General features: G+C 62.6%; 49 protein-coding genes (2 of these 49 cut by a window edge). 30 read left to right on the top strand and 19 right to left on the bottom strand.

Features of this window, described 5'->3' with window-relative positions:
* The 6 genes from accD to AC54AG_RS00470 form a co-directional block, all read left to right on the top strand.
* On the top strand, positions 1 to 139 hold the final stretch of the coding sequence (accD, locus tag AC54AG_RS00495) for an acetyl-CoA carboxylase, carboxyltransferase subunit beta (RefSeq protein ID WP_010400390.1). Its footprint begins 734 nt before the window's first position; the window shows 139 of its 873 coding nt (coding positions 735–873); its start codon lies off the left edge, out of view; it ends in the stop codon at positions 137 to 139.
* 101 nt (positions 140 to 240) lie between these two features.
* On the top strand, positions 241 to 1,539 hold the full coding sequence (gene folC / locus AC54AG_RS00490; RefSeq protein WP_034750518.1) for a bifunctional tetrahydrofolate synthase/dihydrofolate synthase: 1,299 nt from the start codon (positions 241 to 243) through the stop codon (positions 1,537 to 1,539).
* A gap of 24 nt (positions 1,540 to 1,563) precedes the next feature.
* On the top strand, positions 1,564 to 2,553 hold the full coding sequence (locus AC54AG_RS00485; RefSeq protein ID WP_319991033.1) for an SPOR domain-containing protein: 990 nt from the start codon (positions 1,564 to 1,566) through the stop codon (positions 2,551 to 2,553).
* A 20-nt stretch (positions 2,554 to 2,573) separates the two neighbouring features.
* Positions 2,574 to 3,062: a CvpA family protein gene (locus AC54AG_RS00480; protein ID WP_046685790.1), complete on the top strand. Its 489-nt coding sequence runs from the start codon at positions 2,574 to 2,576 to the stop codon at positions 3,060 to 3,062.
* A gap of 38 nt (positions 3,063 to 3,100) precedes the next feature.
* Complete coding sequence (gene purF, locus AC54AG_RS00475; protein ID WP_034750508.1) at positions 3,101 to 4,624, top strand: amidophosphoribosyltransferase; 1,524 nt, start codon at positions 3,101 to 3,103, stop codon at positions 4,622 to 4,624.
* Between the two features lie 106 nt (positions 4,625 to 4,730).
* Complete coding sequence (locus AC54AG_RS00470) at positions 4,731 to 5,972, top strand: cystathionine gamma-synthase family protein (RefSeq protein ID WP_496629267.1); 1,242 nt, start codon at positions 4,731 to 4,733, stop codon at positions 5,970 to 5,972.
* Positions 5,973 to 6,040: 68 nt separating this feature from the next.
* On the opposite strand, the gene lexA is transcribed toward AC54AG_RS00470, so the two are convergent.
* Positions 6,041 to 6,676 carry a transcriptional repressor LexA gene (lexA, locus tag AC54AG_RS00465; protein WP_034750502.1) on the bottom strand — a complete coding sequence of 212 codons (636 nt, stop codon included), beginning with the start codon at positions 6,674 to 6,676 and terminating at the stop codon, positions 6,041 to 6,043.
* A gap of 275 nt (positions 6,677 to 6,951) precedes the next feature.
* On the opposite strand from lexA, the gene rpsF reads away from it, so the two are divergent.
* The 7 genes from rpsF (at position 6,952) to AC54AG_RS00430 (ending at position 11,754) form a co-directional block, all read left to right on the top strand.
* The gene (gene rpsF, locus AC54AG_RS00460; protein WP_034750499.1) at positions 6,952 to 7,341 is read left to right on the top strand and encodes a 30S ribosomal protein S6; all 390 of its coding nucleotides are present in this window, start codon (positions 6,952 to 6,954) and stop codon (positions 7,339 to 7,341) included.
* A gap of 20 nt (positions 7,342 to 7,361) precedes the next feature.
* Positions 7,362 to 7,661, top strand: a complete 300-nt coding sequence (priB, locus tag AC54AG_RS00455; RefSeq protein WP_034783455.1) for a primosomal replication protein N — start codon at positions 7,362 to 7,364, stop codon at positions 7,659 to 7,661.
* A gap of 25 nt (positions 7,662 to 7,686) precedes the next feature.
* The gene (gene rpsR / locus AC54AG_RS00450; RefSeq protein ID WP_010400024.1) at positions 7,687 to 7,977 is read left to right on the top strand and encodes a 30S ribosomal protein S18; all 291 of its coding nucleotides are present in this window, start codon (positions 7,687 to 7,689) and stop codon (positions 7,975 to 7,977) included.
* 27 nt (positions 7,978 to 8,004) lie between these two features.
* Positions 8,005 to 8,460 carry a 50S ribosomal protein L9 gene (rplI, locus tag AC54AG_RS00445; RefSeq protein WP_034783456.1) on the top strand — a complete coding sequence of 152 codons (456 nt, stop codon included), beginning with the start codon at positions 8,005 to 8,007 and terminating at the stop codon, positions 8,458 to 8,460.
* A gap of 135 nt (positions 8,461 to 8,595) precedes the next feature.
* The gene (locus tag AC54AG_RS00440) at positions 8,596 to 9,981 is read left to right on the top strand and encodes a replicative DNA helicase (protein ID WP_034750488.1); all 1,386 of its coding nucleotides are present in this window, start codon (positions 8,596 to 8,598) and stop codon (positions 9,979 to 9,981) included.
* A 93-nt stretch (positions 9,982 to 10,074) separates the two neighbouring features.
* On the top strand, positions 10,075 to 10,701 hold the full coding sequence (locus AC54AG_RS00435) for a DUF47 domain-containing protein (protein ID WP_010400015.1): 627 nt from the start codon (positions 10,075 to 10,077) through the stop codon (positions 10,699 to 10,701).
* Between the two features lie 39 nt (positions 10,702 to 10,740).
* On the top strand, positions 10,741 to 11,754 hold the full coding sequence (locus tag AC54AG_RS00430) for an inorganic phosphate transporter (protein ID WP_034750483.1): 1,014 nt from the start codon (positions 10,741 to 10,743) through the stop codon (positions 11,752 to 11,754).
* A 46-nt stretch (positions 11,755 to 11,800) separates the two neighbouring features.
* On the opposite strand, the gene AC54AG_RS00425 is transcribed toward AC54AG_RS00430, so the two are convergent.
* Positions 11,801 to 12,697, bottom strand: coding sequence for an MBL fold metallo-hydrolase (locus tag AC54AG_RS00425; protein WP_456130298.1), 897 nt, complete (start codon positions 12,695 to 12,697; stop codon positions 11,801 to 11,803).
* A gap of 199 nt (positions 12,698 to 12,896) precedes the next feature.
* Here AC54AG_RS00425 and AC54AG_RS00420 point away from each other — a divergent pair, with 199 nt between their 5' ends.
* The 8 genes from AC54AG_RS00420 (at position 12,897) to AC54AG_RS00385 (ending at position 30,840) form a co-directional block, all read left to right on the top strand.
* Positions 12,897 to 14,519, top strand: coding sequence for a GAF and HD-GYP domain-containing protein (locus AC54AG_RS00420; RefSeq protein WP_496629266.1), 1,623 nt, complete (start codon positions 12,897 to 12,899; stop codon positions 14,517 to 14,519).
* A gap of 38 nt (positions 14,520 to 14,557) precedes the next feature.
* Positions 14,558 to 16,771 (top strand): CHASE2 domain-containing protein, encoded by a 2,214-nt coding sequence (locus AC54AG_RS00415; RefSeq protein WP_496629709.1) that lies wholly within the window; start codon positions 14,558 to 14,560, stop codon positions 16,769 to 16,771.
* Positions 16,772 to 16,959: 188 nt separating this feature from the next.
* Positions 16,960 to 18,570, top strand: coding sequence for a ShlB/FhaC/HecB family hemolysin secretion/activation protein (locus AC54AG_RS00410; protein ID WP_331778322.1), 1,611 nt, complete (start codon positions 16,960 to 16,962; stop codon positions 18,568 to 18,570).
* A gap of 16 nt (positions 18,571 to 18,586) precedes the next feature.
* A complete protein-coding gene (locus AC54AG_RS00405; protein ID WP_496629265.1) occupies positions 18,587 to 26,434 on the top strand; it encodes a YDG domain-containing protein in 7,848 nt (2,615 codons plus the stop codon).
* A complete protein-coding gene (locus AC54AG_RS00400; protein ID WP_496629264.1) occupies positions 26,403 to 27,146 on the top strand; it encodes a FecR family protein in 744 nt (247 codons plus the stop codon). The genes AC54AG_RS00405 and AC54AG_RS00400 overlap by 32 nt, the downstream gene beginning before the upstream one ends.
* Before the next feature lie 105 nt (positions 27,147 to 27,251).
* Positions 27,252 to 29,675 carry a heavy metal translocating P-type ATPase gene (locus AC54AG_RS00395; RefSeq protein WP_496629263.1) on the top strand — a complete coding sequence of 808 codons (2,424 nt, stop codon included), beginning with the start codon at positions 27,252 to 27,254 and terminating at the stop codon, positions 29,673 to 29,675.
* Between the two features lies 1 nt (position 29,676).
* Positions 29,677 to 30,096, top strand: coding sequence for a Cu(I)-responsive transcriptional regulator (gene cueR / locus AC54AG_RS00390; protein ID WP_034750463.1), 420 nt, complete (start codon positions 29,677 to 29,679; stop codon positions 30,094 to 30,096).
* A gap of 21 nt (positions 30,097 to 30,117) precedes the next feature.
* On the top strand, positions 30,118 to 30,840 hold the full coding sequence (locus AC54AG_RS00385; protein WP_496629262.1) for a glutathione S-transferase: 723 nt from the start codon (positions 30,118 to 30,120) through the stop codon (positions 30,838 to 30,840).
* Positions 30,841 to 30,887: 47 nt separating this feature from the next.
* On the opposite strand, the gene AC54AG_RS00380 is transcribed toward AC54AG_RS00385, so the two are convergent.
* The 13 genes from AC54AG_RS00380 to AC54AG_RS00320 all read right to left on the bottom strand — a co-directional run bounded on the left by AC54AG_RS00380 (position 30,888) and on the right by AC54AG_RS00320 (position 43,665).
* On the bottom strand, positions 30,888 to 31,088 hold the full coding sequence (locus tag AC54AG_RS00380) for a heavy-metal-associated domain-containing protein (protein WP_034750458.1): 201 nt from the start codon (positions 31,086 to 31,088) through the stop codon (positions 30,888 to 30,890).
* A gap of 83 nt (positions 31,089 to 31,171) precedes the next feature.
* The gene (locus tag AC54AG_RS00375; protein WP_496629261.1) at positions 31,172 to 32,113 is read right to left on the bottom strand and encodes a bestrophin family protein; all 942 of its coding nucleotides are present in this window, start codon (positions 32,111 to 32,113) and stop codon (positions 31,172 to 31,174) included.
* A 265-nt stretch (positions 32,114 to 32,378) separates the two neighbouring features.
* Complete coding sequence (yidD, locus tag AC54AG_RS00370) at positions 32,379 to 32,726, bottom strand: membrane protein insertion efficiency factor YidD (protein ID WP_496629708.1); 348 nt, start codon at positions 32,724 to 32,726, stop codon at positions 32,379 to 32,381.
* Positions 32,727 to 32,840: 114 nt separating this feature from the next.
* Complete coding sequence (locus AC54AG_RS00365; RefSeq protein ID WP_496629260.1) at positions 32,841 to 33,515, bottom strand: site-2 protease family protein; 675 nt, start codon at positions 33,513 to 33,515, stop codon at positions 32,841 to 32,843.
* Positions 33,516 to 33,652: 137 nt separating this feature from the next.
* Positions 33,653 to 35,467, bottom strand: a complete 1,815-nt coding sequence (locus tag AC54AG_RS00360) for a PhoH family protein (RefSeq protein ID WP_070305175.1) — start codon at positions 35,465 to 35,467, stop codon at positions 33,653 to 33,655.
* 289 nt (positions 35,468 to 35,756) lie between these two features.
* Positions 35,757 to 36,227, bottom strand: coding sequence for a peroxiredoxin (locus tag AC54AG_RS00355; protein ID WP_034750445.1), 471 nt, complete (start codon positions 36,225 to 36,227; stop codon positions 35,757 to 35,759).
* Positions 36,228 to 36,302: 75 nt separating this feature from the next.
* Positions 36,303 to 37,262 carry a polysaccharide deacetylase family protein gene (locus AC54AG_RS00350; protein WP_070305177.1) on the bottom strand — a complete coding sequence of 320 codons (960 nt, stop codon included), beginning with the start codon at positions 37,260 to 37,262 and terminating at the stop codon, positions 36,303 to 36,305.
* Positions 37,262 to 38,314 carry a bifunctional UDP-4-keto-pentose/UDP-xylose synthase gene (locus AC54AG_RS00345; protein ID WP_034750441.1) on the bottom strand — a complete coding sequence of 351 codons (1,053 nt, stop codon included), beginning with the start codon at positions 38,312 to 38,314 and terminating at the stop codon, positions 37,262 to 37,264. The genes AC54AG_RS00350 and AC54AG_RS00345 overlap by 1 nt, the downstream gene beginning before the upstream one ends.
* Before the next feature lie 21 nt (positions 38,315 to 38,335).
* Entirely contained in the window at positions 38,336 to 39,253 is a 918-nt protein-coding gene (locus AC54AG_RS00340) for a formyltransferase (RefSeq protein ID WP_496629259.1), read from the bottom strand.
* Positions 39,253 to 40,248 (bottom strand): glycosyltransferase, encoded by a 996-nt coding sequence (locus AC54AG_RS00335; RefSeq protein WP_319991044.1) that lies wholly within the window; start codon positions 40,246 to 40,248, stop codon positions 39,253 to 39,255. Before AC54AG_RS00335 ends, AC54AG_RS00340 begins: the two co-directional genes overlap by 1 nt.
* A gap of 11 nt (positions 40,249 to 40,259) precedes the next feature.
* Complete coding sequence (locus AC54AG_RS00330) at positions 40,260 to 41,396, bottom strand: DegT/DnrJ/EryC1/StrS family aminotransferase (protein ID WP_034750435.1); 1,137 nt, start codon at positions 41,394 to 41,396, stop codon at positions 40,260 to 40,262.
* A gap of 206 nt (positions 41,397 to 41,602) precedes the next feature.
* Positions 41,603 to 43,276 (bottom strand): glycosyltransferase family 39 protein, encoded by a 1,674-nt coding sequence (locus AC54AG_RS00325; protein WP_496629258.1) that lies wholly within the window; start codon positions 43,274 to 43,276, stop codon positions 41,603 to 41,605.
* Entirely contained in the window at positions 43,273 to 43,665 is a 393-nt protein-coding gene (locus AC54AG_RS00320; protein WP_496629257.1) for an Mth938-like domain-containing protein, read from the bottom strand. The genes AC54AG_RS00325 and AC54AG_RS00320 overlap by 4 nt, the downstream gene beginning before the upstream one ends.
* Before the next feature lie 423 nt (positions 43,666 to 44,088).
* Between AC54AG_RS00320 and AC54AG_RS00315 the strand changes: the two genes are divergently transcribed.
* Together AC54AG_RS00315 and AC54AG_RS00310 are read left to right on the top strand one after the other, a co-directional pair.
* Positions 44,089 to 45,318 carry a pyridoxal phosphate-dependent aminotransferase gene (locus AC54AG_RS00315; RefSeq protein WP_034750427.1) on the top strand — a complete coding sequence of 410 codons (1,230 nt, stop codon included), beginning with the start codon at positions 44,089 to 44,091 and terminating at the stop codon, positions 45,316 to 45,318.
* Between the two features lie 86 nt (positions 45,319 to 45,404).
* Positions 45,405 to 46,727, top strand: coding sequence for a homoserine dehydrogenase (locus tag AC54AG_RS00310; protein WP_219327490.1), 1,323 nt, complete (start codon positions 45,405 to 45,407; stop codon positions 46,725 to 46,727).
* A gap of 213 nt (positions 46,728 to 46,940) precedes the next feature.
* Here AC54AG_RS00310 and AC54AG_RS00305 read toward each other — a convergent pair whose 3' ends face one another.
* Genes AC54AG_RS00305 through AC54AG_RS00295 form a run of 3 tightly spaced genes read right to left on the bottom strand, consistent with a single transcriptional unit; the run spans position 46,941 to position 49,548 of the window.
* On the bottom strand, positions 46,941 to 47,291 hold the full coding sequence (locus AC54AG_RS00305) for a ribonuclease E inhibitor RraB (RefSeq protein WP_081367940.1): 351 nt from the start codon (positions 47,289 to 47,291) through the stop codon (positions 46,941 to 46,943).
* 23 nt (positions 47,292 to 47,314) lie between these two features.
* Positions 47,315 to 48,829, bottom strand: coding sequence for a sensor histidine kinase N-terminal domain-containing protein (locus AC54AG_RS00300; RefSeq protein ID WP_496629256.1), 1,515 nt, complete (start codon positions 48,827 to 48,829; stop codon positions 47,315 to 47,317).
* Positions 48,826 to 49,548: a response regulator gene (locus tag AC54AG_RS00295; RefSeq protein ID WP_034750889.1), complete on the bottom strand. Its 723-nt coding sequence runs from the start codon at positions 49,546 to 49,548 to the stop codon at positions 48,826 to 48,828. The genes AC54AG_RS00300 and AC54AG_RS00295 overlap by 4 nt, the downstream gene beginning before the upstream one ends.
* A 214-nt stretch (positions 49,549 to 49,762) precedes the next feature.
* Between AC54AG_RS00295 and AC54AG_RS00290 the strand changes: the two genes are divergently transcribed.
* The 5 genes from AC54AG_RS00290 (at position 49,763) to AC54AG_RS00270 (ending at position 55,931) form a co-directional block, all read left to right on the top strand.
* Positions 49,763 to 50,824: a porin gene (locus AC54AG_RS00290; RefSeq protein ID WP_128142349.1), complete on the top strand. Its 1,062-nt coding sequence runs from the start codon at positions 49,763 to 49,765 to the stop codon at positions 50,822 to 50,824.
* Between the two features lie 3 nt (positions 50,825 to 50,827).
* Complete coding sequence (locus AC54AG_RS00285) at positions 50,828 to 51,823, top strand: Bug family tripartite tricarboxylate transporter substrate binding protein (RefSeq protein WP_331778311.1); 996 nt, start codon at positions 50,828 to 50,830, stop codon at positions 51,821 to 51,823.
* A gap of 43 nt (positions 51,824 to 51,866) precedes the next feature.
* Positions 51,867 to 52,964: an ABC transporter substrate-binding protein gene (locus AC54AG_RS00280; protein ID WP_496629255.1), complete on the top strand. Its 1,098-nt coding sequence runs from the start codon at positions 51,867 to 51,869 to the stop codon at positions 52,962 to 52,964.
* A 69-nt stretch (positions 52,965 to 53,033) separates the two neighbouring features.
* The gene (locus AC54AG_RS00275) at positions 53,034 to 54,824 is read left to right on the top strand and encodes an ABC transporter permease (RefSeq protein ID WP_072454034.1); all 1,791 of its coding nucleotides are present in this window, start codon (positions 53,034 to 53,036) and stop codon (positions 54,822 to 54,824) included.
* Positions 54,825 to 54,857: 33 nt separating this feature from the next.
* On the top strand, positions 54,858 to 55,931 hold the full coding sequence (locus AC54AG_RS00270) for an ABC transporter ATP-binding protein (RefSeq protein WP_070305197.1): 1,074 nt from the start codon (positions 54,858 to 54,860) through the stop codon (positions 55,929 to 55,931).
* Positions 55,932 to 56,027: 96 nt separating this feature from the next.
* Here the strand turns inward: AC54AG_RS00270 and AC54AG_RS00265 are convergent, their stop codons facing one another.
* Complete coding sequence (locus tag AC54AG_RS00265) at positions 56,028 to 56,402, bottom strand: hypothetical protein (RefSeq protein ID WP_152546426.1); 375 nt, start codon at positions 56,400 to 56,402, stop codon at positions 56,028 to 56,030.
* Positions 56,403 to 56,615: 213 nt separating this feature from the next.
* Between AC54AG_RS00265 and AC54AG_RS00260 the strand changes: the two genes are divergently transcribed.
* Together AC54AG_RS00260 and AC54AG_RS00255 are read left to right on the top strand one after the other, a co-directional pair.
* The gene (locus AC54AG_RS00260) at positions 56,616 to 57,377 is read left to right on the top strand and encodes a beta-ketoacyl synthase chain length factor (RefSeq protein ID WP_070305199.1); all 762 of its coding nucleotides are present in this window, start codon (positions 56,616 to 56,618) and stop codon (positions 57,375 to 57,377) included.
* Positions 57,370 to 57,671, top strand: the 5' portion of a protein-coding gene (locus tag AC54AG_RS00255) for a lysophospholipid acyltransferase family protein (RefSeq protein ID WP_070305201.1). Its footprint extends 490 nt past the window's final position; the window shows 302 of its 792 coding nt (coding positions 1–302); its start codon is at positions 57,370 to 57,372; the stop codon falls past the right edge of the window. The genes AC54AG_RS00260 and AC54AG_RS00255 overlap by 8 nt, the downstream gene beginning before the upstream one ends.

Raw genomic sequence — 57,671 nt, 5'->3', positions numbered from 1 at the left:
GCCGGAAGGCTTCCAGCGCGCCGAGTTCCTTGTCACCAAGGGCGCCGTCGACATGATCGTCGACCGCCGCAAGATGCGCGAAGAAATCGCCCGTCTGCTGGCCTTGTTGCAAAACCAGGCTGTGGAAGTCCTGGCGTAACGCCAAAGTATCAGGCCGGGCGGTGTCCTGCGGACCCGCCCGGTTGCCACGCAACACCGTCTCCGCGCCTCGCGCACTGTCTCCTCATCAAGAAGTCTCCCATGCAAAACCTCCCCACCACCTTGCCGGACTGGCTCGCCATGCTGGAAACCCGCCATTCGGAAACCCAGATCAACATGGGCCTGGACCGCGTGCAAGCCGTCAAGGCGCGCATGCAGCTGGCGTTTACTTGCCCCGTGATCATGGTGGCGGGCACGAATGGCAAGGGTTCCACCTGTGCCATGCTGGAATCGGTACTGTTGCGCGCCGGCTACAAAGTGGGGCTATACATCAAGCCGCATTTTCTCGATTTTAACGAGCGCGCCCGCGTGCTGGGCGAGATGGCCAGCGATGAGCAGATCGTCGCCAGCTTCAATGCCGTTGAAGCCGTGCGCGGCGACACGCCGCTCACGTATTTCGAATTCACCACCCTGGCGATTTTGCATTTGCTGTCGCAAGCGAAGCTCGACGTGGCCATCCTGGAAGTGGGCCTGGGCGGGCGCCTCGACGCCGTCAACGTGATCGACGCGGATGTCGCCATCGTCACCAGCGTCGATATCGACCACACGGATTACCTGGGCGACACGCGCGAAGCGATCGGCTTTGAAAAGGCCGGCATCTTCCGTCCGGGCAAGGCGGCCATCTGCAGCGACCCCGTGCCGCCGCAATCGTTGATCGACCATGCCGAAGCCATCGGCGCCGACCTGTGGCTGATGGGCCGCGATTTCAATTATTCGGGCGACAAGCAGCAGTGGAACTATGGCGGACGCGAGCAGCGCCGCAATTCGCTCGCGTATCCAAGCTTGCGTGGTGCCAACCAGATCCTCAATGCGACGGCCGTGCTGGCCGCGCTGGAAGTGCTGAAGCTGAAATTGCCAGTGGGCGCGCAGGAAGTGCGCACGGGCCTCGTCACGGTGGAGCTGCCGGGCCGCTTCCAGGTCTTGCCTGGCCGCCCCAGCGTGATCCTCGACGTGGCGCACAATCCCCACGCGGCGTCGGCGCTGAACCAGAACCTCGGCAATATGGGTTTCCACCCGTACACCTATGCCGTGTTTGGCTCCATGCAGGACAAGGATATCGATGGCGTATTGGCCGCGATGAGCGAACACGTCGACCACTGGTGCCTGACGGGATTGCCTTCGCCGCGCGCGGCCACGGCTTCGGAGCTGGCCGCCAAGGTGCAGATCATGCTCGAAGATAAGCCCGACAGCAGCGAACATACTGTGTCTATTTTCGATGATCCGGCACAAGCTTTTGCAAATGCAATGAGCCGGGCCGGTGAGAATGATAGAATTGTGGTCTTTGGTTCTTTCCTCACCGTTGCCGGCGTGATGAAGGCCCGAAAATCCTCACTTCACTGAAACGCACTCGACTGAAAATCACGCATGGGCTTGTTCTCGAAACTGTTTAAAAACAAGCAAGAATCCTCTGGCGAAGACAGCGGCTTTTATGTCCCTGGCGAAGCACAGTCGCCGACCCGCAAGCGCGCAGCCAACACCGCCGGTGGCGGCGGATCGCGCCGTGGCGGCAAGGAAGCGCCGGACCCGGTCTTGCCTGAAAAAAAGCGCGCACGCCGCCGCCTGGTCGGGGCCATTGCCCTGGCCCTGGGCGTGGCTGTCGGCTTGCCGATGCTGCTCGACTCCGAGCCGAAGGCGCCGTTCAACGATATCGCCATCGACATTCCGTCGAAGGAAAAGGCCGTCGCACCTGCACCGGCGCCCGTGCCGGCCGTCCCGGCCCAGGCCGCATCGAATGGCCTGGACCAGTCCGAGGAAATCGTCGACGCGCCGTTGCCGCCTGCGGCCAAGCCGACCCCTGTACCGACACCGGCACCCGTGCTGGCGGCCGCCCAGCCTGCACCGGTCAAGCCGACCTATGTGGAACCGAAACCCGAGCCCAAGCCTGAACCCAAGCCGGTCAAGGTGGAGCCGAAACCGGAACCGAAACACGAAACCAAGCCCGAGCCGAAACACGAGTCCAAGCCCGAACCCAAGCCTGAGCCCAAGCATGAAGTAAAGCCGGAAGCCAAGCCCGAGCCGAAGCCTGCCAAGCCAGCGCAATCGGCTGACGATGCCGCGCGCGCGCTGGCGATCCTGGAAGGCAAACCGCAAGAGAAAGCACAAGACAAGGCGCACGACGCCGGCAGCGGCAAGTTCGTGGTGCAGGTGGCGGCCCTGGCGACGCAGGACAAGGTCGACGAATTGCAGGACAAGCTGCGCGACGCGGGCATCAAGTCGTACACGCAGAAAGTCTCGAGCCCGGCGGGCGAGCGCATCCGCGTGCGCGTGGGGCCATTCGGCAGCCGCGAAGATGCTGAAAAGACCCGCGCCAAGCTGCAAAAGCTGGGCCTGGGCGGCAGCCTGGTACCGGCGTGATGTTGCAAGGCTGAACGCGCGTGACGATCTTCGATTACCTGGTGCTGTTCGTGCTGGTGACGTCCGTGCTGATCAGCATGATGCGTGGCCTGGTCAAGGAAATACTGTCATTGGTCAGCTGGATCGTGGCGTTCGTCATTGCCAACGCGTATGGCGCTACCCTGGCGAAATTCCTGCCGGAAGCCGTGCCTGGCGAAGCCATCCGTTTGTTGCTGGCTTTCGTCGTGCTGTTCATCGGCGTGCGCATTTTGATGGGATTGCTGTCCATGACGGTCGACGCACTCGTCAAGGTGACGGGCTTGAGCCTGGCCGACCGCACCCTGGGCACCCTGTTCGGCGTGGCGCGGGGCCTTGTGATCGTGCTGACCGCCGTCATCTTGTGTGGCATGACGTCCATACCGCAGCAGCCATTCTGGAAAAATGCGCAGCTCAGCCCGCTCGCGGAGCAGGGCGCGCGCGCCATCAAGCCTTATCTGCCTGCCGCTTACGCGCAGCATGTGAAATTTTGAATTTTTTTAAAATCAGTAGCACAGTTTAGGAGCACACCATGTGTGGCATCGTCGGCGTCGTTTCCCATCAACCTGTCAATCAATTGCTCTATGATGCATTGTTGCTCTTGCAACATCGCGGTCAGGACGCGGCAGGGATTGCGACCAATCACAGCAGTATGTTTTCCATGCACAAAGCCAACGGCCTCGTGCGTGACGTCTTCCGTACGCGCAACATGCGTTCGCTGCAAGGCACGACGGGCATCGGCCATTGCCGCTACCCGACGGCCGGTTCGTCGAGCGAAGAGGAAGCACAACCGTTCTATGTGAATGCGCCGTTCGGCATCACCCTGGCGCACAATGGCAACCTGACCAACTGGGAACAGTTGAAGCTGGAAATGTTCAAGAACGACCGCCGCCACATCAATACCGATTCCGATTCGGAAGTGCTGCTCAACGTGCTGGCGCATGAAATCCAGGAAGCGACGACGGGCCTGAACCTGGACCCGGAAGCCATCTTCAAGGCCGTTACCGTGCTGAACCGCCGCGTCAAGGGCGGTTACGCTGCCGTTGCGCAAATCGCCGGCGTGGGCTTGCTGGCCTTCCGCGACCCGCACGGCATCCGTCCGCTGTGCCTGGGCATCAATGAAACGGAGCAGGGTCCCGAATACCTGATCGCTTCCGAATCCGTAGCCCTGGAAGGCATGGGCTTCCGCTTCGTGCGCGACATCGGTCCCGGCGAAGCCGTCTTCATCGATGCCGACAAGAAATTGCACAGCGCCCAGTGCGCCGACAATGCCAGCCTGAACCCGTGCGTGTTCGAATTCGTCTACCTGGCCCGTCCCGACTCCGTCATCGACGGCGCTTCCGTGTACGCCACGCGCCTGAAAATGGGCGAATACCTGGCCGAGAAGATCCGCGCCGAATTGCCAGGCGTGCATATCGACGTGGTCATGCCGATTCCCGATTCCTCGCGTCCGGCCGCCATCCAGCTGGCCATGGCGTTGAACATCGAGTACCGCGAAGGCTTCATCAAGAACCGCTACATCGGCCGTACCTTCATCATGCCGGGCCAGGCGGCACGCAAGAAATCCGTGCGCCAGAAGCTCAACGCGATCCCGTCCGAATTCAAGGATAAAGTGGTGCTGCTGGTCGACGATTCCATCGTGCGCGGCACCACCAGCCGTGAAATCGTGCAGATGGCGCGTGAAGCGGGCGCGACGAAGGTCATCTTCGCCTCGGCCGCGCCACCGGTGATCTACCCGAACGTGTACGGCATCGACATGCCGACGCGCGACGAGCTGATCGCCTACGGCCGCACGACGGAAGAAGTGTGCCGCGAAATCACGGCCGACTACCTCGTGTACCAGGATATCGGCGCGCTGAAGCAGGCGATCGCCGACGTCAACCCGGCCCTGACGAACTTCGAGGCATCGTGCTTCGATGGCGTGTACGTGACGGGCGACGTGTCGCAGGAATACCTGGACCGCCTGGAATATGCGCGCCACCATCCGAAGGCGGCAGCGCCCGAAGATACGCCCCGTTCCCAGCTGAACCTGAACCTGGCGACAACGGAAGCATAAGTACCTGCCCGGCCGATGCCGGGCTTTTTTTGGGGTCGGACCTTCAGGTCTGACCCCAGCACTTGCCTTGGGTTAAGCGGCAAGACGAGTATTTGGAACTTCCACCATGACCAACAAAAAAACCTACGGCTTCACCACCACCATCCTGCACAACGACCGCCGCAAGGGCATCGAGCACGGCTCGCTGCACAAGCCCGTGCACACTTCCGTTGCCTTCGGTTACGCCGATGCGCGCCAGCTCGCGTCCGTGTTCCAGGGCAAGGAGCCGGGCTTCCGTTATGGCCGCCAAGGCAACCCGACCGTCTCCGCGCTGGAAGACAAGGTCAACAAGATGGAAGACGGCGTGGCGACTTTGTGCTTCGCCACCGGCATGGGCGCCATCGGCGCCGTGGTGCAATCGTTGCTGCGCGCGGGCGACCATGTCGTGTCGTCGGCCTTTTTGTTTGGCAACACCAACAGCTTGTGGCAAACGGTGACGGGGCAGGGCATCGGCGTGTCATTCGTCGACGCCACCGAGGTGGCCAATGTGGCTGCGGCCATCACGCCGGCCACGCGCATCGTGTTTGTGGAAACCATCGCCAATCCGCGCACGCAGATCGCTGACCTGAAGAAAATCGGCGACTTGTGCCACGAGAAGGGCATCTTGTACATCGTCGACAACACGATGACGACGCCATATCTGTTCCGCCCGAAAGCTGTGGGCGCGGGCCTGGTGGTCAATGCCTTGACGAAATCCATCGGCGGCCACGGCAATGCCCTGGGCGGCAGCTTGACGGACACGGGCGTGTTCGACTGGACGCAGTATCCGAACATTTTCGAGAATTACAAGAAGGCGGCGCCCGCGCAGTGGGGCATCGCGCAAATCCGTGCCAAGGCTTTGCGCGACTTCGGCGCCTCGCTGGGGCCGGAAGCTGCGCATCATATCGCCGTCGGCGCGGAAACCATGGCCTTGCGCATGGACCGCACCTGCTCGAACGCCCTGGCGCTGGCCAACATGCTGCAGGCCGACCCGAGAGTGGCTGCCGTGCATTATCCTGGCCTGGCGTCGCACCCGCAGCATGCGCTGGCCACCGACTTGTTCCGCAGCTATGGCTCGTTGTTCAGCTTTGAGCTGAAAGATGGCATCGACTGCTTCGATTTCCTCAATCGTCTCAATCTTGCCATTCCCGCCAGCAACCTCGGCGACACGCGCACCCTGGTCATTCCCGTCGCCCACACGATTTTCTACGAGATGGGTGCCGAGCGCCGCGCCAGCATGGGCATCGCCGAGTCCCTGATCCGCGTGTCCGTCGGTATCGAGGATGAAGCAGACTTATTGGAAGATTTCAGCAACGCACTGGACGCATAAGCAGCCGCGCACCATGTAAAAAGGGCCGCGACAGTGATGCTGTCGCGGCCCTTTTTACGTGCGGGAGTTTAATGCCAGCTGCGCATCAAGCCTACCGCCAAACCTTCCAGGGCGAATTCATCTTCCGGCGACACGGTAATGACCTTGAAGTCCGGATTTTCCGGCAGCAGTTCGATGACGGAGCCCGTCTTCTTGTAGCGCTTGACGGTGACTTCGTCGCCGATGCGGGCGACGACGATCTGGCCATTCTTGGCGCTGTCGACTTTTTTCACGGCCAGCAAGTCGCCATCCATGATGCCGGCGTCGCGCATGGACCAGCCGCGCACCTTCAGCAGGAAATCGGGCTTGGCCGAGAACAGGGCCGGGTCCACGTTGTAGCTCGCTTCCAGGTTTTCCTGGGCCAGGATGGGCGAACCGGCCGCCACCCGGCCGATCAGGGGCAGCGACATCAGCAGGGCTGCCGGCACTTTCGACGGCGGCGCTTCGGCGGCCGCACCGATCAGGCGGATGCCGCGCGAGGTGCCGGGCGAAATCTCGATCGCGCCCTTGCGGGCCAGGGCCTGCAAATGCTCTTCGGCCGCATTGGCCGATTTGAAACCCAGTTCATTGGCGATTTCGGCACGGGTGGGAGGAAAGCCCGTGTTTTCAATCGCGTCCTTGATCAGGTTCAGGATTTGTTCTTGTCGTGCTGTCAGCTTGATCATGAGCGGTGGGTGCATACTAAAATGCTGTCTATATGAACAGTCTGTATTTTTGTACAGTATCGCCCACTATGCAAGGGGATTTCCGTGTTTTGGGCGAATTTCGCAAGAAATACTTGTCCACGGCCGGAAAGCACGGTGGCGCACGGGTTTTTCGGGCGCTTGTGGAAGGAATGATTGAAACGTTTGCAAAAGGCGGTTATAATCTTCGGCTGACCTTCCCACACCCGTCTTGACGCCGGGGTGGGCGATTATCAATCCGACCTGAAGGAGTTTGCATGCGTCATTATGAAATAGTCTTTATCGTCCATCCGGACCAAAGCGAGCAAGTGCCCGCGATGATCGAACGCTACAAAGCCAGCGTAACCACCCGCGGCGGTTCGGTTCACCGCGTGGAAGATTGGGGCCGCCGTCAAATGGCTTACTCGATCCAAAAGCTGCCTAAAGCACACTACATCTGCCTGAACATCGAATGCGACAACGAGACCCTGGTCGAGTTGGAAACAGCATTCAAATTCAATGATGCCGTGTTGCGTCACCTGACCGTTAAAATGAAGAAAGCTGAAACAGCTCCTTCGCCGATGATGAAATCGGTACAACGCGAAGACGCGGCCAAAAGCCACCGCACCGAAGCACCAGCAGCCGCTCCAGCCGCAGCAGCAGCTTAATTCTTGACCAGGATCGTGCGCTGAACCAGCTACAAGTAACCGCCATCATTGCCGAGCGCGAAATATTGCGCTATACCCCGGCAGGGCTGCCGATTGTGAATGCAGTATTGCAACACAGTTCGCAGCAGATGGAAGCAGGGATTGCCCGTTTGACCGAGTTTGATGTTGCCGCGCTAGCCGCTGGCGAAATCTCAGGCAGGTTCAGTCAGGCAAGCTTGGGCGGGGTATATCAGTTCACGGGTTTCCTGGCCAGGAAGAGCCGCAACAGCAAGAGTTTGGTGTTTCACATCATTGATTTTAGTGCAGTCAATTCTGACTAGCGCATTTTAGATACAGGAGCCTGACATGGCATTCGGTAAAAAGTTCGACAAAAATAAGCTCAAGCTTAAAGAAAAACGCAAACAGCAAAACCCGTTGTTCAAACGCAAGAAGTTCTGCCGCTTCACCGCAGCTCACGTTGAGCAAGTCGACTACAAAGACGTCGACACGCTGAAAGACTTCGTCCAAGAAAACGGCAAGATCATGCCAGCACGCCTGACCGGTACCAAAGCGCACTACCAGCGCCAAGTTGACACCGCAATCAAGCGCGCTCGCTTCCTCGCGCTGCTGCCATACACCGATCTGCACCACGCTTAATCGGTCAGATATTCCTGGAGAAGAACTATGCAAATCATTCTGTTAGAAAAAGTTGTTAACGTCGGTAACCTCGGCGAAGTCGTCAAAGTCAAAGACGGTTACGCACGTAACTTCCTGATCCCGCAACGCCTGGCACGTCGTGCTACGGCAACCGCTGTGGCTGAATTCGAAGTCAAGCGCGCCGAACTGGAAAAAGCTGCTGCCGCCAAACTGGCCGCATCGCAAGCCCAGGGCGAAAAACTGAGCGGCCTGACCGTTCAAGTTGCTCAAAAAGCTGGTGTTGATGGCCGTCTGTTCGGTTCCGTCACCAACTTCGACATCGCTGAAGCGCTGACCAAGCAAGGTTTTGCTGTTGAAAAAGCACAAATCCGCATGCCTACCGGTCCGCTGAAGATCGTTGGCGAGCACAACGTTTCGGTTGCTCTGCACACCGACGTGGTCGTGGAAGTTGTTATCGCTGTCGTTCCAGACGCGAACGCGTAATTGTCTGCGGGCCTGGCCCGCAAGCATTGCCGCACTATGAAAAGCCGGGTTCGCCCGGCTTTTTTGTGGCCTTTTTTTCGCTCAATTTCAGCCCTTTATTTTTGCCATCACGCCGAAGCGGGTATAATTCGCGCCATGAACGCCCCCTCTGATCCGCAACTGGATTCCCTCCGTATTCCGCCGCATTCGATCGAAGCAGAACAATCCGTCATCGGTGGTCTGCTGCGCGACAATGCCGCGTATGACCGCATCGCCGACTTCATGCATGCGGAGGATTTCTATCGCTATGACCATCGCATCATCTTCGAGCAAATCGTCAAGATGGTTAACGCTTCCAAGCCAGCCGATGTCATTACTGTTTTTGAAACCCTGACCCAGCTCGGCAAGGCCGATGACGTGGGCGGACTCGCTTACCTGAATGCCATGGCGCAAAACACGCCATCGGCCGCGAACATCCGGCGTTACGCCGAGATCGTGCGCGACCGCGGCGTGCTGCGTAAACTCATCACCGTCGCCGACGATATCTCTGGCACGGCCTTCAGCCCGCAAGGCAAGGAAGTCAAGCAGATGCTTGACGAGGCCGAATCGAAGATTTTCGCCATCGCCGAAGAAGGCGCGCGCGGCGCCCAGGGCTGGACCGCCATCCAGCCCCTGCTGACGCAGGTGGTCGAGCGCATCGACGAACTGTACAGCCGCGACAACCAGAGTGAAATCACGGGCGTGCCCACCGGTTTCATCGACCTCGACCGCATGACCTCCGGTCTGCAGCCGGGCGACCTGGTGATCGTGGCGGGCCGTCCTTCGATGGGCAAGACGGCGTTTTCCGTCAACATCGGCGAAAACGTGGCCATCGACAGCGGCTTGCCCGTGGCCGTGTTCTCGATGGAGATGGGCGGCGCCCAGCTGGCCATGCGTATGCTCGGCTCCGTCGGACAGCTCGACCAGCACCGTTTGCGTACTGGCCGCCTGAACGACGAAGACTGGCCGCGCCTGACGAACGCCATTCAAAAGATGAACGACGCGCAGTTGTACATCGATGAAACGCCAGCGCTCAATTCCATCGAATTGCGCGCCCGCTCGCGCCGCTTGTCGCGTCAATGCGGCAAGCTGGGCCTGATCATCGTCGATTACTTGCAACTGATGTCGGCCAATACGCCGGGCGATAACCGCGCCACGGAGATTTCCGAGATTTCGCGGGGCTTGAAAGGTCTGGCGAAAGAACTCGGTTGCCCCGTGATCGCGCTGTCTCAGCTGAACCGCTCGCTGGAACAACGCCCGAACAAACGTCCTGTCATGTCCGACTTGCGCGAATCGGGCGCTATTGAGCAGGATGCCGACGTGATCCTGTTCATTTACCGCGACGAGGTGTATAACCCCGACTCGCCAGACAAGGGAACGGCCGAGATCATCATCGGTAAACAACGTAACGGTCCAATCGGCAGCATCCGCCTCACTTTCATGGGGCAATACACCAAATTTGGCAATTACAGTGGTGGCCTGGCGCTTTACCAAGGCGACTAAGACTCAGCAGCACTGGCATTCCATCGGCCGCCCCCGACAACGGGGCGGCTTTCTGTAGTAAATAACACGACTCAATGCTTAACGGAGAATGACATGTTTGGACGCTTGATGCCCACTGAGGGCAAGTTTTTTGAATTGTTTAACCAGCACGCGGAACTGTGCGTCAAGGGCGCCAAAGAGATGCTCGGCCTGATGACCAATTTCGACGACCTGGAAAACCGCGTGCATGCGATCGAAAGCATCGAGAAACAGGCGGACAAAGTCACCTACGCCACCGTGGAAATGCTGCACAAGACCTTCATCACGCCGATCGACCGCGACGACATCCATCAGCTGATCACGCGCCAGGACGACATCCTCGACCTGCTGGAAGATGCGGCGCAAACCGTCTCGCTGTACGACCTGAAGGCCGTCACGCCGGAAGCCAAGCGCCTGGCCGAACTGGTGCTGGCCTGTACCGAAAAAGTGCGCGACGCCGTCGCCATGCTGCACAACATGGACAACTCGCGCAAGATCGTCGCCATCTGCGAAGAGATCGACCGCCTGGAATCGGACGCCGACCACGTGATGCGCGCCGCCATGTCCAAGCTGTTCCGCGACGAACCGGACGTGCGCAATCTGATCAAGCTGAAAGCGATCTACGAAATTCTGGAAACCGTGACCGACCGTTGCGAAGATGTGTCCAATATTATCGAAGGCATCATCGTCGAAAACGCGTAAGCGTTGGGCCTGTCCTGAACCAGAATCAGAAAAGAAACTATAATGACCATACAAATCAGCATCTACGTGCTAGGCCTGTTGATCGTCCTGGCGCTGCTGTTTGACTTCATGAACGGCTTCCACGATGCCGCCAACGCGATTGCCACGGTGGTCTCGACGGGCGTATTGAAACCGCAGACCGCGGTTGCCATGGCTGCCACGTTCAACTTTGTCGCCATCTTCGTGTTCCACCAGCTGACCGTGGCCGCCACGGTGGGCAAGGGCACCATCGATCCGGCAGTGATCGACCAGTACGTGATCTTCGGCGCGCTGATGGGCGCCATCTTCTGGAATTTGTTTACCTGGTACTACGGCATTCCATCGTCGTCCTCGCACGCGCTGATCGGCGGCCTGGTGGGTGCCGCTGTCGCCAAGTCCGGCACGGGCGCGCTGGTCGCGGCCGGCCTGTGGAAAACCGTCGCCTTCATCGTCATCGCACCGGTACTGGGCTTCGTGTTCGGCTCCATCATGATGCTGATCGTGTCATGGATATTCGTGCGTTCGACGCCGCGCAAGGTCGACAAGTGGTTCCGCCGTTTGCAATTGGTCTCGGCGGCCGCCTACAGCCTGGGCCACGGCGGCAACGATGCGCAAAAAACCATCGGCATCATCTGGATGCTGCTGATCGCCGCTGGCTACTCCAGTTCGGCCGACGCCATGCCGCCGATGTGGGTCATCATCTCGTGCTATACGGCCATCAGCTTCGGCACCCTGTTCGGTGGCTGGCGCATCGTCAAGACCATGGGCCAGAAGATCACCAAGCTCAAACCGGTCGGCGGCTTCTGCGCCGAAACGGGCGGCGCGATCACCCTGTTCGTCTCGACGGCGCTGGGCATTCCCGTGTCGACCACGCACACCATCACGGGCGCCATCGTCGGCGTCGGCTCGTCGCAAAAAATGTCGGCCGTGCGCTGGGGCGTGGCAGGCAATATCGTCTGGGCCTGGATCTTCACGATTCCTGCCTCCGCGTTTGTTGCAGCAGTCGCTTGGTGGATTGGCCACCACATCATGTAATGGATAGCCAACGCCAGTAAAAAGGGAGCCTTGCGGCTCCCTTTTTTTATGCGCTGGCCAGTTCCACCGTCAGCCCCTCGCTGGCGAGGAACACTTGCAGGCCATCGAGACGGCTGCTGTAGCGGCCCATCACGTCGGCAAACACGGCTTCGAGCTGATCGTCGCTGCGGGTCGGTTCGTGGTGGGTGCAGTACAGGCGCCGCGCGCCGCAGCGCAGGGCCAGGTCGAAGGCGGCGTCGAAGGTGCCGTGGCCCCAGCCCTGTTTGCCCGGGTATTCCTCGCGCGTGTACGAGCAATCCATGATCAGCGCGTCGACGCCGGCGACGAGCGCATCGATGCCGGCCTGGCGTTGCGCATTGCGCTCTGAGCACGCCGCATGCTCGGCGTGGCCGGGCGGATGCAGGTTGTAGAACGGTTCATGGTCGCCGCTGAAAAACAGCGAAGCGCCGCCGCAGTCGATGCGGTAGCCGAGGTTGACGACGGGATGGTTCATTTCCGCGCCGCGCACGCGCGCGCCGCCCACCTCGACGGCTTCGCCCGGCGCCAGGGTGCGGTACTCGATGCAGGCCGCCATGGCCGCTTCGCTGACGGGAAAATAGCTGCCTTGCAGCTGCACCGCCATCACGTGCTCGATGCCGCGCCCGCTGATGCCGTCAAAGGCGCCATGCAGGCGCATGCGGTTGCCGGCCACGAACAGGGGCGAGAACATGGGCAAGCCGTGGATGTGGTCCCAGTGGCTGTGCGTGATAAAGACGTGCGCGTCGACGGGCTGGCCCGGCGGCAGTTGCTGCGCCAGCGAAAAGATGCCGCTGCCCGCATCGAGAATGATCAGGCTATCGTTGTCGGTGCGCACTTCGATGCACGTGGTGTTGCCGCCGTAGCGCGCCGTGCGCGGGCCGGGGGAGGGGATGGAGCCGCGCACACCCCTGAACGTGAATTTCATTCAGTACCTTGTTACAGTGTAATTATTGTTGATTCTATTCTAATTAATGAGATTGGCGGCAACATTTATGCGTGTTGTGATACGGAAAGTAATTTCATTTTGTTGTGACTAAGTAATGTACAGTGCGCGGGACGGCCGTTACACTGGCGCTTGCCGACTTCCCCTTTTTTTGCTTGCCCATTACCTGATTGCCACCAATATGCCTCAGTTGCACCCTGAGAAAATCGCCCACAGACTGGAGCAATTGACCGAACTCAGTGTCGCGCTCGGCCACGGCCTGGGCGGCGAGGGGCACGACATTGGCGCGCTGTTGCAGCGCATCGTGCTGCTGGCAAAAAGCATGAGCGGCGCCGATGGGGCCACCCTGTACCGGCCCGCGCTCGAGGGCCGCCAGTTGGCGTTCGACATCAGCGTCAACGACAGCCTGGGCATCGCGCAGGGGGCGGACATGGGCTTGCCTGGCGTGCCCCTGTTCGATGGCGCGGACCAGCCGAACCTGGCATCGGTGGCCGCGTATGCGGCGAACATGCGCCGCAGCGTGAATATCGCCGACGTCTACCGCGACGAGGCCTTCAATTTTTCCGGCATGCGCGAGTTCGACCGCCACCACGGCTACCACACGCAATCGATCCTGACGGTGCCCATGAGCGACCATGAGGGCGACCTGATCGGCGTGCTGCAACTGGTCAATGCCAAGGATGGCGAGACGGGCCAGGTGCGCGCCTTTTCCTCCACCGACCAGCGCTTCATCGAGGCGCTGGCCGCGCAGGCGGGCGTGGCGCTGACGAATCAATTGCTGATCTCGCAGCTGGAAGAGCTGCTCGAATCGCTCGTTACCCTGATCAATATCGGCATCGATGAAAAGTCGCCGTACACGGGACGGCACTGCCAGTTCGTGCCCGAACTGACGATGCTGCTGGCCGACGCCGCGCACGCCACGCAAACGGGGCCGCTGGCCGATTTCCGGCTCAGTGACAACGAGCGCAAGCAGCTGTGGCTGGCCGGCCTGCTGCACGACTGCGGCAAGATCACCACGCCCGTGCACGTGGTCGACAAGGCCACCAAGCTGGAAACCATTTTCGACCGCATCGCCCTGATCGACACGCGCTACGAAGTGCTGCTGCGCGACGCCGAGATCGCGGCCCTGCGCCAGCAGGCGGCGCAGCCGCAGCAAAAAGATGCCATCGCCCGCGCGCTGGCACTGGAACAGGCGGCGCTGCGCGAGGAACGCGATTTCATCCGCACGGTCAATATCGGCGGCGAAAGCATGGCGCAGGCCGACCAGGAGCGCGTGCGGCAGATCGCCAGGCGCCGCTGGCGCGCGGCCGACGGCGAACTGCGCGATTTTCTCGACGCCGACGAGACGGAAAACCTGACCATTCGCGCCGGCACGCTGACGGCGGCCGAACGGGCCATCGTCAACAACCATATCAGCGTGTCGATCCGCATGCTCGAAGCGCTGCCGTGGCCCAAGCACCTGCAAAAGGTGCCGGAATATGCGGGCGGCCACCACGAGCGCATGGATGGCAAGGGCTATCCACGGGGGCTGACGAAAGAGCAGATGTCGGTGCCTGCGCGGTTGATGGCGATCGCCGATATTTTCGAGGCGCTGACGGCGCGCGACCGGCCCTACAAGAAGGGCAAGTCGCTGTCCGAATCGCTGCGCATCCTCGGCAATTTCAGCTTGAACGGGCATATCGACCCGGAGCTGTTCGACGTTTTCATCCGCAGCAAGGTCTATCTGACCTTCGCTGAAAAGCACATGCATCCGAGCCAGATCGATGCCGTCGACGAGGCGGCCATACCGGGCTATACCCCTTGAGGCTGTCGCAGGCCTGGCGCAAGCATGGGGTGCGCTGGATGCTGGGGGCGCTCCTGAGCGTGGCGGCGGCCGTGCTGTGCCTGGCCGGCAACGACACGATCGCCCGGCTTGACGCCATGCTGGGCGATTGGCGCATGCGCGCGGAAACGCCGCAGCTCGACCGCCGCATCGTCATCGTCGACATCGATGAGCAAAGCCTGGCCAAGGTGGGCCGTTTTCCCTGGAGCCGCGATGTGCAAGCGCGCCTGGTGCGCCAGCTCGCCGGGCATTACGGCGTGGCCGCGCTGGGCTTCGATATTGCGTTTCCCGAAGCGGACACCAGTTCCGGCTACGCCGTGCTGCAAGGACTGGCGCAGGGCGAACTGGCCGGCGTGGCCGGCTTGCCGGCGCAGCTGGAAAAACTGCGTCCGGCCATGGATTACGACGGCTTGTTCGCCGAGGCCATGCGGGGCCAGCCCGTGGTGCTCGGCTACAGCGTCTCGGAGCAGCAAAGAAAGGGCGTGCTGCCCAAGCCCGCCTTCACGGTCGCCGACCTGAATGGCCGCACGGTGACGGCCTATGTGGCGCGCGGCTACGAAGCCAATATCGCGCCCCTGCAGGCGGCCGCGCAAGGCGCCGGCATCTTCACGGCGCTGACCGATGCCGATGGCGTCGTGCGTTCCTCGACCCTGTTGCAGCGCATCGGCGATGGCTATTATCCTTCGCTGTCGCTGGCTACCGTCGCCGTCTACCTGCAGGCGCGCGCCATCGCCCCCCGTTTCACGGGCACGGCCGATACCCTGTCGGCGCGCGAACTGGCCAGCGGCGGCCTTGAACACATCATGCTGTTCACGCCGCGCGGCGCGCTGGCGATCCCCGTGGGCGAAGCCTTGACGACGACGGTGCAGTACCGCGGCGCGGGTGGCCCCGATGGCGGCGCCTTCCGTTATGTGTCGGCGTCCGACGTGCTGGCCGGCACGGTGCCCCCCACGCTGCTCAAGGGTGCCATCGTGCTGGTGGGCACGACGGCGCCCGGCTTGAACGATATCCGCGCCACGCCCGTGAATGCCGAGTATCCGGGGGTGGAGGTACACGCCAACCTGATCAAGTCCATGCTCGACGGGCGTTTCAAGGCGCGGCCCGATTATGCGCTGGCATTGGAACTGGTGCAGATACTGCTGTTTGGCCTGCTGCTGGCCGGCGCCCTGGCCGTGCTGCCGCCGGCCGGCGTGATGCTGGCGACGCTGGGCGCGCTGGCGGCCGCCATCGGCATCAATCTGTACCTGTACGCCGCGCACGACCTGGTGCTGGGCGGCGCCGTGCTGCTGTTGCTGATCGTTGCGCTGTTCATCGCCAACCTGGCGTGGGGCTACTTTTTCGAGGTGCGCAAGGGACGCGCGCTGGTGGCCCGTTTCGGCGAATACGTGGCGCCCGAGCTGGTGGCCGAGATGGCCGACGATCCGCGCCGCTACACGATGGAGGGCGAGAACCGCGAACTGACGGTGCTGTTTGCCGACGTGCGCGGTTTCACGGCCATTTCCGAGCAGCTGGCGCCGGCCGCCCTGCGCGAATACATCAACGAATACCTGACGGCCATGTCGGAAGATATCCGCGACAGCCATGGCGGCACCCTGGACAAATACATCGGCGATGCCGTGATGGCATTCTGGGGCGCGCCCGTCTCCTTTGGCGATCACGCCAGCCGGGCCGTGGCCAGCGCCCTGCTGATGCAGGGCAGCGCGGCGCGGCTGAACCAGCAGTTTTACGCGCGCGGCTGGCCGGCGCTGCGCATCGGCATCGGCATCAATACGGGGCCCATGCATGTGGGCGACATGGGTTCGCGCATCCGCCGCGCCTATACCGTGATGGGCGACAGCGTCAACCTGGCCGCGCGCCTGGAAGGGGCCAGCAAGCTGTATGGCGTGGGCATCGTCGTGGGCGAGGTTACGCGCGCCGCCGCCCCGGACTTTCTATACCGCGAGCTCGACCGCGTCAGAGTGGTCGGCAAGCAGGAAGCGGTGGCCATTTTCGAGCCGCGCTGCCCGCTGGCCGGCGCCCCTGCCGCCGAACTGGCGCAGCTCGAGCGCTGGCACGCGGTGCTGGCCAGTCTGCGCGCGCGCGGCTGGGCGGCGGCCGGCGCGCAGCTGGCCCGCTTGCAGGCGGACTTTCCCGGCGATGGCTTGTACCGGCTGTATGCGGCGCGCCTGGAGCAATACCAGAACGCGCCGCCGCCCGCCGGCTGGGATGGCGTGACGGAATTGCACAGCAAATAGCCGGCCAATGCGGCATTTTTCATCATTCTCGGCGCACTGTTTGTTGCGTTGCGATAAAAATCAGGGAGAAATGTTAGAAATTTCTGACTGGAAACTAAAAGCCGTCTAAAATTTGTCTTCAATCCATTGTCGGACATGCAGGCGCCTGCGGGCCGCGCGCTTGTCCGGTTACACAAGAAATCCTTCACATGACATATCGTTTGGTGCACCTGCTTGCGGGTTCCGCGCTGCTGTTCGCCGTCGGCGCCGCCGGCGCTGCTGTTTCCATGGATGACGCTACCCCTGCCGCGCAGGAAGACGGCGTGCCGCGCTTCGAAATCCGCCGCTTCGACGTCCAGGGCAATACCCTGCTCACGTCCGCGCAGGTGCAAGCCTTGCTGGCGCCCTTTACGGGCGTGCAGCGCGATTTTTCCGACATCGCCCGCGCCGTCGAGGCGCTGGAAGCGGCCTACCGTGAGCGCGGTTACAGCGCCGTGCAGGTGCAATTGCCCGAGCAGGAACTGGAACGGGACGTGGTGCGCCTGAGCGTGCTGCAAACGCCGCTGGGCAAGGTCGCCATCAGCGGCAACATCTACGCCGATGAGGCCAACGTGCGGCGCGCCTTGCCGTCTCTGCGTGAAGGCGAGACGCCGAACCTGCCGGCCCTGTCGCAAAGCCTGAAGCTGGCCAATGAAAACCCGGCGCGCAAGATCGAAGTGCGGCTGCAGGCCGACGAGCCGGCGGGCGCCATCGACGCCATCGTCACGGTGGCCGATGAAAAGCCGTGGAAAGCCATGCTCAACGTGGACAATACGGGCAATGCGCAAACGGGCAAGACACACGTGGGCGTCGTGCTCCAGCATGCCAACCTGTTCGGGCTCGACCATGTGGCCAGCCTGCAGTACACGAGCAGCCTGGAAAAGCCCGACAAGGTGGGCGTGTATGGCGCCGGCTACCATTTGCCGCTGTATGCGCTGGGCGACTCGATGGACTTTTTCGCCAGCTATTCGAACGTCGATTCGGGCAGCGTCTCGGCCGGCATCTTCGACCTGGCCGTCAGCGGCCAGGGCAGCATGGCCGGCATCCGCTACAACCAGAACTTTGCCCGCAGCGGCGACTTCGAACCCAAGCTCGTGTACGGCATCGATTACAAGGCTTACCGCAACAGCGTGCAGCTGTTCGGCATGGAACTGGGCGCCGACGTCACCGTGCATCCGCTCAGCATCAGCTACATCGGCAACTGGACCTTGCCCACGGGCGAGACGAGCGTGGCGGTCACCTTCGCGCACAATATCCCTGGCGGCAAGCATGGTGCGCAAGCCGATTTCGACCGGGTGCGCGCGCATGCGAAGGCCGCCTACAACACCTTGCGCCTGAGTGCCAGCACGGGGCGCGTGCTGGCCGGCGACTGGCAGTGGCGCGCGCTCGTCAATGCGCAAGTCACGCCGGACGCGCTGGTGCCGGGCGAGCAGTTCGGCGCCGGCGGCGCCGCGTCCGTGCGCGGCTTTGCCGAGCGCGAGGTATCGAATGATTCGGGCGTCAACCTGAACCTGGAGTGGTACACGCCGAACTGGTGCGGCCAGGCGCTCGGCTACCAATGCCGCGCGCTGGCGTTCTATGACACGGCCTGGCTGCGCCGCAACCATGGCTTGCCCGGCGAAAGCGCGTCGCAAGGCATCAGCAGCGGCGGCCTCGGCCTGCGTTTGCTGCTGAGCCGCTACGCCAATCTGCAACTCGATTACGCCCATGTCGTCAATGGCGGCGACACGGGACAGCGGGGCGCCAACCGCCTGCATTTCCGCCTCGCCTTGGCCTACTAGTATCAGGATGAACACCATGCACAACCACGTCCCGCCCGCCTCCGCTTTCATCCTGACGCCGCCCTTTGCGCCGCCTTTGCGCCGCACGGCGCTGGCGCTGCTGCTGGCCGGCTGCTTCGGCGCCGCGCAGGCCAACCCCGCCTTGCCGCAGGTGGTCAACGGACAGGCCACGTTCAACCAGCAGGGCAATATCTTCTCGATCACGAACACGCCCAACACCATCATCAACTGGCAGAGCTTTTCCATCCATGCGGGCGAAATCACGCGCTTCATCCAGCAAAACGGCAATAGCGCCGTACTCAACCGCATCACGGGACAAGACCCCAGCAAGATCCTGGGCAGCCTGGAATCGAACGGCAAGGTCTTCCTGATCAACCCGAACGGCATCGTCTTCGGCCAGGGCGCGAAAGTGGACGTGAACGGGCTGGTCGCGTCCAGCCTGGGCATGACGAACGAGGATTTCCTGGCCGGCAAGCGTCAGTTCACGGCCGGCGGCGTGGCCGGCGGCGTCGGCAATGCGGGCACCATCAATGCGGGCAAGGGCGGGCAAGTGCTCTTGATCGCGCCGAACGTGGAAAACACGGGCATCATCACGGCGCCAAATGGCGAAGTGATCCTGGCGGCCGGGCACAGCGTGCAGCTGGCCGACCCCGGCAATCCGCAGCTGCGCGTGCTGGTCTCGGCACCAGGCGACCAGGCGCTGAACCTGGGGCAGATCATCGCCCAGGGCGGCGGCATCGGCATGGCCGGCGCGCTGGTCAGCCAGCGCGGCGTGCTCAACGCCAACAGCGCCGTCGTCGGCGAGAACGGCAGGATCGTGCTCAAGGCCAGCGGCAAGGCGCTGCTCGAGGCGGGCAGCGTCACCAGCGCCACGGGCGCGGCGGGTAAAGGTGGCGACATCCAGGTGCTGGGCGAGCAGGTGGGTTTGCTGGGCAATGCGAAGGTCGATGCCAGCGGCACTGCGGGCGGCGGCACGGTCTTGCTGGGCGGCGACTACCAGGGCAAGAACGCGGCCGTGCAAAATGCGCGGCAAGTACTCGTCGGCAAGGACGCCAGTGTCCATGCCGATGCGATTGACAGCGGCAACGGCGGCAAGGTCATCGCCTGGGGCAATGAATCGGCCCAGGTGCACGGCAGCATTTCCGCACGCGGCGGCGCACAAGGCGGCGACGGCGGCTTCGTCGAAACGTCCGGCCATTACCTGGCCGTCGACGGCATCCGCGTCAATACAGACGCGGCGCGCGGCAAGCGCGGCAACTGGCTGCTCGATCCGTACGACATCACCGTGGTCGCCGGCGCGGGCGGCCAGCTGACTGACGTCGACCAGTTCGCCGACTCTCCGTCCACCGGCAACACCAGCATTGGCGCCGACCTCATTTCCGACGCCAGCAGCAATGTCACCTTGCAGGCCCTGCACCGCATCAATTTCAACAGCGCCATCCACATCACGCAGCAAGGCGTGGGCTTGACGGCGCAGGCGGGCGAAATCATCAATGTCAATGCGCCCATCACCACCAGTGGCGGGCATATCACGCTGTCGGCCAACGATGCGGCCGCAGGCATGGCTTATGGCGTCGGCTCGAACGTCAACCTGAATGCGGCGCTTGACAGCGGCAATGGCAACGTACGGCTGTCTGGCGCCGGCGTCACTTTCGGCGTCGGCTCGGTCAATGTCGGCAATGGCAACCTGGTCTTGCGCGCGAATGTTGCCGGTGGTGCTATCGATTTGACGGGCAGCGGCGATCAGCTGCTGGGCAGTGGTGTCACCGGCCAGACGGTGCTGTTGGAGGCGGACAACATCAGCATCAACGGCGCCATCAATGTTGGCGGCGCCACGGGCAATGCCGGGGTGACCATGCAGGCGTTCACGGCGGGACGGGAGATCGTGCTGGGCGACAAGCCCGGTAACGGCCTGCGCCTGACAAATGCCGAACTGAACCGCATCGCCGCCGGCAGCGTGCATATCGGCAGCGCCACTGGCGGTGACCTGACGGTGGAGCAGGCGGTCGATCTGGCGACGGTCGCGCCGGGCGGCGGCGTAAAAAACCTGGTGCTCGAAAGCGGCGGCAATGTGCTCGTATCGAACACGCTGGCGTTGCGCCAGGATGGCAGCGGCATTGCCGCCACGGCCGGTGGCCTGCTGTCGGTCGCCAGCGGCGGCGGCCTGTCCGCCGGCGCGGTCAATCTGGTTGCCGACAATATGAGCCTGGGCGGCGGCGCGCAATCGGTAGCGGCCACGGCGGGCGGCACCGTCAGCCTGAGCCGCCGGTCCAGCGTGGGCACCATCACCCTGGGTACGGGGGCGGCGGACAATGCCAGCAGTCTGGGCCTGAGCGAGGCGGAATTGAAAACCATCAGCGCCGGCACGGTGCAGGTGGGCAGCGACAGTTTTGCCGGAGTCGTGAATCTCATCGGCGGGCTGGACCTGGCGTCGCAAGGCGAATTGAACCAGCTTGTGCTGCGCACGGGCGGCAATATCAATCTGAACGCCCCCCTCAGCGTGGCCAGGGGCTTGACCCTTGCTTCCGGCGGCAACATCAGTGCGAGCGGCGCCGTCAGCGTAGGGGGCGACTTCCTGCTCGATGGCGGACGCTGGGTGCAGAACAGCGCCAGCCTGCCCATGTTTTCCGCGCGCGGCTTCGGCATTGCGCAGGGCAGCTTCCTGCGCGCGTCCGGCGGTGACGGCGGCGCGTCCTCGCCCTACCTGATCGCCGATATCTACGGCTTGCAAGGCATCGCCAGCCTGGGGCTGGGCAACAACTATCGCCTGGCCGGCAATATCGACGCCAGCGGCACCGCGAACTGGAACGACGGCCAGGGCTTTGTGCCGATCGCCGGCGGCGGCAGCGGTTTTTCCGGCGTGTTCGATGGCGGCGGATTTACTCTCAGCAATTTGAAAATCGACCGCAGCCTGGCGTCCGGTTCGGCGGCAGGCCTGTTTGGCACCGTGCAGGGCGGCACCTTGCGCAACCTGACTCTGAGCGGCGGCAGCGTCACCGGCACGGCCAACGTGGGCGCGCTGGCGGGCAATGTCGTCAGCGGCACCGTCGATGGCGTGAACAGCAGCATGGCCGTCAGCGGCCAGCGCAATGTCGGCGGTCTGGTGGGCAGCAACGGCGGCGCCATCACCATGTCCAGCAGCAGCGGCGCCGTCACCGGCGTCAATGCCGACAACGGTGGCGCCATCGGCGGCCTGGCGGGATTGAATGCGTCCGTCGCTACCATCGCGACTTCGTACGCCACCGGCGTGGTGACGGGCGCGCGCGAGATGATTGGCGGCCTGGTCGGCAACAACCAGGGTGCGCTGAGCCAGTCGTATGCCACCGGCAATGTCACTGGCGCGCGCAGCATCGGCGGCCTGGTGGGCCTGAACGGCGGCACTATCGACGATGCGTACGCCAGCGGCGCCGTGGGCCGGGCCGGCAGTGCCGACCCCATCCTGGTCAGGGAAAACATGGGCGGGCTCGTTGGTGAAAGCACGGGCAGCGTCAGCCATGTCTTCAGCAGCGGCGCCGTGACGGGCGATGGCTATGCGGCCGTGGGTGCGGTGGCCGGCCGCGTCTCCGCCGGTTCCCCGTTCAGCTATGGTTTTTTCAATTATGAAACGTCGCTGGTGCAGATCGATGGCGGCGGCTCCAGCGGCCGCAGCACGGCGCAAATGCAGCAGCAGGGCAGCTTCAACGACTACAATTTCAGCAGCGTGTGGCGCATCTACGAAGGCTACACGACGCCGATGCTGAAGGCTTTCCTGAAGCCGCTGCAAGTGAATCTCTCGGGCAATGCCACGGGCAAGGTCTACGATGGCCAGCTGGCCGCCTTCCTTGGTTCGATCGGCTATGTGGGATTGCTCGACGGCGACACGGGCGTGAATGGCAACCTTGGCTACGGCAACGCGCGCAACGTGGGCAGCTACGCAGCGACGGGCCTGTGGTCGACCAAATACGACATCACCTTGGGCGGCACGACGACCTTTGCCATCACGCCGCGCGCGCTGACGGTGAGCATCGGCGGCAATGGCAAGGTCTATGACGGCACCCTGGGCTACGACGGCGCCAGTTACGTGCTGGGCAATCTGGTGACGGGCGACAATATCAGCGTCAGCGGTAGCGCCGCTTTCCTCGACAAGAATGTGGGCGGCAGCAAGGCCGTGCACGCCAGCGGCCTGACCCTGAGCGGCAATGAGCTGGGCAACTACAGCCTGGCCGCGACGACGGCGGACGGCACGGCGGCCATCACGGCGCGCGTCCTGAACTATGGCGTCTCGGGCGCGCAAAACCGCGTCTACGACGGCGGCTTGCAGGCAGCCCTGAATGGCTATTTCGAAGGCCTCGTGACGGGCGACCAGGTCGGCATGGCCGGCTTGCAGGGCAGTTTCCGCGACAAGAATGCGGGTACTGGCAAAGTGGTCGATTACCAGGTGGCGACGGGCCACCTGACGGGTGCCGATGCGGGCAACTATGTGCTCAATGGAAATGCTGGCAGCACGACGGCCGACATCACGGCACGCACCCTGAACGTGAGTTTTAACGGCATCAACAAGACGTATGACGGCACGACTGGTGCGCAAGTGAGCTTCGGCGACGACCGTGTGCAGGGCGATACTCTGGCGGTGGCGGGCAATGCGGTGTTTGGCAACAAGAATGCAGGTACCGGCAAAACCGTCACGGTGACGAACGTGGGCGTGAGCGGTACTGACGCGGGCAACTATGTGTTGAACACCAATGCGGGCAGCACAACGGCCGACATCGCGGCGCGCACCCTGAACGTGAGCTTTAATGGCGTCAACAAGACCTACGACGGCACGACAGCGGCACAGGTCGGCTTTGGCGACGACCGCGTGCAGGGCGATGCCCTGACGCTGGCGGGCAATGCGGCCTTTGGCAACAAGAACGCGGGTACCGGCAAAGCCGTCACGGTGACGAACGTGGGCGTGAGCGGCACTGACGCGGGCAACTATGTGTTGAACGCCAATGCGGGCAGCACCACGGCCGACATCACGGCGCGCACCTTGAACGTAAGTTTTAACGGTATCAATAAGACCTACGACGGCACGACCGGTGCGCAAGTGAACTTCGGCGACGACCGCGTGCAGGGCGATGTCCTGACGCTGGCGGGCAATGCGGCCTTCGGCAACAAGAACGCGGGTACCGGCAAGGCTGTCAATGTAAGCAATGTGGGCGTGAGCGGTGGCGATGCGGGCAACTATGTGCTCAATGGAAATGCTGGCAGCACCACGGCCGACATCACGGCACGCACCCTGAACGTGAGCTTTAACGGCATTAACAAGACCTACGACGGCACGACCGGTGCGCAAGTGAACTTTGGCGACGACCGCGTGCAGGGCGATGTCCTGACGCTGGCGGGCAATGCGGCCTTTGGCAACAAGAACGCGGGTACCGGCAAAGCCGTCACGGTGACGAACGTGGGCGTGAGCGGCACTGACGCGGGCAACTATGTGTTGAACGCCAATGCGGGCAGCACCACGGCCGACATCGCGGCGCGCACCTTGAACGTAAGTTTTAACGGCATCAACAAGACCTATGACGGCACGACGGGTGCGCAAGTGAACTTTGGCGATGACCGCGTGCAGGGAGACGCCTTGAGCGTGAGCGGCAGCGCCGCGTTTGGCAACAAGAATGCGGGCACCGGCAAAACTGTCATGGTGGCGAACGTGGGCGTGAGCGGGACTGACGCGGGCAACTATGTGTTGAACACCAATGCTGGCAGCACCACGGCCGACATCACGGCGCGCACCTTGAACGTAAGTTTTAACGGTATCAACAAGACCTACGACGGCACGACGGGCGCGCAAGTGAACTTTGGCGATGACCGCGTGCAGGGCGATGTCCTGACGCTGGCGGGCAATGCCGCGTTTGGCAACAAGAATGCAGGTACCGGCAAAGCCGTCACGGTGACGAACGTGGGCGTGAGCGGCACTGACGCGGGCAACTATGTGTTGAACACCAATGCTGGCAGCACCACGGCCGATATCGGCGCGCGCGCGCTGAACCTGTCCGGCGTGGCGGGCAACAAGGTCTACGATGGCACGACGGGTGCGCAGCTGAGTCTGGGCGATGACCGTGTCGCCGGCGACAGTTTAATAGCCTCGGCCGTAGCCACCTTTGCGGACAAGAACGTGGGCACGGCCAAGGCTGTGCAGCTCAGCGGCGTGGCATTGACGGGCGCCGATGCGGGCAATTACTTTATCGTCTTGCCGACGGGCTTGCTGGCCAGCATCACGCCCGCCAGCCTGACCCTGTCAGGCTTGAACGCCGCCGGCAAGGTATATGACGGCACGACGTCCGCCACTGTCAGCGCGTCGGCGAACGGCGTGCTGGGCCAGGACCTGGTCAGCGTGGTGGGCGGCAGCGGCAGCTTTGCCGACAAGAACGCGGGTGCCGGAAAACTGGTGACGGCCAGCGGTTTCCGGCTGGCGGGCGCCGATGCGGGCAACTACACCCTGGAAACGACGGGCGGCACGGCGCAGGCATCGATTGCGCAAAAACAATTGTCCACCTGGGTCGGCAGCGGCAACGGCTTGTGGAGCGATGCGGCCAACTGGGATGGCGGCGTCGTACCGGAAGGCGCGAACGTGCTGGCTGTCGATTTTACAAACAGCAAGGGCATCGTCACCTACAGCGCGGCGGCCGGCAACACCACCCTGAAAAACCTGAACTCGGCGACGGGCTTGCTGTTGACGGGCGGTAGCCTGACCCTCGGCGAGAGCGCGCTGGACCGCTCCGTGCTGGGCGGCCTGGCCGGCCTGGAAATCAACGGCGGCAGCTTGTTGCTGAACGGCAGCCTGTCGGCGGACCGCTATGCGCAAGGTGGCGGCGTGCTGAGCGGCAATGGCAATCTGCTCGTGGCCAACAGTTTTAATCAGACTGCCGGCGCCATCCGGCTGGCAGGCCAGCTGGCCATTACGCAAGCGGCTGGCGACTTGCGCTTCGCCAGCGTGGCGGCGAACGACGTAAAGCTGAGCGCCTTGACCGGCGCCATCGGCCAGGATGGCGCGCTGCGCGCCGGTAGCCTGGTTGCGCAGGCACGCGATGGCATCGTGCTGGGCAATGCGGGCAACCAGGTAAGCAGTTTTACCGCCAGCAATAGCGCAGCGGGCGGCATTGCGCTGAACAATACCTCGGCGCCGGGCACCTTGACCTTGGGAACGCTCGTCACGGGCGCGGGCAATATCGCCATCGACAACACGGGCGGCGTCGCCGCTGGCAATATCAATGCGAATGGCGGCAACGTCAGCGTGACGGCGCACAGCCCCGTCACCGTCAACGGCAAGATCACGGGCAATGATATCGCGCTCAATGCCAGCACGGACGTGCTGCTCGGCGATGGCACGCAGCTGGTTGCCGCGCGCGATATCAGCCTGGTGGCTGGCGGAGACATCCGCGTCGGCGGCAATGCGCATATCGTCAGCGGCGGCAATTTCAGCGCCAGCGCGGGCGCCAGTGTGCGCTTTGCGGACACGGCAAGTTTTACCTTGCCGGCAGCGGGCAGCCTGAGCGTGCTGGCGAAAACAGGCAGCATCACGGGTGACGCGGGCGTGCGCGTCAACCGCCAGCGCAGCGGCGTGACCCTGCTGGCGCCGAATGGCGCGGTGAGCATGGCGGATGCCATCTTCCTGCCAGCGACGACCATCGACAAACCCGTGATCGACGCCGCCACGAACGCCGCCATCGACGACGCCTTGCGCATCATCAAGCAGGCCGACCGTGCCAATGATGTGCTCGTGTCCACGCCGCCAGCCAAGCCGGACGACAAGAAGAAAGACAGCAAGGATGTTGCCGATGCCACAGATAAACCTACAGGATACAAATTCGATGATGCCGCTAAAAAAATGTACTGCAATTAAGGCCTTGCTGTGGCTGGCCCTGATGTGCGTGGGCGCACACGCCTGGGCGGGGCAGGTGGCCGGTACCGTCATGCAATTGAGTGGTCCGCTGATGGCCAAGAAGATGGACGGCAAGGTGAAAATCCTGGCTATCAAGTCCGAGGTCGAGCAGGGTGACACCTTGCTGACGGAAAAGGAAACCTATGCCTTGATCAAGCTGATCGACAATAGCGAAATCATCCTGAAACCGAATACCAGTTTCGTGATCGAGCAATTCAGCTACACGGCCGAGCAGCCCGATGGCGACCATGCCATCTTCAGCTTGCTCAAGGGCGGCTTGCGCTCCGTCACGGGCCTGCTGGGCAAGCGCAACAAGGAGCGCTTCGAGATGAAGACGCCGGCGGCCACCATCGGCATCCGTGGCACCACCTTCATTGCCAGCTACGTGCCGCCGGCGGCACCTGGCGGGCCAGCGGCGCCCAAGGCTGGCCTGCCAGGTTTGTATGTGCAGGTGCTCGATGGCATGATTCATGTCACCAATCCTGCGGGCACGCTCAACTTTGCCCCGGGCCAGTTCGGTTTTACGCCCAACTTCCAGCAGCCGCCCGCGCTGCTGCCCGTCAATCCTGGCATAAAGTTCACGCCACCAGCTGCCTTTGTGCCATCGTCCTCAAGCGGCGGCGGTTCTGCAGGCGGCAGCAAGCCTGCCGCCATCGATTGCGTGGTGCGCTAGGTTTTTCACGCAAGCCCGGGAAACCCATGAAAATAGGGCTTGACCTTCCCATCGTTGGATAGCAGATCCTGACCTTATTCGTTAATCTTTCGGACAGGATCTGCCATGAACCAGAGTGCACTCGCTCCCGCCACTTCCCCTCCCGCCGCCGCGCATGCGCAGGCGCTGGCCATCGAAGGCATGAGCTGCGCCTCGTGCGTGGGCCGCGTGGAAAAGGCCCTGGCCGCCGTGCCCGGCGTGACCCAGGCCAGCGTCAACCTGGCCACCGAAGTGGCCAAAATCAGTTCCGACACGCCGATTCCACTGGCCACCTTGCAGGCAGCCGTGGAAAAGGCCGGCTACACGGTAGCGCAGCGCGAAATCGACCTGAACATCGCCGGCATGACGTGCGCCTCTTGCGTGGGCCGGGTGGAAAAAGCCCTGCTGAAGGTGCCGGGCGTGCTGGGCGCCAGCGTCAACCTGGCGACGGAAAGCGCGCGCATCAAGGTGACGGGTGGCCTGGAAGCGGGCACCCTGATCGCCGCCATCGACAAGGCCGGCTATGCAGCCACCGTGCCCGCCGCCAGTCAAGCCAGCGCGCCCGCTGCCGCACCCAACCGCGATGGCATGAAAGTGGCGTTCGCGGCCGTGCTGGCCTTCCCCTTGATGCTGCCGATGCTGCTCGAGTGGGCCGGCATCCATTTGATGCTGCCAGGCTGGCTGCAATTCGCGCTGGCCACGCCCGTGCAGTTTTACTTTGGCGCGCGTTTCTACAAGGCGGGCTGGAAGGCGGCCCGCGCCGGCAGCGGCAATATGGATCTGCTCGTCGCACTGGGCACGAGCGCCGCGTATGGCTTGTCCGTCTACCAATGGCTGACGGCGGGCGAAATGCTGCCGCACCTGTACTTTGAAGCATCGGCCGTCGTCATCACTTTGGTGTTGTTGGGCAAATGGCTGGAAAGCCGCGCCAAGCGCCAGACGGCTTCCGCCATCCGCGCGCTGCAAGTCTTGCGTCCGGAATCGGCCCGCGTGCGCCGCGACGGCGTGGAAATCGACTTGCCCGTGGAACAAGTAAAAGTGGGCGACCTGGTGGTCATCCGTCCCGGCGAGCGGGTGGCCGTCGATGGCGTGGTGGTGGAGGGCGCCAGCCAGATCAACGAGTCGCTGATCACGGGAGAAAGCTTGCCGGTCGATAAGCATCCGGGCGACAAGGTCACGGGCGGCGCCATCAATGCCGATGGTTTATTGCTGGTGCGCACGCAAGCGGTGGGCGGCGAGACGACCTTGTCGCGCATCATCCGCCTGGTGGAAGATGCACAGGCGGCCAAGGCGCCGATCCAGCATCTGGTCGACAAGGTCAGCGCGATCTTCGTGCCCGTGGTGCTGGTGCTGGCGCTGCTGACCATGCTGGGCTGGTGGTTCGCCACTGGCGAGCTGGAGAACGCCATTATCAACGCCGTGGCCGTGCTGGTCATCGCCTGCCCCTGCGCGCTGGGCCTGGCCACGCCGACGGCCATCATGGCCGGCACGGGTGTCGCTGCCCGCTACGGCATCCTGATCAAGGATGCGGAAGCGCTGGAAGTGGCGCATGCCGTCAATACCGTCGTGTTCGACAAGACGGGCACCTTGACCATCGGCAAACCTGCGCTGGCGGCCCTGCATGCACACGGCATCGACGATGCCCGCCTGTTGCAGCTGGCGGCCAGCATCCAGCGTGGCAGCGAGCACAGCCTGGCGACGGCCGTACTCGACGCGGCGGCCGCGCGCCACATCGAACCGTTGCCAGCCACGGGCCTGTCGGCCTTGCCGGGCCGCGGCCTGGCGGCCCACGTCGATGGCTTGGAATTGAAACTGGGCAGCACGCGGTTGATGCAGGAATTGAACGTGGACATGGCGCCGCTGGCGGAACAGGCTTTGTCGCTGGAGAACACGGGCAACACGATCTCGTGGCTGGCCTCGGGCACGGAACTGTTGGGTCTGTTCGCCTTTTCCGACCAGGTCAAGCCGAACGCGCAGGCGGCCATCGCCCATCTGCATAGCCTCGGCATCCAGACGGTGATGTTGACAGGAGATAACCAGGGCAGCGCGGACGCCGTCGGCAAGCTGCTGGGCATCGACACGGTGGCGGCGAAAATGCTGCCGGCCGATAAAACCGCTAAAATCGTCGCGCTGAAAGGCGAGGGCGCGAAAGTGGCCATGGTGGGCGACGGCATCAACGACGCGCCCGCGCTGGCGGCCGCCGACGTAGGCATCGCCATGTCGACGGGCACGGACGTGGCCATGCATGCGGCTGGCATCACCCTGATGCGCGGCGATCCGGCCCTGGTGGCGGATGCCATCGATATCTCGCGCCGCACGTACAGCAAGATACGGCAGAATCTGTTCTGGGCCTTCATTTATAACCTGATCGGCATTCCGCTGGCCGCCTTCGGCCTGCTCAACCCCATGGTGGCGGGCGCGGCGATGGCCTTCAGTTCCGTCAGCGTGATCAGCAATGCCCTGTTGCTGCGCCGCTGGAAAGCCCGCAGTGCGCATACCAAGGAGTCATAGGATGAATATCGGCCAGGCGGCAAGCGAAACGGGCGTATCGGCAAAAATGATACGCTACTATGAAAGCATTACTTTGTTAAAACCCAGCGCGCGCAGCGACGCCGGTTACCGCATCTACACGCCGAACGACTTGCACGCGCTGCGTTTCATCAAGCGCGGGCGGGGCCTGGGTTTTTCGCTCGAGCAGATCCGCGAACTGCTGTCGCTGTGGCAAAACGATCAGCGCGCCAGCGCGGACGTAAAAGGCATCGCCCTGGCCCACGTGGCGGACTTGAATCAGCGCATCGCCGAGCTGACGGAAATGCGCGATACCCTGGCCCACCTGGCGCAATCGTGCCACGGCGACGACAAGCCTGATTGCCCCATCCTGCAAAGCCTGGGGCTGGCCGGCGACAAGGAAGCGAAAGCATGTTGCCCTTGATGTAAGTCAACGGAGGTGCATATGGCGTATGAACTGTACTATTGGCCCACGATACAGGGGCGTGGCGAATTCATTCGGCTGGCCCTGGAAGAGGCGGGCGCCGAGTACCGCGATGTCGCCCGTTTGCCTGAGCGCAAGGGGCAAGGCGTTCCCGCCATGCTGGCCTGCCTCGACGGCGGCAGCACGCCACAGGCCGCCTACGCCCCGCCTGTGCTGCGCGATGGCGAGCTGCTGATCGGCCAGACGACGAATATCCTTTTTTACCTGGGCCGGCGCCTGGGCCTGGCGCCGCGCGCGGAAAGTGGCCGTTTGTGGCTGAACCAGCTGCAGCTGACGATGGCCGACTGGCTGACGGAAGTGCACGACACGCACCATCCGCTGTCGATGAATCAATATTACGAAGAGCAAAAGCAGGCGGCCATGCTGCGCAGCGCGGATTTCCGCCAAACACGTTTACCCAAGTTTCTCGATTATTTCACGCAAGTGTTGCTGAACAGCCGCGGCCAGTATCTGGTGGGCGCCAGGCTCACGTATGGCGACCTGTCGCTGTTTCAGATGCTGGCTGGCCTGCAGTATGCGTTTCCGCAAGCCATGGCGCGCCTGGCGCCGCAGTATCCTGCCTTGTTTGCGCTGCACGATATGGTGGCGGCGCTGCCGAATATTGCCCGCTACCTGAGGTCGAAGCGCAGGATACCCTTCAACGAGGAAGGCATCTTCCGCCATTATCCTGAACTGGATGGATAAAAAAACAGCCGGCGCAAGGGCCGGCTGTCGTGACGCTGCTGTGGCTGTTATTGCGCGCTGGTGACGGGAAAGCCCGCCTCCACGATGGCCGCGCTGATGGCGCCCAGTTCGGCGGGCGATTCCACCGTGACGCGTTTGCTGGCCAGGTCGATCTGCACCTGGGCTTGCGGATCGATGGCTTGCACCGCTTTCGTGACCGAGCCGACGCAATGGCCGCAGCTCATGTTTTCAACTTGTAACTGATACATGGCAAGCACTCCTTCAATGGTTAAGTGTGTCCACTGTAAGCCTTCCCCCGATGGTAAGGTCAAGGGGAAAGCTGCCCTACGGGTCAATTCAGCAGGAAATCGACGGCTTGCATGGGCGGCGGCACCTTGTCGTCCTGCACGGATTCGCGCAAGCTGATGTCGATGGCGCGGCACATGGCCGACAGAGGCAGATCGTTGGCATCCTCGCCGAACGGTTCCTCTATCTCGTCGCCCAGCGCGTCGAGGCCAAAGAAGGTGTAGGCGACGATGGCGACGACGAACGGCGTCATGAATCCGAGCGAATCGACGAGGCCGAAGGGCAGCAGGAAACAGTACAGATACGCCGTGCGGTGCAGCAGCAGCGAATACGAGAACGGGATCGGCGTGCTGCGGATGCGTTCGCACGAAGCGCCCGCCGCCACCATGGCCGAGACCGTGTTATCGATCTGCGTGGCCAGGATGCTGTCGATACGGCCCTGCCGGACGCAGTCGGCCAGGTCGTGGCCCATCTGCAGCATCAGGTAGTCGGACGGGTTCGCCGCCTTGCAGGCCGCGTCCCATTCGGCCGGACGCAGCAGCGTCTGCAAGTCGGCCGGCCCGCGCGTGTCGCGCAACTGGTGGCGCAAGGCGTGGCAAAAGGCGATGGTGCGGTAAATCATGCGCACGCGCACGTCTTCCAGGCCCAGCCTGGCGTGGGCCGGCGTGTCGCCGCGTATCATCGTCTGGCACTGGCGCGAGAAATTACGGCTGCGCAAGACCAGTTCGCCCCACAGCTTGCGCGCTTCCCAGTAGCGGTCGTAGGCGGCCGTGTTGCGAAAGCCCAGGAAGATGGCCAGCGGCAAGCCGATCAGGGTAAACGGGATGGTGGTGAGGATGACCTTGTGGTCGAACAGGGTGCCGTGGCACCAGGTGACGAGCGTGGCGATCAGGGTGTTGACGATGAGCGTGATGCGGATGCGCGGCAGGACGGAACCGCGCACCACGAGGAACAGCCGTAGCGCCGATGGACGCTCGCGCACGATCATGTTGTGCTCCCCGTTTGGGAGCTGGCTGGCGGGGAACGGCGCGCCCGGTGATGGTTAAAAGGGGTAAGACGGAACGGCAATGGCCGGGAACAAAAAGCCCGCGATATATGCGGGCTGAGCAGGGTGTGCATGGGAAGCAGAGTAGGGGAGATGGCTTGAGTATAGGCCGCCGCTTCGCTTCAGGCCAATTCACAGTAATAATGGGTATTATTCATTTCATGAATGAATATTTCATTTGTAATTTAAATTCACATAACTACTGAAATTACTGTTTCTTTTTCCGTCGGGGCCAGTCGCAATCGAGCAAGTCGCATGGGTTGCAGGAACAATGGTGGCAGTCCGGCGACGGGATGTCGCAATCGCAAAAGCCTGCCTGGGCCAGATGTCTGCCGCTGCGTCGTGCCTGCGGATGCAGCGCGAGGTGCTGGCGATGCCGTTCGCCGCAGGCGCGCAAGCGGCGTTGCAACAGGGGCAGGCCCGTGCGCAAGCCATGACGTTCAATCATCCGGTAGCCATAGGCGGAGCAGCTGTCGCGCCCCGTCAGCACGCGGTAGGCGCAGGAAAAACCCTTCCATGGGGACAGGTAGCGCTGGTAGGCGCGAATGGCCCACAGGGCCAGGCGTTTGCCGCAAGTGTCGAATGAGAAAATGCCAACTCCTTTACCGGGGGCGTCAAGACGGTGGTGCGAGCATACGACAAGTGTCCAAAAAATAATAGCGTCAGCGGCCTAGGCAGCCATGATTTTCCAGCCATACCAGCCGAACGCTGCCACCCATGCCAGCAAGATAGCCAGCCCCGGCAGCAATAACCACTTCGCCACAGACTCTTCCCACGCCACATACGGCTTGCCGCCGCGCGCGATGGCCAGCAGCGCCTGGCCCCCGTTCAAGCCGGCAAACGGCAGCAGGTTGAACGCGCACAGTTTCAATGAGAACAGGGCGAACACGAGCGCAAAGCCGTGCGTGCGTGCAAAGCTTTCTCCATCACCCAGCAATGCCTGCGCCGTCGACAACGGTGCCAGCGCGCCGTGGATGATTTGTCCGAAGGTAGCGACAAAGCGCTCCCAGCCCGAGGCTCCCATGATGCCCAGCGACAAGGCCAGAAGCACCCCCACGCCGCTCAATGGCAGCAGCACCTGCTTCCACAGCGGCTGGAAGTTATAGGCGTCCAGGCAGCGATCATCGTCATACAAGGTTTCCGCGCGCGTATCTTTCAGCACCACATTGCCGGCCAGCGGCAGCAGCTTGACGTGCACTTTCCCCACGGTCAGCAGGGTCGGCCCCACGCCGTAGCTGATGCCGCGCACGGTGATGCCCAATGCGCGGGCGCACGCGGCCATGATGGAAATGTGGATGAGCATGAAGAGTATGAAGCAGAGCAACAACTGAAAGGCGGGGTGCATCGGATAGGGTGTCCTGAATGAAAGGAGCGGTATTAGAACATACCGTCAAGAAAAGTTGCGCACATGAAAAAAGCCCCGGTCGCATCGCTGCAGCCGGGGCTTCGAATGACTGGGCAGCTTGCGCCGCCCGCTAACACTTACAGCACTTCGCTGGCGTGGTCCGCCAGGCGCGAACGCTCGCCGCGGGCCAGGGTGACGTGGCCGCTGTGGGTCCAGCCCTTGAAGCGGTCGACCACGTAGGTCAGGCCGCTCGAGCCTTCCGTCAGGTATGGCGTGTCGATCTGTGCGATGTTGCCCAGGCACAGGATCTTCGTGCCGGGACCGGCGCGCGTGACGAGGGTCTTGACTTGTTTCGGCGTCAAGTTCTGCGCTTCATCGATGATGAGGAACTTGTTCACGAACGTGCGGCCGCGCATGAAGTTGAGCGACTTGATCTTGATGCGCGAGCGGATCAGGTCTTGCGTTGCCGCACGGCCCCATTCGCCGCCATCGGAGTCGGACTTGTTCAGCACTTCCAGGTTGTCGTCGAAGGCGCCCATCCATGGCGACATCTTTTCTTCTTCCGTGCCTGGCAGGAAACCGATGTCTTCGCCTACCGGCACCGTGACGCGGGTGACGATGATCTCGTTGTAGAGCTTGGTTTCCAGCACTTGCGCCAGGCCGGCGGCCAGGGCCAGCAGGGTCTTGCCGGTACCGGCCTGGCCCAGCAGGGTGACGAAGTCGCATTCCGGATTCATCAGCAAGTTCAGCGCGAAATTCTGTTCGCGGTTGCGCGCCGTCACGCCCCACACATTGTTCTTCGTGTGGCTGAAGTCGCGCAGGGTTTGCAGCACGGCCGTCTTGCCGTTGATCTGTTTCACCTGGCCATAGAACGGCGCTTCGCCGTTTTTCGGTTCCAGATAGATGAACTGGTTGACCAGCAAGGATGGAATGAACGGGCCCGTCACACGGTAGAACGTGGAGCTGTAGCCGTTCTTGCTTTCCTGCCACGATTCCATGTCCTTGCCATGCTTGTTCCAGAAGTCGTCCGGCAATTGCACGATGCCCGAATACAGCAAGTCCGTGTCTTCCAGCACATGGTCGTTGAAGTAATCTTCGGCCGGCAAGCCCAGGGCGCGCGCCTTGATGCGCATGTTGATGTCTTTCGACACCAGCACGACGGGGCGGCCTTCCTGCTCCGACTCGAGCGAGCGCACGACGGCGAGGATCTGGTTGTCGGCCTTGCCCACTGGCAAGCCAGCCGGCAAGTCGGCGCTTTGCAAGCGCGTCTGGAAGAACAGGCGGCCCTTGGCATCCTTGTTGCCCAGCTTGGACAGCAGGATGCCGTGTTCGATGGCGTCGTCGTCCGTGTTGCTGATCAGGGCGTCAAGCGTGCGCGAGACCTGGCGTGCATTGCGCGCCACTTCCGTCATGCCCTTTTTATGGTTGTCCAGCTCTTCCAGGGTCATCATCGGCAGGTACACGTCGTGTTCCTCGAAGCGGAACAGCGACGATGGATCATGCATCAGCACGTTCGTGTCGAGCACGAACAGCTTGCTGATGCCGCGCTGGTCGGCGGCCCGGCTGGCGGACGATTTGAGCTGCACTTCCACAGGCTTGTGCTTGGCCGGATGCGGTTGCTCGGCTTGCTTGAGGGGCTTGATCGGCGTGACCTTGCCTTTTGCCGCCGGCTTGGCTTTCGCTGCGGGCGCAGCAACGGCGGCAGGCGTGGCCGCAACAGGCGCAGGTGCAGGCGCTGCTGGCTTGGCGACCATCAGGGCCGCCACTTGCTTGATCTTCGTGGCCGCATTGCGGACCGGTTTGGCAACTTCGGCGATCGCCGCTTCAATGATCGGTGCAGCCACTTTCTTGGCTGCCGGGGTTTTGGTGGCCGGGCGCGCTGCGCCTGCGGTTGGGTAATCTTGGGTGGCCAGGATGGTGGCTGGCTTGCTCGGTAATTTTGGCAGTGGCATCAGGATCTCAATCAAAAAATTTCTGGAATGAATCTCCCATGGGCAGCCAGCTTCTGGCGGCACTTCTCATGGGGGGATGCGAGGGGAACAACAATGCTACAGGACGAGAAACTGCCGGAAGGCCGGCAGCATGGCCGGTCATGGACGCCATCGGCGGGCTGCTGGCCCGCCTGGCGGAGTGGATGGAGGCGCTTCGTTGACTCAAAATGGCGATAGGTACCGTGAACTGAACTGCGGTTGAACCAGGCTCGCTGGAAGCCGACAACACGCATTGGATCAACATGGACGATCAATTCAGATGCGCTACGAATTCCAGCACTTCTTCCACGTGAGTTGCGACCTTCACGCCTCTCCATTCTTTCACCAATCGGCCCTGGGCGTCAATCACAAACGTACTGCGCTCGACGCCGCGGACCGTCTTGCCGTACATCTGTTTCATCTTCATGACGTTAAACAGCAGGCAAACGGCTTCGTCCGGGTCGGAAATGAGCTCGAATGGCAGCTCGAGCTTGGCCTTGAAGCTTTCGTGCGAGCGCAGGGAATCGCGGCTGATGCCATAGATTTCCACGCCGGCGGCGACGAATTGCGGATACGCATCGCGGAAAGCGATGTTTTCCGTGGTGCAGCCAGGGGTGTTGTCCTTCGGATAGAAAAACAGCACGGTGGCCTTGGCCGGGCGGCCCAGCAACTGAAAGGTTTTGCCGCTGGTCATGGCGGCGCTAAAGTCGGGTATGCTAACGAGGGATTGGCTATCAGCCACAGGTTCTCTCCTGAACGGTGATCATCAGCGCTGGTTTTTAATCTGGCAACGCATCCAGGTGCAACAATACAGCATTCAGGCCGCTTTGCCCTGCACAATCAGGCGTCCCGAACGCCCGGGCAACTCATCCCAGGTGATGGGGCAAACGGGCAAGTCCGCATCTTTTATCTTTTCATAGTAATCGCCCATCGCTGCAAACCGGTAGCCCTGGGCTTTCCAGCCAGCCAGCAGTTGTTCGAAAATGGGGGCGAGTTTCTGTCCTTCAAGTTCCGCATGCAAGGTATACACGTGATCGCGGGGATTATCCGCCGTCAGCGACAATATATGCGCGGCAACGTTGCCGGTGGTGATCAGTTTGCCGTCGATTTCACAACCCAGCAGTTCGTCCAAGGTGGGCAGCGTGGTCGGCAGTTGCACGCATTGCAGGATGGTGTTGCCGTTGCGCACGCGGTGCGGGCCTTGCGACGGCTGCGCCATGGCGCCGCGCGCGTCGAGCATGGCGCGGCCATCTGAGGCAAAGCGGTAGCCGGCCGTGTCGTGCTCGACAAAGGCGCTGACGTTCATTTGCCAGCCGGCCGCGCCGTGCGTGTGCGGCTTGGTGCCAAACACCTGTTCGTAGCGGTTGGCGGCCTTGCGCATCATGTTGATGGTCCAGGCGGCGTTGCGCTTGGCCACGTTGTCTTGCCACAGGGTGTGATCCCAGGTGTGGATGCCGCACTCGAAACCGGCATCGCGCACGGCGCGCAATTGCGCCGCGCATTGCTTGCCGATATCGGGTCCCGGCAGCAAGGTGCCGTACATCAATGTTTTCAAGCCGTAGTGCTCGACTACCGACGTGCGCGACACCTTGCTGAAAAAGCCGGGCCGCAAGGCGCGCCGCAGGGCCCAGCCCGTGTGGTCTGGGCCCAGCGAGAACAGAAAGGTGGCCTTGGCCTGGTGCGCGGCCAGTATGCGCACCAGATTGCCCATGCCTTCACGGGTGCCGCGATAGGTATCGACGTCGATTTTCAGGGTCAGGAACGGCTTGCTCAACATTAATCCATCAGGGCTTTGGCTTGGGCTACCTGGCTGCGGTAGGCGTCGAAAATATTGCGCAGGGAATCGGCCATGGTGGTGGTCGGTGCCCAGCCCAGCTCTTCGCAGGTATTCGTGATTTTCGGCACGCGGTTTTGCACGTCCTGGTAGCCGGCACCGTAGTAGGCGCCCGAGGTCGTTTCCACGATGTTCACGTGTTTCGCGCCTTCGGCGTATTCCGGGTACTCGGCGGCCAGGGTCAGCATCATGCCGGCCAGGTCGCGGATCGAATAGTTATTGGTCGGATTGCCAATGTTGTAGATCTTGCCGCTGGCGATGCCGTTCTTGTTGGCGATGATGCGCATCAGCGCATCGATGCCGTCGTCGATGTAGGTGAACGCGCGTTTTTGCGCGCCGCCGTCCACCAGCGAGATGTTTTCGCCGCGCACGATATGGCCGAAGAATTGCGTCACCACGCGCGAGGAACCTTCTTTTGGCGTGTGGATCGAGTCCAGACCCGCGCCGATCCAGTTGAATGGACGGAACAGGGTGAAGTTCAAGCCTTCCATGCCGTAGCCCCAGATCACGCGGTCCATCAGCTGCTTGGCGTTCGAATAGATCCAGCGCGGCTTGTTGATCGGGCCGCAGATCAGTTCCGAATTTTCCGGATCGAATTCCTCGTCATGGCACATGCCATACACTTCCGAGGTCGACGGGAAGACCAGGTGCTTGCCGTACTTGGCGGCCGAGCGGACGATAGGCAGGTTGGCTTCGAAGTCCAGTTCGAAGACGCGCAGCGGCTGCTTGACATAGGTCGATGGCGTGGCGATGGCCACCAGCGGCAGGATCACGTCGCACTTCTTGACGTGGTACTCGACCCATTCCTTGTTGATTGTGATGTCGCCTTCGAAGAAGTGCATGCGCGACTTGTAGTTGTCATCTTCCAGCAATTCCGTGATGCGGTCCGTGTTCATGTCCATGCCGTAGACATGCCAGTCGGTGGTTTCCAGGATGCGCTTGGACAGGTGGTGGCCGATGAAGCCGTTGACGCCTAAGATGAGGACTTTTTTCATGTGAGATTCTCTTGTGTGATATCAGTGTGTGCTGACGCGGGTGGTCAGACTTGCTTGCAATTGCTGAGCCGAAACCGGCTCCCCGGCAGCCCTCAGCGCGGAAATGGCCAGCATGTGGCCGTCTCCGCAGACGCCAAAGATGCAATTATCCACTACCGCCAAGCCCGGTGGCAAACTTCCTGCTGAATGCTTGCTTAAACGGGCTGTTTCGATGGTGTAAATAACATTGTTGACTTCGGTGAACGCGCCGGGATAGGGCGGCGCGACGGCCCGGTGCAGGTTGTAGACCTGCTGCGCCGGTAACTTCCAGTCGATGCGGCCGTCTTCCGGCGTACGTCCGCCAAAGTAGCCGCCCTGGCGCAAATCGTTGAGCTGGCGCGGCGCCGTGCCGTCCAGCAAGGCCGGCAGCACGTTCCACAAGGTTTGCTCCGCCGCCACGGTGACCTTGCCGAAGACTTCGAAGGCCGTGTCGTCGGGCAGGATGGGCACGGCCGTTTGCGCGACGATGGCGCCGGCATCGGGCTTGACCGTCATTTCATGCAGGGTGGCGCCCGTTTGCGGGGCGCCATGCAGCACGGCCCAGTTGACGGGCGCGCGGCCGCGGAACTGCGGTAGCAGCGAACCGTGCATATTGTAGGCGGGCGCGACTTCCAGGATGCTGGCCGGCAGCATGTGGCGGTAGTAAAAGCTGAACAGCATGTCCGGTGTTGCCCCCCGCACCTGCGCCAGCAGCTCGGGCGCGCGCGCGTCCGAGGGCGTGATGTAGGGGATGCCTTCAGCCTGGCACAGGCTGGCGACGGATTCGAACCACAGGTTTTCCGTGGGGCTGTCTTCGTGTGTGACGACGAGGGAGATATCGACGCCGCCGGCCAGCAGCACCTTGATGCAGCGCACGCCCACATTGTGGTAGCCGAAGACGACGGCGCGCGGGGCGCCCATCAGCGGCCCACCTGGCGTTTTTCCAGGCGCACGTGCGATGGCGCCTCGGCTTCCGCCTGGGCCATGCCGTCCTGCAAGATGGTTTGCACCACGTAGCGGGGACGGGCCCGCACTTGCTGGAAGATGCGTCCCACGTATTCGCCCACGAGGCCGATGCCGAACAGGATCACGCCCATCAGGAAGAAGGCGATGGCGAACAGGGTGAACACGCCCTGCGCCTCGGCGCCGAACAGGAAGCGGCGCGCCAGCAGATAGATCACCAGCACGGCCGAGCTGAATGACAGCAGCATGCCCAGCATCGAAAAGATTTGCAGGGGTATCAGCGAAAAGCCCGTGACCAGGTCGAAATTGAGGCGGATCAGGCTGTACAGCGAGTATTTCGACTCGCCGGCTGCCCGTTCCTCGTGCTCGACGGTAATTTCCGTGGGCTTGCGGGCAAACGTGTAGGCCAGGGCGGGCACGAAGGTGTTGACTTCGGCGCACTGGTTGACCAGGTCGATCACGTTGCGGCCATACGCGCGCAGCATATTGCCCTGGTCCGTGATCTTGATGTTGGTGATGCGCTCGCGCAGCCGGTTCATCATCTTCGAGGCCAGCGTGCGCCAGGCGGAATCTTGCCGCTTGCGCCGGATCGAGCCCACGTAATCGTAGCCTTCGCGCATCTTCGCCACGAGGTTGCCGATTTCTTCGGGCGGATTCTGCAGGTCGGCGTCGAGCGTGACCATGATCTGCCCGCGCGACGCTTCAAAACCGGCCAGGATGGCCATGTGCTGGCCATAATTACCGTTGAACAAGACGACGCGCGTGACGTCGGGGCGCTGGCGGAACTGTTCCGCCAGGATGGCCACCGAATTGTCGCGGCTGCCATCGTTGATGAAGATGATCTCGTAGCTCGTCTGCAAGGCATCGAGGGCCGGATACAGGCGGGCGAACAGGCTGGCCAGGCCATCCTGTTCGTTGTAGATCGGAATGATAACGGACAGTTCAGGTTTCATCGGCGCGCTGCTCATTTGATGAGAATGGATTTGACGGTGGCGACGGCGCGTTCCACATCCTGTGTCGTCATGGCGTAGAACATCGGCAAGGTCACGGTCAGGCGGCCGATCTTTTCCGAGACAGGGAACATGCCCTCGGTAAAGCCGCGTTCGCGGTACATGGTAAACAGGTGGATCGGTGCGTAATGATAGCCCGTTCCCACGTTTTGTTGTGCCATTTGCTGCATGAACGCGGCGCGCGTGCCGGGGCCGTTGTCGGGCAGGATAATCTGGAACAGGTGCCAGTTGCTGTTTTCAAAATCCTGCACGGGCAGCTGGGCACCGCTCTGCGCTTCGAAGTCGCTGCCGAATTGCTCAAAGTAATGGCGCGCCAGCGCGCGGCGGTGGGCTGTGATGGCGTCGATATTGGCGAACTGGCCCAGGCCGATGGCGGCCATGATGTCGCTCATGTTGTATTTGCCGCCCAGCACGTCGACATCGATGCCGTCGACGCCGCTACGCGTGACACCCTGCAGCCGGTATTTCTCGGCCAGCTTCGCTTCTTCCAGGTTGTTCAGGACGAGGCAGCCGCCTTCGCCCGTGGTGATGTTCTTGTTGGCCTGGAAGCTGAACGAGACGAAGTCGCCAAACGCGCCGATGCGCTTGCCCTTCCACGTGGAGCCGAACGCTTGCGCCGCGTCTTCCACGACCCGCAGATTGTATTTTTCAGCAATCGCGTACAGGCGGTCCATGTCGACGGGCAAGCCGGACAGGTAGACGGGGATGATCGCTTTCGTCCGCGCGGTGATGGCCGCTTCCAGTTTGTCGAGGTCGATATTGCGCGTGACGGGGTCGATGTCGGCAAACACGGGCGTGGCGCCCACTTCGATGATGACGTTGGCCGTCGCTACCCACGACACGGGCGTGGTGATGACTTCGTCGCCGGGGCCGATGCCGGCGATGCGCAGCGCGATTTCCATGGTGCACGTGCCCGAATTGAAGGTGCGTACGGGACGCCCGCCGAAATACTCGGACAGCTGGGCTTCGAAGGCCTGCACTTTCGGGCCGCTGGTGATCCAGCCCGAGCGCAGCACTTCGCCGACGGCGGCGATGGTCGCTTCGTCGATGGTGGGTTTGGAAAATGGCAAAAAGGGCAGGGTAGAAGTCATGGGGTGCGGCTCTTGGGTCGGTATGGTGTCTGGGTATCGGTGTCGCCAAGGCTGCCGTGCGCTCAAACGCGGCCGGCAGGCATGGCTATTTTATATCGTCAGTATGGCGGCGCAGCCGGTTCAGCAGTGAAAAATCCTGCCGCTGCGGGGGCGGGGCAAGCTGGCCGGGGGCGCGATCCATGCTGCCTCGCACCCCAGTTAAAACACTATTTGTTGGCAATGACCATGCGGCGCGCATCCTCGGCGATAACACGCATGGGCACGCCACGTTGTTGCAATTCCTTGTAACGGTTCAGGCTGATAATGGCCATGTCGCGCACGCCGGCGTTGGCATCGTTCGTCCATTGCGTGATGAAAGTCTCGATGCTCGGGATGGACAGTTCCGGCTGCTGTTTCAGGCCAAACGTGAACTCATCCCAGTAATCGACGAGGATCACGGGCCGCTGCAGGTAATACGTCAGCGACTGTTCATAGATGCCGACCGAATAGAGCTTGGTATCGGCCGTCAGTTCGGCCTGGATCTGCGGCAGCATGTCGGTGCCCGCGCGGTTCTGGCCATACAGTTCGGAGCCGGCCAGGATGCAGTGCGTGGCCAGGAAACCGGCGCCGGCAATCGTCAGCACCGTCATGTCGCGGCGCAGCTGGCGCGCATGCAGCAGGGCCAGGGCGCCGCCCGCCAGGGCGAAGAAGCCGGCCGCCATCAGCCAGGGCTGGTAGCCCTTGAGCGCGACCAGGGCATCCGCGTCGCGTGCGCTGGCTTTGCTGAAGGCGATCGGACCGCCGATCAGGATGGCCGCGCCCAGTACGCACAGCAGGCCGGCGGCGAACAGGCGCTGGCGGCGCGACGCCGACTCCAGGTACAGCGCCACCAGCAAGGCCAGCGCGGGGAAGATGGGCACGATATAGCCGGGCAGTTTCGAGGTTGAATAGCTGAAGAAGAAGAAAATGAAGACGGCCCAGACCAGCAGCATCAGGCGCGGCTGGAAGGCCCCTTCGTGGCGCTTGAAAGCGGCTGCCAGGCTTTGCGGCAGCACGCCTATCCATGGCAGGATGCCGGGAATGAGCAGCACGAGGAAGTAGTACCAGGCCCCTTCGCGCTTGTGGCCCTTCATCAGGAAGCGCTGGAAATGCTCGTGGATGAAGAAGAAATGCGGCTGTTCCGGATTGCGCAGGGCGACCAGCACGAACCATGGCGTGGCGATGGCAAAGAACACCAGCAAGCCCTTGACCAGGTGCAGACGCGTCCAGATGCGCCAGTCGCGCGCGCACAGCGAATACAGCACCAGCACGGCGCCCGGCAGCACGATGCCGATCAGGCCCTTGGCCAGCACGGCCAGCGCCATGGCGGCCCAGCAAGCCAGCATCCAGTTGCGCCGCTCGATCACCGTGGCGTCGTCGCGCTGGGCGATCAGCAGGCTGCCCATGGTGAGGGTCATCATGCCCGACAGGCCCATGTCCAGCGAATTGATCTGGCCCGAAGCGAGCCAGAACAGGCTCGACGCCAGCACCAGGCCCGCATACAGGCCCACGCGCGGGCCGAACACTTTCTTGCCCGCGTAGGCTGTCATGCACACGCCGATGATGCCGCACAGGCCAGTCCACAGGCGTGCCTGCCACTCGCCCAGGCCGAAGGCGGCGAAGGTCAGCGCATTCATCCACGTTTGCAGCGGCGGTTTTTCAAAGTACTTGATGCCGTTCAGGCGCGTGGTGATCCAGTCGCCCGTGACGAACATTTCGCGCGCCATCTCGGCGTAGCGGCCCTCGTCGGGCGGCACCAGGGTGCGCACGCCCAGCGCATACAGGGTGACGACGATGAAGATGCCCAGCAGGGACCACATCAGCACTCGCGACGAGTGCAGTTCGTTGACGTTGATTTTCATGCAGCCTTGCCTGTGGCCGGGGCCAGGATCAGTGCCAGGGTGACTTTGCGGCCTTCGCCCATGAGGATATTGTAGGTGCGGCAGGCGGCCTGGCTATCCATGCATTCGACGCCGATGCGGCGCATGGTCAGCGCGGCCGTCAGTTTCGGATGCACGAAGCGCTGGCGTTCGCCCGTGCCGAGGATGACCACGTCGGGAGAGTCGGCCAGGATTTGCGCGAAATGCGCTTCGGTCAATTCTTCGAAACTGCCCACTTCCCACGCCCGTGGCGGTGTTTCCGGCATGACGATCAGGCTGTAGTTGTACGGCTGGGCATTGATCTCGACGCCGTTTTCGTCATAGCCGGTGACAGTCTGGTATTGTTGGGTGCTGCTGGCGTGGAGTTTCATGGCGATATCGGGGCTGGTCGTGTCGGTTGATCGGTACGCGCGCGGCCAAACTGGGCGCCGCGGCCAAGGGCGTAAGCATGCCATAAATGACAGAAAAGAGCGACTGAAAAGCAACATCCTTTCCAGATTGCAATGTTCGGCGCCACAGTGGCGGTGCATGCTTGCGCCATGGTAATGCTGCAAGATTAAGGGAAGATGAAGATGGCGCCCGCCCGATTGTCGTCCGGATGCGCCAACGTGGCAGAATCGGCGTCAAATGCTGCGGTTCGCCATGTTTAATTTGATAAAATGCCCTGTTTTCGGCGAGAATGGTTGTTTTCGCCTTGCAGTCTTTCGCATCGCAGTTTCACGGGTTCATAGTTCTGGCGCGGCGGTCACGCTGCAAGTTCTGGTCACCGCGCCGCATCACGACAGGGATTTATTTTGCGACCGATTCAGAAATCGAATAAATTGGCGGACGTCTGCTACGACATCCGCGGCCCGGTCCTGGAAAAATCCAGGCAAATGGAAGAAGAAGGCCACAAGATCACCAAGCTCAATATCGGCAACCTGGCCGTATTCGGCTTCGATCCGCCCGACGAGATCGTGCGTGACATGATGCTCAATCTGCAGAATGCGGCCGGCTATACGGATTCGAAAGGCATGTTCGCGCCGCGCAAGGCCGTCATGCACTACACGCAGGGCAAGAATATCGCCGGCGTGACCATTGATGACATTTACCTGGGCAATGGCGCTTCCGAACTGATCGTCATGTCGATGAACGCCCTGCTCAACAGTGGCGACGAAGTGCTGGTGCCGGCGCCCGACTACCCGCTGTGGACGGCTGCCGTCAGCCTGTCGGGCGGCAATCCCGTGCACTATGTGTGCGACGAGCAGAACGAGTGGTATCCCGACATCGAGGACATGCGCCGCAAGATCACGCCGCAAACGAAAGCCATCGTCGTCATCAACCCGAACAACCCCACGGGCGCGCTGTATCCGGTTTCCGTGCTGCTGCAGATCGTCGAACTGGCGCGCCAGCACCAATTGATCATTTTCGCCGACGAGATCTACGACAAGGTGCTGTACGACGAAGCCGAGCACGTGTCGATCGCCTCGCTGGCCGACGACGTGCTGTTCATCACCATGAACGGCCTGTCGAAGAATTACCGCTCCTGCGGCTACCGCTCCGGCTGGATGGTGGTCTCGGGCGAAAAGCGCCACGCAAAAGATTACATCGAGGGCCTCAACATGCTGGCCTCGATGCGGCTATGCGCCAACGCGCCGGGGCAGTTTGCCATCCAGACGGCGCTTGGCGGCTACCAGAGCATACAAGACCTGGTGGGGCCCGGCGGGCGCCTGTTGAAACAGCGCGATCTGGCGCACAAGCTGCTGACCGATATTCCGGGCGTCACCTGTGTCAAGCCGAAGGCCGCGCTGTACATGTTCCCGCGCCTGGATCCGGAGATCTACCCGATCGCCGACGACCAGCAGTTTGCCTATGAATTACTGGCCGAAGCGAAGGTCCTGATCGTGCAGGGCACGGGCTTCAACTGGATCGCGCCCGATCATTTCCGCGTCGTCTTCCTGCCCAACTCCGATGACCTGACCGAGGCCATGGGGCGCATTGCGCGCTTCCTCGAAGGTTACCGCAAGCGTCACGGCCGGGGCTGAACCAGCCAGCAGCAATCTCGATCAACCATACCGATCAACCTGGCGCCGCCCAAGGGGGCGCCACTTATGAGCAGTCAAGCACAACTATGAAATCCATCAAGATCGGCCTGCTGGGCCTGGGCAATGTCGGTTACGGCACGTTCAGCGTCCTGAAACGCAACCAGGAAGAAATCAAGCGCCGTGCGGGCCGCGGCATTGAAGTCGTCGCCGTCGCCGTGCGCGACGTGGCGCGCGCCGAAGCGCTCGTCGCCGGCGGCTGCAAGGTCGTCAATGACCCGCACCTGATCGTCAACGATCCCGAGATCGACATCGTCGTCGAACTGATCGGCGGCTACGACCTGTCGAAAACCCTGGTGATGCAAGCCATTGCCAACGGCAAGCACGTGGTCACGGCCAACAAGGCCCTGCTGGCCGTGCACGGCAACGAAATCTTTGCCGCCGCCCAGGACAAGGGCGTGATGGTGGCCTTCGAAGCGGCCGTCGCCGGCGGCATCCCCATCATCAAGGCGCTGCGCGAAGGCTTGACGGCCAACCGCATCGAATGGATCGCCGGCATCATCAACGGCACCACCAATTTCATCCTGTCCGAAATGCGCGACAAGGGCCTCGATTTCGCCACCGTGCTGAAACAGGCGCAGGAACTCGGTTACGCGGAAGCCGACCCCACCTTCGACATCGAAGGCGTCGACGCTGCGCACAAGGCCACCATCATGTCGGCCATCGCCTTCGGCATCCCGGTGCAGTTCGACAAGGCCTACGTGGAAGGCATCAGCAACCTCAGTGCTGTCGACATCCGCTACGCCGAGCAACTGGGTTACCGCATCAAGCTGCTGGGCATCACCAAGCGCGCCATCGTCAACGGCGTGGAAGGCATCGAGCTGCGCGTGCATCCGACCCTGATCCCCGCCAAGCGCCTGATCGCCAACGTGGAAGGTGCCATGAACGCGGTGCTCGTGCATGGCGACGCCGTCGGCGCCAGCCTGTACTCGGGCCGCGGCGCGGGCGCCGAGCCGACCGCTTCGTCGGTGATCGCCGACCTGGTCGACATCACGCGCCTGGCCACGGCCGACCCGGAACACCGCGTACCGCACCTGGCATTCCAGCCGAACGCGATGACCGATATCGCCATCTTGCCGATGTCGGAAATCACCACCAGCTACTACCTGCGCATGCACGTGGCCGACCAGCCGGGCGTGCTGGCCGACCTCACGCGCATCCTGGCCGAACGCGGCATCTCGATCGACGCCATGCTGCAAAAAGAACCGGCCGAGGGCGAGACGCATACGGACATCATCATGCTGACGCACCAGACGCAGGAAAAGAACGTCACGGCCGCCATCGAGAAGATGGAAGCGTTGAGCAGCGTGGTGGGCACGGTCACCAAGATCCGCCTGGAAAACCTCAGCTGATCGTTTTCAGCGAGCCATGCAAAACGGCGCCCTCGGGCGCCGTTTTTTTATGCGTGATGTTGTCGGATTACGGCGCCCACGTCCATGTGGTCATGGCCAGTAGGTCGGATTAGTGCGGCAAGGCCGGACGTAATCCGACAACATTGTTGGCGTGACCGATGGTGCTGTCGGATTACGGCCCTTCGGACCTGATCCGGCCTGCGCCTACACCGCTCAAGGCGCGGGGACGGGGCCCACGTCCATGCCGTCATAGCTGGCCAGCTGGTTGTCCTGCGCAAACGCCATCAGTTCGCCATTGCGCGCGTGCAGGCTGTCGACGCCATGCACTTCGGCTTTTTCCACGTGCAGCACCCACACGGGCGGAGCCGCCGGATCGTCGAGTTCCGGCTGGTACAGTTCCACGGGCCGGTAGCCCTGCAGCGCCAGCAGGGTGGCGGCCTGCTCCAGCGGTTCGGAGGTGGGGTTGGTGAAGTAATAGCCCCACAGCAGCGGCTGGGACAAATCCCACGGCGCATTCTCGGCGATATTGGCAAACAGTTCGGTTACGTCGTCTTTGGTCATCATGGCTGCGGGCTTTCATTAAAATCTCAGGGCGCGATCTTAGCACCGACTGGCGCCGGGGCGAAATACACGCCGACTTTCAATCCATGCCCATTCGCCGCCGTCGCCAGTTCCAGCCGTGCGCCGTGCAGGGCCGCAATGTCGCGCACGATGGCCAGGCCCAGGCCGGCGCCGCCCGGATTGCTTTCGAGCGCCGCGCCGACCCGGTAGAACGGCGTGAACACGCGTTCGCGTTCCGCGGGGGGGATGCCGGCGCCGCTGTCTTCCACTTCCAGCAGCGTTTCGTTTCCATCGCCGCCCGCGCGCACGCGCAGGATTACGCTGCCACCCGGTGGCGTGTAGCGCAGGGCATTGTCGACCAGATTGGCGACAAGTTCATGCAGCAGCAGGGCCTGGCCATGCACGGGCGCTTCGTCGGGCGCTTCTAGCGACAGGTCGATATTTTTGGCGACGGCGGCCATGGCCATTTCCAGCCCTACCTGCTGCGCCATGTCGCGCAGCGCGACGGTGTCCATGGCCAGATTCTCGCCGCCATGCTCGATGCGCGCGAGAGTCAGCAGGCGGTTGGCCAGCAGCACGGTCGAATCGGTGGTGACGGCGATCGAGCGCACGATGTCGCGCAGGGCGGCGATGTCCGGCGGCGCGCCCGCCTGGCGGTCGCATTCGCGCATGGCCAGTTCGGCCTGGGTTTTCAGCACCGTCAACGGCGTGCGCAGCTGGTGCGAGGCATCGGCGATGAAGCGGCGCTGGCTGGCGATCAGCTGCTGCAGGCGCGACATGGCGCCGTTCATGGCGCTCACCAGCGGGCGCATTTCCTTGTGCACCAGCGTGGGATCGACGTCGGACAGGTCGGACAGGGTGCGCGTCTCGACTTCCGTTTTCAGGCGCATCAGCGGGCGCAGCACCAGGCGCACGGCAAACCACACGAGGGCGCCCATCACCAGTATCATCGCCGCCTGCCAGCTCAGGGTATCGAACAGGATCTGGTTCGACAGGCCGCGCCGCGCGTCCAGCGTCTCGGCCACCTGGATCAGTGCGATGCCGCGCATCGAGTCGTCATACACGGGCTGCAGCAGGGCGGCAATGCGGATCGGCTTGCCGTGATAGTCGGCGTGGTAGAAGCGCACCAGGGCCGGATAATTCTGCGAGCGGGGTACGTTTTTCGGCACGGGCGGCAAGTCGCCATAGCCCGATACCAGCTCGCCGTTGATGCCCGTGACCTTGTAGTAGATGCGGCCCAGGGTGTCGGTCTCGAAGCTGTCGAGCGCCACGTAGGGCACTTCGGCCACCACCTTGCCGTTGACGATGGAGACTCTTTCGGCTAGCGCCCGCGTCGACGCCAGCAAGGAGCGGTCATAGGCCATGTCGGCCGCGTCGAGCGCGTTGCGGTACACAAAAACGGCATCGAGCAGCACCAGCATCACCAGCGGGATGAGCAGCCAGCGCAGCAGCTGGCTGCGCAGGCTGCCCAGCGGCCGGCCCTGCGCCCAGCGCCGGCGCAGGCGCTCGAACAGGGGCAGGCTTGGGGCGCGCACGCTCATTTTGACGCGGCCGGCGCCATCGCGCTGCGCGGCTGCAGCAGGTAGCCGATGCCGCGCAGCGTGGTGATGACGGCACCGTCGGGCGAACCGGTTTCGACGCCGCTCTCGAGTTTCTTGCGCACGCGGTGGATATACAGTTCGATGGCGTCCAGGTTGGCGTCGTCGGCCAGCGCGAAGACTTCGTCGAACAGCTTTTCCTTCGACACTGCGCGCCCGGAGCGCGTGATCAGCGCTTCGAGCACGGCGTGTTCGCGCGGCGTCAGGGGGAAAGGGGCGCCGGCATAGCTGAACATGCGCGTGACGGTGTCGAAACTGAGCGCGCCGCACGTGTGCACGAGCGCTTCGTTGCCCTGGCTGCGGCGCAGCAGGGCTTTCACGCGTGCTTCCAGTTCGGCCAGTTCGAACGGCTTGGCCATGTAGTCGTCGGCGCCCAGGTTCAGGCCCTGTACTTTTTCATCGAGGCCGCCGCGCGCCGTGAGTATCATGACGGGAGTCTTGCCGCGCGTGCCGCCGCGCGCGCGCAGGCGGCGCAGCACGTCCAGACCATCCATCTTCGGCAGGGTCAGGTCGAGCAGCACCAATGAATATTCCTGCGTATGCAGCAGGGCGTCGGCATCGGCGCCGTTGTGGGCGGTCTCCACCGTCAGGTGCGCGTCGCGCAGGGCCTTTGCCAGCCAGTGCGACAGCTCCAGATGGTCTTCCACTAATAATATGCGCATGGTCTCCGCCATTCGTTTGAATTGGTGCAGTGTAAGCCTGTCGGCACGCCGCCGACAGGGGCCGCAATGAATTTGTTGGTATTGCCTGTGGCTGGCCGGCGACACCTGTCAGTCTGAAAGCCAATTGAAAGGATCGCGATCATATAGTGTGATCCTGATTCATGAAATTGATCAGGCATATCACTAATAACTATATCTAAGGGAGACACTCTACATGAAGAAAACTGCATTCTCGCTGGCCGCCATGGCGGTACTCGCCGCAGCCGGCAGCGCCCACGCCCAATCGAACGTCACCCTGTACGGCCGTCTTGACGCCGGCATCAGCAACACCAGCAACGCCGGTCCGAACAAAAGCTCGATGACGCAAGTCAGTTCCGGCGGCATGAACACGTCGCGCTGGGGCATCCTGGGCAGCGAAGACCTGGGCGGTGGCTTGAAAGCAGTGTTCAATCTGGAAGGCGGCATCCTCGTCGACACGGGCGCGGCCGACGGCGCGCTGTTCAAGCGCCAGGCCAACGTGGGCCTGGAAGGCGCGTTTGGCCGCGTCGTACTGGGACGTTCGTTCACCACCGTGTATGACTTCGTGCTGCCATTCGACCCGATGGCCTATGCGCCGTTCTACTCGTGGGCCACTTCGGCCAACGCGACGGGCCCGAGCAAATACGGCATGACGACGGCCTTCGACAATATGGTCAAGTACTCGGGCAAGACAGGCGGCTTCAGCTACGGCGCATCGTACGGCTTCGGCGAACAGTCGACGGGCAGCTCGGACAGCGCCAAGCTGTCGACGGCCGTCACCTACAAGACTGGTCCGGTCAGCCTGCTGGCCACGTATGAACAGGTCAACGGCAACACCATCGCCGGCGGCGCGCGCGACAAGACCACCGTCTACCACCTGGGCGCCATGTACGACGACGGCCCGTGGAAAGTGCAGGCGGCGGCGCGCGACTACAAGCTCGATCCGGCTGCCTCCGGCAAGGCCGACGTGCGCGGCACCATGTACTGGGGCGGCGTCAGCTACAAGACCACACCGGTCATCACCCTGACGGGCGTGATCTACTACCAGGACGTGAAGAACGTGGCCGCCAACCTCGATGCCGATCCGATCATGTACGTGGCGCGCGTGCGCTATGCCCTGTCCAAGCGCACCGACCTGTACGTGGCCGGTGCTTACGCCAAGGCCAAGCACAACCAGCTGGTCAGCCTGTCGCGTGACGACGCCGGTTTCGGCGACACGCAGCGTGGCCTGATCGCCGGCATCCAGCACCGCTTCTAAGGCATGACCATGCTGCGCACCGTGTTCCTGTCGCTGCTGTTGTTGTCCGCGCTGCTGCCGGCGCTGGCAACGGCCGCCGCGCCTGAAGTCGACTGCGTGGTGCCGTCCAAGCCGGGCGGCGCCATGGACCTGACCTGCAAGCTGGCGCAGAAAGGGCTGCTGCAGCCCGATCCGGCGGTGGCGGCGCCGTTCGCGTCCTCGGTGCGCATCAGCTATCTGCCGGGCGGCATCGGTGCGGTGGCGTGGCGTTCGATGGGTTCGCAGCGCCGACGTGCCGAAGCCAACACCCTGGTGGTGTTTTCGGGCGGCTCGCTGCTGAACCTGGCGCAAGGAAAGTTCGGCAACGCCAAGACGGGCGACGTGCGCTGGGTGGCGGCGCTGGGCGCCGACTACGGCATGATCGCCGTGCGCAGCGACTCGCCCTACAAGAGCCTGGCCGACCTGATCGCCGCGCTCAAGCGCCACCCCGACAAGGTACTGATCGGCGTGTCCGGCACCATCGGCAGCCAGGACTGGCTGAAGATGGCGCTGGTGGCGCGCAAGGCCGGCATCGACCCGAAAGTGCTGCGCTTCGTGGCGCTGGAAGGCGGCGGCGAGATCTTCACGGCGATGCAGGCCGATTACGTGCAGGTGATGTCGGGCGATACGTCGGAAGCGACCCTGAACGCGGGAGACAGCCATGCGCGCGTGCTGGCGGTGCTGTCGGAAAAGCGCCTGCCCGGCGTGCTCGCCGGCGTGCCGACGGCGCGCGAGCAGGGCGTCGACGTGGTCTGGCCCATCATCCGCGGCCTGTGGATGGGACCACAGGTGCCGGAAGCGGATTACCAGCGCTGGGTGGCCACGTTCGACCGTGCCATGGCCACGCCGCAGTTTGCCCAGTGGCGCACGCAATCGGGCATGTATCCGTTTGCGCTGACGGGCGACAAATTGACGCAGTACGTGAACCAGGCAGTCGAACGCTACTCCAGACAGGCGGCCGAACTGGGCCTGATGCGCTGAATCCTATAGCAAACCATACAACAATCACAGACGGAGACAAACCATGCAAACCAAGACCATTCTCGCCATCGCCCTGGCAGCCGCTTTCTCGGGTAGCACCGGCGCCGCTTTCGCCCAGGTGCCGGCAGGTTATCCGGCCGACTACCAGAAGATCATCGACGCGGCCAAGAAGGAAGGCAAGGTGGTGATCTACAGCGCCACCGACAGCAAGGCCGCCGCGCCGCTGATCAAGGATTTCAGCGCCCTGTATCCGGGCATCTCGGTCGAATACAATGACATGAATTCGACGGAAGTGTACAACCGCTTCATTTCCGAAGTGGCCGCCGGCGGCAATACGGCCGACGTGATGTGGTCGTCGGCGATGGACTTGCAGATGCGCCTGGCCTCGGACGGCTACGCCCTGAAATACAAATCGGTCGAAGCATCCAAGATCCCCGGCTGGGCCATGTGGGACGACCAGGCTTACGGCACCACGTTCGAGCCTGCCGCCATCGTCTACAACAAGCGGTTGCTCGATCCCAAGGAAGTGCCGAAGAACCACGACGACTTCGTCAAGCTGATCGCCACGCCGAAATTCAAGGACAAGGTCACCACCTACGACATCGAAAAGTCGGGTGTGGGCTTCATGTTCATGTCGCAGGATGCGAAGGAATATCCGCAGTTCCTGGCGCTGCAAAACGCGTTCGGCACGGCCAAGGTGCGCGTGCAGTCGTCGACGGGCACCATGATGGAGCGCATTTCGTCGGGTGAAAACCTGATCGGCTACAACGTGCTGGGCTCCTACGCCCTGGTGCGTGCCAAGACCGACCCGTCGATCGGCGTCGTGCTGCCCAAGGATTACACGCTGATCCTGTCGCGCGTGCAGTTCATCAACAAGAACGCGAAGAACGTCAACGCCAGCAAGCTGTGGCTCGACTACATCCTGTCGCACCGCGGCCAGACCATCATCGCGAACGGCGCCAAGCTGTACGCGATTCGCGCCGACGTCACGGGCGAGACCACCTCGGCGGACCTGATCAAGGAAATCGGCGCGGCCAACATCAAGCCGGTGCCGGTGCACCCGATCATCCTGCAATTCCTGGGGCCAGCCAAGCGCATGGCCTTCTTGAAGCAATGGAAAGAAACAGCCGGCAAGAAGTAACGCCGTCCTGGCCGTCCGCAGGCCCGTGCCCGCGGACGGATGCCGTACCCTTCATTCATTGGATTCATCATGCAAACTGCTATCTTGCCGCTGCCTGCACGGTCGCGCTCTCCCTTGTCGCGCCTGAACTGGCCGCGCGGCGTGGTCGTGGCGATCACCATGGTCGCCATTTTCCTGCCGCTGTTCCTGATTTTTTACCAGAGCTTTTTGAACGCGCCGTTTTTCATGCCGGTGCGCGAATTCGGCTTTGACTCCTACCGTTTCATCTTCGATGATCCCGATTTCTCGATGGCCTTCAAGAATGGCCTGATGCTTGCCTGCGGCCTGACCGTGATTGCCGTGCCGCTGGGCGGCATGCTGGCCTTCCTGATGGTGCGCACCGACTTGCCGGGCCGCGGCTGGGTGGCGCCCATGCTGCTGGTGCCGATCTTTGTCTCGCCGATGGTGATGGGCTTTGGCTACGTCGTGTCGATGGGGCCCGTGGGCTTCTACTCGGTCTGGGCCAAGGAGCTGTTCGGCTTCGTGCCCTGGAATATTTATTCCTTCACCAGCATCGTCATCATCGCCGGCCTGACGCACGTGCCGCACGTCTACCTGTATGCCTCGTCGGCCCTGAAAAGCCTGGGTTCGGACGTGGAAGAGGCGGCCCGCGTGGCCGGCGCTTCACCGGTGCAGGTCATGCTGAACGTGTCGCTGCCGATGATCATGCCGGCGCTGGCGTATGCGGGCGTGCTGGTGTTCTTCCTCGGCTTCGAAGTATTCGGCCTGGTGCTGGTGCTCGGCGATCCGGAAGGCCACCTGGTGCTGCCGACCTATCTGTACAAGCTGACCAACAAACTGGGCACGCCGTCGTACCACCTGATGGCCGCCGTTGCCGTCTGCCTGGTGATGGTGACCATGCCGCTGGTGATGATACAGCGCTGGCTGCTCAAGTCCGCCAACAAATATGTGTCGATCAAGGGCAAGGGCGCGCGCAGCAAAGCCATGCCGCTGGGTCGCTGGAAGTGGCTGGCGTTTGCCTTGCTGGCGGGCTGGCTGATCTTCACCATCATCCTGCCGCTGACGGGCATCGTGCTGCGCTCCTTCGTGCAATACTGGGGCGAGGGCGTGCACCTGGCCGACGTGCTGACCTTGCAGCATTTCCGCGATATTTTCGACCAGCCATCGCTGGTGCGCGGCATCGTCAACACGATCCTGATCGGCGTTGTTGGCGGCGCGCTGGCCGTGGGCTGCTACAGCTTCATCGCGCTGGCCATGCACCGCAAGCAGGACGGCGTCACGCGCCTGCTCGATTACAGCGTGCTGGTGCCGCGCGCCGTGCCGGGTTTGCTGGCCGGCCTGTCGTTCCTGTGGGTGTTCCTGTTCGTGCCGGCCTGGCTCGACGGCATGTTGAAAGGCATGGACAACGGCGTGGCCCTGTGGCTGAGCGGCCATGTGATCCCCGTGCTGCGCGAAGTGCGCTCGACGATCTTCGCCCTGTGGCTCGCGTATTCGGTGGTGTGGATGGCCTACGGCATGCGTTTGATTTCCACCGCGCTGCTGCAAGTGGGGCCGGAGCTGGAAGAGGCGGCGCGCGCCGTCGGCGCCAACCGTGGCCAGGTGACGCGCGACGTGACCCTGCCGCTGATCAAATACGGCTTGCTGGGTGCCTGGCTGATGGTGTTCCTGATCTTCGAGCGCGAATATTCGACGGGCGTATATCTGCTCTCGCCGGGCACGGAAGTGATCGGCGCCATGCTGGTATCGCTGTGGGCGGGCGGCTCGACCGACCTGGTGGCGGCGCTGTCCTTCATCAATATCACCCTGGTGGCCATCGGCCTGGGCATCGCGCTGCGCTTCGGCGTGAAGTTACACAACTGAGTTGCATAACTAAGAATAGACTGAGACCACATCATGAATGAATTGACCGTCAATGAGCTGTACCTGGACTACGGCACCGGCGCCTCCGCCAACCAGATCCTGAAGGGTGTCTCGATGCACCTGAAAAAAGGCGAAGTGGTCGCCCTGCTGGGGCCTTCGGGCAGCGGCAAGACCACCTTGCTGCGCGCCGTCGCCGGGCTGGAAAGCCCGAAGGCGGGCACGATCGAGATCGGCGAGCGCAATGTCTTCGATGGCGCGAAGCATTTCGAAATGCCGGCCGAGCACCGCAACCTGGGGCTGGTGTTCCAGTCGTACGCGCTGTGGCCGCACAAGACCGTGTTCGACAACGTCGCCTACGGCCTCAAATTGCGCAAGATGGGCAGCACGGAAATCGCCGCGCGCATCAAGGAAGTATTGACGCAGCTGGGCCTGGGCCACCTGGGCGAGCGCTATCCGCACCAGCTGTCCGGCGGCCAGCAGCAGCGCGTGGCGATCGCCCGTGCGCTGGTGTACAACCCGCCCGTGATCCTGCTCGACGAACCGCTGTCGAACCTGGACGCCAAGCTGCGCGAGGAAGCGCGCGCCTTCCTGCGCGAACTGATCGTGCGCCTGGGCCTGTCCGCGTTGATGGTGACGCATGACCAGGGCGAGGCGATGGCCATTTCCGACCGCATTCTGCTGCTCAATAACGGCAAGATCGAGCAGCAGGGCACGCCGCAAAGCATGTATGAAACGCCGGACACCCTGTTCACGGCCGAATTCATGGGCAGTAACAACCGCTTGCCCGGCAAGGTGGTGCAGCGCGAAGGCAACCAGGTGCGCCTGCTGGTCGATGGCGCCTCCATGCAGGGCGTGGCGCGCGGCGCCAACGTGGGCACGGAAGTGACCACCATGATCCGTGTCGAGGAAGTGAAGATCAGCGCCACGCAGGTGGACAACGCCATCGAGCTGCCGCTGCTGACCTGCATGTACCTGGGCGACCGCTGGGAATGCCTGTTCGAGCGCGGCGGCGCCGAGAACATCAGCCTGCGCGCCTATTCGCGCCACAAGCTCGAAGCGGGCAAGTACTGGCTGCACATGCCGGCCGATAAGCTCTGGGTGTTTTAACGGTATCGCGGTGGCCACCTTGGCGCGCAGTCTGTGCCGCGCTGGCCACCGGTTTTGCATCGCCCCCGTATTTCACGGCGCCCGTGCCGGCCTTTCTCATTCTCCATACGCGGTGATCGCCGGCGCCTTGCCGTTCACGCTGGCGCCATGCCACCGCCTTCTTTGCCATGGCCGTGGATGGCATTGCTGGCCGCTCCATTCTTTTCCCTGCTGACAAGACAACGCCGCCATAGTTGAATCGGCCGGCTGAAACTCGCATAAAGCAAACGCTCTGTATTGCCCTTGCCGCGCGCCCTTTAATCCTCGCTGCCGCCATGCGCGGGTAATATGGGGGCGCCGTTGCGCCATGCCGCATGTGTTATCTAAAAACAACGCTCTTATATGTCGCATGCCCGGCTTGTCTTGATCATGGATAAAAAACACCCGTTCCGAGAATGCCGATGGTTTGCCGGAAAAGGCTGATTTTTCCATCGGAAGAGAATGGATACGAGTGTTACAAATAGTAACTAGGGCGGGGTATTCTTTAAAAGACGGGTTTTGTATTTACATTTAAAAAGTTGCCGCATGGCCATTTATTTTAGTTATTTTTACTTCCATCGTTTATAATTTGAAAAGAACGCCGGCGAGGCTTTTTGCGCAGTTTTGACGTGAGTTCGCCCTTTTTTTGAGCTCAGGAAAATGCATATGCGCACCGATGGTGTCCGTTTTTCAATTGTCAGACATGCCGCATGGGCACCGGGCCTGGAAACGCCGCAGCAATGGCAGGCGTGGGCGCAAAGCGCCTTGCCCGTCGCGCCGATTGCCGCTGCCGGCGAGCCGGGCGTGCGTGCGATGGCGCCGATGCTGCGCCGCCGCGCCGGTCAGCTGGGCAAGATGGCGCTCGAAGTGGCGTACACCTGCCTCGGCGAACAGCGCGATATTCCGCTCGTCTTTTGTTCCCGCCACGGCGAGGTGGCGCGCGCCGTCGAACTGTTGTCGGCGCTGGCCCAGGGCGAACCCCTGTCGCCGACGGCGTTCGGCATGGCCGTGCACAATGCCAGCGCCGGCCTGTTTTCCATCGCCCGCGCCGATACGGCGAATCAGCTGGCCATCGCCGCCGGTGCGGCCAGCCTCGAAGCCGCGGTGATCGAGGCGTGCGGCTTGCTGGCCGATGGCGCGGCGCAGGTATTGCTGGTGCTGGCGGAGTGTCCCTTGCCAGTGCCATTTGAAGCTTTTGAAGACTGTCACGAGCAATCGCATGCGTTTGCCTGGCTGCTGCAGGCCGAGGCTGCCCCGGGCACCGCTTTCAGCCTGACGTGGCGTCCCCGCAGCGGTGATGATGCGTTGGCGGCTGCCCCCGGCGCCATGCCGGGCAGCCTGGCCGTGTTGCGATTCATGCTCGGCGAGGCCCGCACGTTCGTGCACGCGGCCAACCGCCAGGCATGGTGCTGGAGCCGCCATGCATAAGCTGGAGGCTGTTCGCGCCGGCATATCGATAGGCTGGCGCACGATCGCGACCGCGCTCAGTTTCGCCGCCTTCGGCCTCGGTGGCTTGCTGTTGCGCGTGCTGGTGTTCCCCGTGCTGCAGGTGCTGGTGTGGCGCCGCGACACGCGCATCGCCTGCGCGCGCGCCATCATCCGCTGGAGTTTTCGCCTGTATATCGGCCTGATGCGTTTTCTCGGCGTGCTGCGCTATGACTTGCGCGGTCTCGACAAGCTGGAACGCGGCGGCTTGCTGATCCTGGCCAATCATCCAACCCT

The sequence above is a fragment of the Janthinobacterium sp. BCJ23 genome (assembly GCF_059617945.1).
The sequence above is the reverse complement of the archived record's forward strand: the minus strand, read 5'-3'. Positions and strand labels throughout refer to the sequence as shown.

What these genes read in the sequence shown, in the direction of transcription:
- AC54AG_RS00400 (WP_496629264.1), top strand. Translation starts at nt 26,403, where the DNA reads ATGATGCCGCTAAAAAAATGTACTGCAATTAAGGCCTTGCTGTGGCTG.
- AC54AG_RS00380 (WP_034750458.1), bottom strand. Translation starts at nt 31,088, where the DNA reads ATGTATCAGTTACAAGTTGAAAACATGAGCTGCGGCCATTGCGTCGGC.
- AC54AG_RS00300 (WP_496629256.1), bottom strand. Translation starts at nt 48,829, where the DNA reads ATGAGCGTGCGCGCCCCAAGCCTGCCCCTGTTCGAGCGCCTGCGCCGG.
- purF (WP_034750508.1), top strand. Translation starts at nt 3,101, where the DNA reads ATGTGTGGCATCGTCGGCGTCGTTTCCCATCAACCTGTCAATCAATTG.
- AC54AG_RS00330 (WP_034750435.1), bottom strand. Translation starts at nt 41,396, where the DNA reads ATGACTTCTACCCTGCCCTTTTTGCCATTTTCCAAACCCACCATCGAC.
- AC54AG_RS00410 (WP_331778322.1), top strand. Translation starts at nt 16,960, where the DNA reads ATGACATATCGTTTGGTGCACCTGCTTGCGGGTTCCGCGCTGCTGTTC.
- AC54AG_RS00365 (WP_496629260.1), bottom strand. Translation starts at nt 33,515, where the DNA reads ATGCACCCCGCCTTTCAGTTGTTGCTCTGCTTCATACTCTTCATGCTC.
- AC54AG_RS00275 (WP_072454034.1), top strand. Translation starts at nt 53,034, where the DNA reads ATGCAAACTGCTATCTTGCCGCTGCCTGCACGGTCGCGCTCTCCCTTG.
- AC54AG_RS00340 (WP_496629259.1), bottom strand. Translation starts at nt 39,253, where the DNA reads ATGGGCGCCCCGCGCGCCGTCGTCTTCGGCTACCACAATGTGGGCGTG.
- rpsF (WP_034750499.1), top strand. Translation starts at nt 6,952, where the DNA reads ATGCGTCATTATGAAATAGTCTTTATCGTCCATCCGGACCAAAGCGAG.
- AC54AG_RS00350 (WP_070305177.1), bottom strand. Translation starts at nt 37,262, where the DNA reads ATGTTGAGCAAGCCGTTCCTGACCCTGAAAATCGACGTCGATACCTAT.
- AC54AG_RS00440 (WP_034750488.1), top strand. Translation starts at nt 8,596, where the DNA reads ATGAACGCCCCCTCTGATCCGCAACTGGATTCCCTCCGTATTCCGCCG.
- AC54AG_RS00335 (WP_319991044.1), bottom strand. Translation starts at nt 40,248, where the DNA reads ATGAAACCTGAACTGTCCGTTATCATTCCGATCTACAACGAACAGGAT.
- AC54AG_RS00385 (WP_496629262.1), top strand. Translation starts at nt 30,118, where the DNA reads ATGGCGTATGAACTGTACTATTGGCCCACGATACAGGGGCGTGGCGAA.
- AC54AG_RS00290 (WP_128142349.1), top strand. Translation starts at nt 49,763, where the DNA reads ATGAAGAAAACTGCATTCTCGCTGGCCGCCATGGCGGTACTCGCCGCA.
- AC54AG_RS00320 (WP_496629257.1), bottom strand. Translation starts at nt 43,665, where the DNA reads ATGAAACTCCACGCCAGCAGCACCCAACAATACCAGACTGTCACCGGC.
- AC54AG_RS00280 (WP_496629255.1), top strand. Translation starts at nt 51,867, where the DNA reads ATGCAAACCAAGACCATTCTCGCCATCGCCCTGGCAGCCGCTTTCTCG.
- lexA (WP_034750502.1), bottom strand. Translation starts at nt 6,676, where the DNA reads ATGATCAAGCTGACAGCACGACAAGAACAAATCCTGAACCTGATCAAG.
- rpsR (WP_010400024.1), top strand. Translation starts at nt 7,687, where the DNA reads ATGGCATTCGGTAAAAAGTTCGACAAAAATAAGCTCAAGCTTAAAGAA.
- AC54AG_RS00425 (WP_456130298.1), bottom strand. Translation starts at nt 12,697, where the DNA reads ATGAAATTCACGTTCAGGGGTGTGCGCGGCTCCATCCCCTCCCCCGGC.
- rplI (WP_034783456.1), top strand. Translation starts at nt 8,005, where the DNA reads ATGCAAATCATTCTGTTAGAAAAAGTTGTTAACGTCGGTAACCTCGGC.
- AC54AG_RS00325 (WP_496629258.1), bottom strand. Translation starts at nt 43,276, where the DNA reads ATGAAAATCAACGTCAACGAACTGCACTCGTCGCGAGTGCTGATGTGG.
- AC54AG_RS00420 (WP_496629266.1), top strand. Translation starts at nt 12,897, where the DNA reads ATGCCTCAGTTGCACCCTGAGAAAATCGCCCACAGACTGGAGCAATTG.
- AC54AG_RS00260 (WP_070305199.1), top strand. Translation starts at nt 56,616, where the DNA reads ATGCGCACCGATGGTGTCCGTTTTTCAATTGTCAGACATGCCGCATGG.
- AC54AG_RS00470 (WP_496629267.1), top strand. Translation starts at nt 4,731, where the DNA reads ATGACCAACAAAAAAACCTACGGCTTCACCACCACCATCCTGCACAAC.
- AC54AG_RS00345 (WP_034750441.1), bottom strand. Translation starts at nt 38,314, where the DNA reads ATGAAAAAAGTCCTCATCTTAGGCGTCAACGGCTTCATCGGCCACCAC.
- AC54AG_RS00405 (WP_496629265.1), top strand. Translation starts at nt 18,587, where the DNA reads ATGCACAACCACGTCCCGCCCGCCTCCGCTTTCATCCTGACGCCGCCC.
- AC54AG_RS00285 (WP_331778311.1), top strand. Translation starts at nt 50,828, where the DNA reads ATGACCATGCTGCGCACCGTGTTCCTGTCGCTGCTGTTGTTGTCCGCG.
- AC54AG_RS00435 (WP_010400015.1), top strand. Translation starts at nt 10,075, where the DNA reads ATGTTTGGACGCTTGATGCCCACTGAGGGCAAGTTTTTTGAATTGTTT.
- folC (WP_034750518.1), top strand. Translation starts at nt 241, where the DNA reads ATGCAAAACCTCCCCACCACCTTGCCGGACTGGCTCGCCATGCTGGAA.
- AC54AG_RS00395 (WP_496629263.1), top strand. Translation starts at nt 27,252, where the DNA reads ATGAACCAGAGTGCACTCGCTCCCGCCACTTCCCCTCCCGCCGCCGCG.
- AC54AG_RS00295 (WP_034750889.1), bottom strand. Translation starts at nt 49,548, where the DNA reads ATGCGCATATTATTAGTGGAAGACCATCTGGAGCTGTCGCACTGGCTG.
- AC54AG_RS00360 (WP_070305175.1), bottom strand. Translation starts at nt 35,467, where the DNA reads ATGCCACTGCCAAAATTACCGAGCAAGCCAGCCACCATCCTGGCCACC.
- AC54AG_RS00270 (WP_070305197.1), top strand. Translation starts at nt 54,858, where the DNA reads ATGAATGAATTGACCGTCAATGAGCTGTACCTGGACTACGGCACCGGC.
- cueR (WP_034750463.1), top strand. Translation starts at nt 29,677, where the DNA reads ATGAATATCGGCCAGGCGGCAAGCGAAACGGGCGTATCGGCAAAAATG.
- AC54AG_RS00485 (WP_319991033.1), top strand. Translation starts at nt 1,564, where the DNA reads ATGGGCTTGTTCTCGAAACTGTTTAAAAACAAGCAAGAATCCTCTGGC.
- AC54AG_RS00375 (WP_496629261.1), bottom strand. Translation starts at nt 32,113, where the DNA reads ATGATCGTGCGCGAGCGTCCATCGGCGCTACGGCTGTTCCTCGTGGTG.
- AC54AG_RS00305 (WP_081367940.1), bottom strand. Translation starts at nt 47,291, where the DNA reads ATGATGACCAAAGACGACGTAACCGAACTGTTTGCCAATATCGCCGAG.
- AC54AG_RS00415 (WP_496629709.1), top strand. Translation starts at nt 14,558, where the DNA reads ATGCTGGGGGCGCTCCTGAGCGTGGCGGCGGCCGTGCTGTGCCTGGCC.
- AC54AG_RS00310 (WP_219327490.1), top strand. Translation starts at nt 45,405, where the DNA reads ATGAAATCCATCAAGATCGGCCTGCTGGGCCTGGGCAATGTCGGTTAC.
- AC54AG_RS00265 (WP_152546426.1), bottom strand. Translation starts at nt 56,402, where the DNA reads ATGGAAAAATCAGCCTTTTCCGGCAAACCATCGGCATTCTCGGAACGG.